The sequence below is a fragment of the Delftia sp. K82 genome (genome assembly GCF_002193035.1).
GTDB classification, from domain to species: domain Bacteria; phylum Pseudomonadota; class Gammaproteobacteria; order Burkholderiales; family Burkholderiaceae_C; genus Comamonas; species Comamonas acidovorans.
Map to the genome: position 1 here is coordinate 1 of NZ_MYFL01000006.1, position 55,330 is coordinate 55,330.

The following is a 55,330-nucleotide window of genomic DNA, read 5'->3' on the forward strand; positions in this document are numbered from 1 at the left end:
AGAGGCTTTGAATGAAAGCGAGGCCAAAGTCCCAGGCCGAGCGCAGCGACCGCCACGACGCAGGTTGCCCGCAGCGAAGCGGAGGGTCGCGGACATTCGGGTCGTCTTTCTTTTGCCTCCTTTTCTTTGACGAATCAAAGAAAAGGAGGTCGGCCGCCGGGCCGAGACCCGGCCTCAGAAAAATACCACCCGGCAGGGTCAAAAACAGACACACGTAAACCAAAGCATCAGAATGGCAACGTCCCCTGCACATACAACGTCCGAGGCATCCCCACATACTTGCCCCCGTTGTTATCCGTAGACCGCGTGTAGTACCTGCGATCGAACAGATTCTTGACCCCCACGGCCACCCGCAGATTGCTCAGCGACTTGCCAAAGTCATAGCCCGCACGCAGGCCAACGGTCGCAAACCCGGGGATATCACCCAGCCGCCCCGCAGCATCTTCCTGCGTCACATACTGCGTGCCCGACCCCGGAGAGCGCTGCTTCGATTGCGCGGCCAGGTCCGCATTCAGCGTCCACTGCCCCAGCGCATAGCGCGCCCACAGCTGGCCCGTGTGGCGCGAGTACAGCGGCAGGTCGCGCCCCGCGAAATCGCCGGCGCGCGAGACGGCCTCGGTATAGGTATAGGACACACCCGCCGTCAGCCCCTTGAGCGCGGCATTCCACTGGCCCAGGTCGTAGCGCAGCGAGGACTCGATGCCGCGGTGGCGCGTGGCGCCCAGGTCGGTCCAGATGCCGTCCACGCCCACGCGGGTCAGCAGCAGTTCCTTGTCGAAGTCGATGTTGAACAGCGTCAGCTCGGCGTTCAGCGCCGGGCTGTTGTAGTGCGTGCCCACCTCATAGGTCTTGGCCGATTCGGGATGCAGGCCGCGCTCGGTCTGGGCCAGCTGCGCGTACTGCTGCGGTCCGAAGGACTTGCCCGCGTTGGCGAACAGCGACCACTGCGCATTCATGCGGTAGAGCACGGACAGCGTGGGCAGGAACTCGCTTGCATCGGCCTTGGGGAACAGCTGGCTGGTGACGGTGCTGCCATCGGCGCCCAGGTTGCTGACGTTGTTGAAGGAGTTGATGCGTTCGTAGCGCACGCCGGGCGTGATGGTCCAGTTGCCGATGTCGATGCGGTCATCGATATAGAAGGCATGGGCTGTGGTGCCGCCCTGGCTGGTCTGGTAGGGCGTGATCGGCAGCGCCATGGCGTTGGCCATGGTGGCGGGGTTGTAGTAGGCGGTGCGCAGCGCGACCTCGGAACTGCTTTCCTTGAGGTAGCGGTAGCCCACGCTGACTTCCTGCACCACGGAGCCGGTCTCGAACAGGCGCGAGTAGCGCGGCTCGATGCCGAAGTAGTGGTAGCTGCGCGGCGCGGCCGTCAGGCGGCGCTGGTTGGCGTTGTCCTGCTCGATGTAGCTGCCGCGGAACGAGTCCACGTAGTAGCCCAGCACCTCGAAGTTGTTGCGCCCGTCCTTGTGGTTGTACTTGAACGAGGCATCGGTGCGGCGGCCGTCGAAGCTGTCGTAGGAGCGCGTGGACTGGAACGGGTCGGCCGCGTACTGCGCCGTGGTCAGGCCGCCGGGCATGCGGCCCGAGCCCTCGAAGTGGTGCAGCGAGACGGCGATGTCGTCCTGGGCCGAGATGCGGTAGGCGCCCTTGACCAGGATGTCGTCGATGTCGGTCTTGTCATTGCCTGCGCGCCAGCCGTCGCCATGCGTGCCCGAGTACAGCAGGGCCAGGCCCAGGCCGGATTCGTTGGTGCCGCCCACGAACAGGCTGGGCGTGGTCTTGGCATTGCCGCCGTGGCTGTAGATCTCGGTGCCCACCGAGGCCTCGGCCGCGAAGGTATTGGGAATGGCGCGCGTGACGAAGTTGATGATGCCGCCCACGTTCTGGGGGCCGTAGCGCACCGAGCCTGCGCCGCGGATCACGTCCACCGACTCCAGGTTGCCCAGCGACACGGGCGCCAGCGACAGCTGAGGCTGGCCGTAGGGCGCGTAGGAGACGGGCACGCCGTCCATCAGCACATAGGCGCGCGGGGACAGGCGCGCCGTCAGGCCGCGCACGCCGATGTTCAGCGACACATCGCTGCCGCCCGTGCCGTTGCTGTCCTGCACCTGCACGCCGGGCACCAGGCGCAGCACGTCGCGCAGGCTGGAGGAGCCGGTTTCCTCGATGCGCGCCCGTTCGACGATGGTGCGCGCGCCGGCATGGTCCAGCACCTTTTCCTCGGTGGGGTTGTCCAGCCAGTTGCCCGTGACGGTGATGGCGGACAGGCCGGCCTCGGGTGCGGTGGTGGTGGGGGATGGCGCCTGTGCCGACGCCTGCAGCGACAGCAGGGCGGCGGCGACAGCGGCCGCGCAGCGTGTGAGCGTGGCGCAGTGATTGCTGGAAACCATGGAAAACTTCCTTTGTGCCTCTGGGATTGGTGCAGCGCTGAAGGGTCGGCTGGCAGGCTGCAGGACGCGTGGCGGCGGGCGAGGCGGAAGCAGGAGACAAGGACCGGTCAGCATGCATGGCGGCGATGCCGGTTCGGGGTGCGAGTCTAAATGAGAATCATCCAGCTTGCACCAGGCTGACAGCAGCTGTGCCAGGCCGCGTTGCCCGGGCGCTACAGCGCAGCAGGTGCTGCCAGCGCAGCGGGCGCTTACCTTGCTGCTTTTGCTGTTGGAAGGGGCTGCATTGCGCGGGCCAGCTCGCCCAGCGTGGCCAGGGCCTGCCCGGTCTCGTCGCTCCAGTCATGGCCGTAGTTCAGCCGCAGGCAGTGGCCGAAGGCCTGCGAGGCCGAGAAGATCGGCCCCGGCGCCACGCTGATGCCGCGCGCCAGCGCCGCGCGGTGCAGGGCCAGCGCATTGCAGTACGGCGGCAGCTCTATCCACATGAAGTAGCCGCCCTCGGGCCGCGTGGCCCGCGTGCCTTGTGGAAAGTGGCGGGCAATGGCCGATGCCATGTGGTCCCGCTGCAGGGCCAGGCTCTGGCGCAGGCGGCGCAGGTGGCGGTCGGCGCCGCCGCTTTCCAGGTAGTCGGCCAGCGCCTGCTGGGTGGGCGCATTCGTGGCCAGCGTGGTGGTGAGCTTTTGCCGGGCCACGGCGCGCGTGAAGCGCCCGGGAGCGGCCCAGCCCGTGCGCCAGCCCGGCGCCAGCCATTTGGAGAACGAGCTGCAGTGCAGCACCCAGCCTTCGGTGTCGAAGGTCTTGGCGGGCGGCGGGCGGCGCTCGCCGAAGTACAGCTCGCCGTACACGTCGTCTTCGATCAGCGGCACGCGGTGGCGCGTGACCAGCTCCACCAGCGCGCGTTTGCGCGCTTCGGGCATGAGGCTGCCCAGTGGGTTCTGAAAACAGGTCATCAGCCAGATGGCCTGGGGCCTGTGGCGCTGCAGTGCTGCCTCCAGCGCGTTCAGGTCCATGCCCTCGCCCGGATGGGTGGGCACCTCGATGGCCGACAGGCCCATGCGCTCCAGCGCCTGCAGCGCGCCATAGAAGCAGGGCGACTCTATGACCACGGCGCCGCCGGGCCGCGTGACGGCGGCCAGGCACAGGTTCAGAGCCTCCAGCGCGCCGTTGGTGATGACCAGATCGGCCGGCGTCAGCGCCAGGCCGTCGGCCAGGTAGCGGCGTGCGATCTGGCGGCGCAGCGCCAGGCTGCCGGGCGTGAGGTCGTCGATGGCGCTGCGCGGGTCGGCCTCGCGCGCGGCATGCGCCAGGCACTGGCCCAGGCGGCGCAGCGGGAACAGGCCCGGCGAGGGAAAGGCCGAGCCCAGGGGCACGACATCGCGGTCCATGGCCGACTCCAGCACCTCGAACACGCGCTCGCTCACATCGACCACGGCAAAGCTGTCGCCCTCGGGCGAAGACGGCTCGGTGGGCTCGGGCGGCGCGCTGCGCGGGCGCTGGGCCACGAAGTAGCCCGATCGCTCGCGCGCGCGAACCAGGCCGCGCGCCTCCAGCAGGTAGTAGGCCTGGAACACCGTGGAGGCGCTGACGCCGCGCCGCTCGCTGGTCTGGCGCACCGAGGGCAGCTTGTCACCTGGGCACAGAACGCCTGCGGTGATGGATGCCTCGATATCGTCGGCCAGCTCCTGGTAGCGCGTCATGGCGGCGTGCGTGCTTGGGGGCGGGCGCCGCTTCAGCCTTGCTCGGCCAGCAGTTCCTGCAGCGCCTTGATCTGCTGGCGCAGGCGCTCGTTCTCGGCTTCGAGTTCGTTCACGCGCTGCTGCAGCTCCTCGGGCGAGGCGGTCACGGCCGCGCCTTCGCCGTCGGCCGCTTCGGCTTCGGGCTTGGCGGCCTTGGGCTTTTTCTTGGCATCGCGCACGCGCTTGGTGGCCTGCTTGAGTTCGTCGGCGCCTGCGGCGGCCACGGCCTGCTGCTCGTCCACGGGCAGGCTGGCGACCACGGCGGCGGTGCTCAGCGAGATGTCGCCCGAGCGCACGGCGGCCACCACTTCGGGCGCGGCCTTTTGCTGGATGGTCTCGATCAGCTTGACCTGGCTGCTGGACAGGCGGGCCACGCGGGCCAGGGCTTCGCGCGTGTCCAGGGCCTCGTCGGGCACCTTGGCCACGCTGGCCAGGGCGGCGGCGACCACGGGGTCGGTCTCGCCTTCCCAGGGGGCTTCACTCTCGGCCTGGGGCGCATCGGCCTTGGCGGCCATCACGGCAGCAGCGGCGGCCGAGCGGCGCGCGGCAATGATCTCGCGCTTGCGCAGCGCCAGCACGCCGCGCTGGAAGTCGGACACGCTGCGGCGGCCCAGGTGCTGGTCGATCATCCACAGGTGCACGTCGTCCATGTTCTTGAACTGCGTGGCCTGCACGGTGTTGAAGGGCAGGCCGTGCTTTTGGCAGATGGCGTAGCGGTTGTGGCCGTCGATGAGCAGGTCGTTCCAGAGCACGAGCGCGTCGCGGCAGCCTTCGGCCACGATGCTGCGCTCCAGCGCGTCGAGTTCATCGGGGGTCAGGGGGTCGATGTAGGCCTTGAGTTCTTCGTTGACGACGATGTCCATGGCAGTGCAGAAATGAGGAATGAAAGGAACGGCGGCCGCTCCGGGCCATTGCAGCAATGGCCCTGGACAGCCGCCAGGAAAAAATCAAGGGCAAGGAGGGCAGGGCGGCCTGCGCCCCGGCTTCACAGCAGGCGCGAGATCAGCGCACCCTCGGCCGGCGCATCCAGCGGAATGCGCACGCGGATCGGGTTGCCCTGGGCGACCTGCACGGGTTCGCCGTCGAGGTTGAACATCTTCTCCAGCAGCACCTGGCGGTTGCCCTGCGGGTGGATGATCTCCAGCGTATCGCCCACCGAGAAGCGGTTCTTGGTCTCCACCTCGGCCATGCCGTCGGCATAGCTGCGCACCTCGCCCACGAAGTGGCTGCGCTGCAGCACCGAGTGGCCGGTCTCGTAGTTCTGGTAGTCCTGCGAGGGACGGCGCTCCAGCAGGCCGCCCGTGTAGCCACGGTTGGCCAGGCCTTCGAGCTCGGTGATCAGGTGCGGGTTGAAGGGGCGGCCGGCCACGGCATCGTCGATGGCGCGGCGGTAGACTTGGGCCGTGCGGGCCACGTAGTACAGGCTCTTGGTGCGGCCCTCGATCTTGAGCGAGTCCACGCCGATCTTCACCAGGCGCTCCACATGCTCCACGGCGCGCAGGTCCTTGGAGTTCATGATGTAGGTGCCGTGCTCGTCTTCCATGATGGGCATCAGCTCGCCGGGGCGGCCCTTTTCCTCCAGCAGGTAGACCTGCTCGGCCTTGGGGTGGCGCGCGCCGTCGCCGCAGGTGCTGGTGAACTGGCTGTCGGCCTCCTCGCGGGCCTTCTCGAAGCTGAAGTCCTGCTCCATGGTCTGGGCCAGGGCCTCGCCGGTATTGGGATCCACGGCCGCGTCATGCGTCTTGTAGTCCCAGCGGCAGGCATTGGTGCAGGTGCCCTGGTTGGGATCGCGCCGGTTGAAGTAGCCCGACAGCAGGCAGCGGCCCGAGTAGGCGATGCACAGCGCGCCGTGCACGAAGACCTCGATCTCCATGTCCGGGCATTCCTGGCGGATCTTCTCGATCTCGTCCAGCGACAGCTCGCGCGACAGGATGATGCGCGAGACGCCGGCCTTCTGCCAGAACTTCACCGTGGCCCAGTTGGTGGTGTTGGCCTGCACCGAGAGATGCACCTCGGTCTCGGGCCACTTTTCCTTGACCATCATGATCAGGCCAGGGTCGGCCATGATCAGCGCGTCGGGCTTGCACTCGATCACGGGCTCGATGTCGCGGATATAGGTGCGCACCTTGTCGTTGTGGGCGATCAGGTTGCTGGTGACGAAGAATTTCTTGCCCCGCGCATGCGCTTCGGAGATGCCCTGGGCGATCTGTTCGAGGCGGAATTCGTTGTTGCGTGCGCGCAGGCTGTAGCGGGGTTGCCCGGCGTAGATGGCGTCGGCGCCAAAGTCGTAGGCCGCACGCATCTTGTCGAGCGAGCCGGCCGGCAGCAGCAGTTCGGGGGCTTTGAGGGTCATGATCCCCGTATTGTCCCGCATCGCGCTTTCCAACACGGTTCGCTATGGCTCCGCCAGGCCCAGTCCTTTCAGATGCACCAGCAACTGCCTTGCATGGGCGGGCAACTGGTCTTCCCGGGCCGTGCACAGCAGCAGCTGGCGCCGGGCCCAGGCATCGCTCAAGGGCACGGCGCGGGCGCCGCTGGCCGGGGCCAGGCGCTGCGCGGCGGCGGCGGGCATGACGGCCACGCCCACGCCCTGGCCCACCAGCTGGCAGATGCTGTCCAGGTGCTGCAGTTGGGCGCGCCAGCGCAACTGCCCTCCCGACGGCCCTTCCAGCAAGGCGGCCTGCTGGCGCACCAGCACCTGCAGGGCGGCATCGTGCGGCAGGCCTACCCAATCTTCGGTCAGCAGGTCCTGCAAGGCCAGCCGCTTGCGCCGCGCCAGGCGGTGGGCGCGCGGCAGCACGGCCACCAGCGGGTCGGGGCGCCAGGGCGTGGCCTGCAGGCCGCGCAGGTCCTGGGCATCGCTGGCCACGCCGATGTCGCACAGGCCTTGGCGCAGCCGGTCCAGCACTTCGGCGCTGCGGCATTCCTGCAGCTCCAGCGCCACGCGCGGATGGTTGCGCAGGAATCCGGCCACGGCCAGCGGCAGGTGCTCGCTCACGGCCGAGGTGTTGCCGCATACGCGCACATGCCCGGCCAGGCCCGCGCCGTACTCGGCCATGTCGCCGCGCAGGCGTTGCATCCGGGCCAGAACGTCACGCGCATGCTGGCCCAGCGTGTGGCCGGCCGCCGTGGGCCGCACGCCGCGCGCCTGGCGCGCGAGCAGGGCGCAGCCCAGTTGCGCCTCCATGCCGCGCACGCGCTCGCTGGCCGAGGCCAGCGTCATGTGCGCGCGCCCGGCCGCCGCCGTGAGCGTGCCGCAGTCGAGGATATGGACGAACAGCTGCAGGTCGGTGAGGTCGAATCGCATGGACTGTGGTGCTGAAGGATCAGGCCATGCCTGAGCCTTGGTTTGAAGATTCCCGATTGTGATCCCTGTGGTGGTGCGCGAGCATGGCGCCATGAGGTTCAGGAAAGGCCTGAGCCAAGTCAGTGAAAGTGCAGGGTGGCCGTGATGTGGGATGCGTGGTGGGTGCTGGCGGCGGCGGTGGCCGTGTTCGGGCTGGCCGGTGTCGTCAAGGGGGTGGTGGGCCTGGGCCTGCCCACGGTGTCCATGGCGCTGCTGGCGCTGTTCATGCCGGCCGGGCAGGCGGCGGCCTGGCTGCTGCTGCCGTCCCTGGTGACCAATGTGGTGCAGATGCGGCCCATGCCATCGCTGCGGCCTTTGCTGCGGCGCCTGGGCTGGATGCAGCTGGGCATTGTCGCGGGCACGGTGGGCGGCATGCTGTGGTGGGGCCCGGTGGGCGAGGCAGCCGTGGCGCGCACGGCGCTGGGCGTGGCCCTGGTTATTTATGCCCTGTGGGGCCTTTGGGGGCCGGGCCTGCAGTTGCCACAGAGGCATCAGGCCTGGCTGGGCCTGTTGTGTGGTCTGTTGACGGGCGGGATCACGGCGCTGACCGGCGTGTTCGTGGTGCCGGCCGTGGCCTTTTTGCAATCGCTGGCGCTGGGCCGGCAGGCGCTGATGCAGGCCATGGGCCTGTGCTTCACGGTGTCCACGCTGGCGCTGGGCGCGGGCATGGCGCTGGCGCAGGGGCCGGGCCATGCCGCTTCGTCCTGGACGGGCTGGGGGGCCACGGCCCTGGTTTCCGCACTGATGCTGCTGCCCGCCCTGGCCGGCATGGCCTGGGGCGAGCGGCTGCGCCAGTCGCTGTCGCCCCAGGTTTTCAAGCGCGTGCTGATGCTGGGCCTGCTGGCGCTGGGCATCTACATGTGCGCCAGGGGCTAGCTCCGGGCGTTCAGGCGCGGAACACCTTCACGGGGCTGCCGCGCTCCACCTCCCAGTGCTGCTGGCTGCGCATGCGCCGGGCCTGGCCCTCGCCTTGCGCGTTGAGGCGCGCCAGCTTCAGGGCCAGCAACTCGCGCGCCAGCCGCTTGTTGGCGTGCTGGCTGCGCTCGCTCATGACCTTCACCGAGATCCCGCTGGGCACATGCAGGGCATGGACGGCGGAGTCCGTGGTGTTGACATGCTGGCCGCCCTTGCCCGAGGCCTTGCAGGCCTGGAAGACGATTTCGCCGTCTGCCGGCAATTGCCGGGGCGGCTCGCACTTCTGCACGGCAACAAACCAGTTCCTGCGCGGGTGATGGGGCCGCAGGGGACTGTCGAAGACCCACTGGATGGTGCCCAGCCAGGCGCCCAGCGTGCCGTGAAGCAGGCCGGTGTCGCCCTCGCAGCGCAGCAGCACGGACTTGTAGCCGGCCGGCGTGGGCGTTTCCTCCAGCACGTCCACGGCGATGCCGCTGGCGGCGCAGTCGCGCAGCAGCTCGCGCAGGGTCAGGCGCACGGCATGCTCGCACTCGGCGGGGCCGTGGGATGCGGTCAGCTGGATCAGCAGCATTGCATGGCTCCCTTCTTGTAGGTCAGCAGGGGGCGCAGCCGCGCCACCAGTTGCACCAGGCCGGCTTCCTGCAGGCTGGCGACCACGGAGTCCACGTCCTTGTAGGCCTGGGGGGCCTCCTCGTAGACCAGTTCGCGGTCGGCGCAGACCACGGCGCTGCCGAATTGGGTGCGCAGCAGCTCGTCCAGCGTGAAGCGCGGGCGCAGGCGGCCCATGCAATCGGTGCGTGCCCACTTGCGGCCTGCGCCGTGTGCCAGCGAGTGCAGCGCCTCGTCACGCCCGGCCACGGGCCGCACAAGATAGCTGTAGTCGCCGCGCGAACCCGGAATCACCACCAGACCCTGGTCGGCCGGCGTGGCGCCCTTGCGGTGCAGGAAGCCGTCTTCGCCGCGCCAGTGGTGGGCGATCACGTGGTTGTGGGTGATGTCCAGCAGGGCCTGGCCGCGCGTGCGCAGGGCGCGCAGCAGGCGTGCCGCAATGCTGGCGCGGTTGAGCTGGGCGAAGGCGATGGCGGCCGCGTGCTGGCGCAGGTACTGCGTGGCGGCATCGCTGCTGGCTGCCAGGCCGTCGTGGCTGAAGGCCTCCACATGGGCGCGCAGGATGGCGCCGCCCAGCCCGCGCGAGCCGCTGTGCACCATGAGGTGCACGCGCTTCCTGTCGAGCGCGCCGTCCTCGTACAGCGTGTCCACCACCTGCAGTTCGGCAAAGTGGTTGCCGCCGCCAATGGTGCCCAGGCTGTCCTGCAGATACGCCAGGTCGGCCACGCCGCTGGCCTGGGCGATGTGCTCCAGCTGCTGCATGTCCACGGCGTCCAGCAGTTCCTGGGGCAGGGGGCCGTCGATGTTGCCCACCGCCTTTTCCAGCTTGGGGGCCGAGGTCTTGTGCGCCGCCAGCTCCGTGCTGTACAGCGACATGCCGCAGCCGATGTCGCCGCCGACCAGGGTCGGGTAGAAGCGGCCCACGGAAAAGAAGGCCGCCCCTACCGGGTAGCCCCGGCCCGGGTGCAGGTCGGGCAGGCCCACGGCTGCGCGCATGCCGGCCAGGTTGCGGGCCGTTGTGTGAAGTTGTTGGATGGCGGCGTCTTCAATCCAGACGCCGCGGTTGGCGAACACCTCAATGTAGGTGTCCGAAAGGGAATTGCCCATGAATGGCTTTCGATCGAGTGCTTGGGGCACATTCCGGCAGATGCGGAATGCGCAATGGGCAGTCGCCGCAAGCTCGATGGACAGGCATCAGGAAAAGCGCACGCGCAGCCGAAAGCCGGGCCTCTTGCGGGGCCGGGAATCAGGTCTGCAGCGTGGCCTGGAGGCGCTAGGGCTTCAAGCGTGCACGACTGCAAAGGGACGTGTCGAATGGGACATGGGTTCTCTCCTTTGCGATGGTGGACGGGTGCCGCGAATGCGGCAAAGACGGGGATGCTAGGGACAAGCGGCCGGTGCCGCAAGCGAAGTCGCAGGCGCGTGGCGGATTGCATACAACGCAAGATGGAAAAAGCCCCGCAGGCAGGTACCGGCGGGGCTTTTTGATGAAGGGCCTGTGCCCGTTCAGTCCTGCGGGCGGAATCCGATGACCAGGTCCGAAGGCACGCGGCCATCGATGTCGCGCGGCAGCGTCTCGGTCTTTTGCAGCGCGCGGATGACGGCATCGTCCCAGGCCTTGTTGCCGCTGGACTTGGCAATGGTGGCGCCGGTGATGGTGCCATCGGGCGCGGTGCGCACGCGCACCTCGGCCCGCGGGTTGCCGCTGATGGCGTCCGGGTAGACGATGTTGGGCTTGACGCGCGCGGCCACCTTGGCTCCATAGCCGGCCGAGGGGCCTCCAGCCGAGCTGCCCGAGCCGCCGCTCTTGCTGCCACCCGCACCTTCGCCGGCCGAGCCGCCGCTACCGGCCGCCAAGCCCTGCATGCGGCGGATGTTCTCCAGGCGACGCGCCTCGGCTTCCTTGGCCTCGCGGGCTTCCTTGGCAGCCTGTTCCTTCTTGCGCTTGTCCTCGGCGGCCTTCTTCTCGGCTTCGGCCTTGGCGGCCTTTTCCTTGTCGGCCTTCTCGGCTTTCTCGCGCTCGGCCTTGTCCTTGGCGGCTTTTTCCTTGTCCGCCTTTTCCTTTTCGGCCTTGTCCTTCTTTTGCTGCTCCAGGCGGTCCTTGCGGTCCTGCTCGGCCTTGTCCTTTTTCTGCTGCTCCAGCTTGTCGCGGCGGTCCTTCTCGGCCTTTTCGGCTTTTTCTCGCTCGGCCTTGTCCCGGGCCGCCTTGTCGGCCTTTTCCTTGTCCAGGCGCTCCTGGCGTTCCTTCTCGCGCTGCTCGTGGGCGGCCTGTTCGGCGCGCTCCTTCTTTTGCTGCTCGATCTTGCGCTTCTTCTCCAGCGCGATCTCGGCCTCGCGGTCGTCGTCCACGGCCTGCGGCTTGGGAGGTGGGGGCGGTGCAATCACGGGCGCGGGCGGCGGCGGTGGCGGCTGGGGAACAGGCTCGGGTGCAGGTGGCGGCGGTGGCGCAGGCACGGGCAGGGGCAGGGCGGGAGCGGGTGCGGCCGTGGACCAGAACTCGGCCTCGACCATGGGCTCGTCGGCCTGCTTCGGGGGGCGCACGGTCCACAGCATGGCGGCCACAAGCAGCCCGTGCGCTGCCGCGGCCAGGGCCCACGAGCGCGTGCGGCCGCGCGTGCGCGGCGGTGCGAACTGGTCGTGGTCTTGCAGGTTGGGCATGGAATCGAAGGCGGGCGGCGCTGCTTACTGGGAGGACTTGACGCCGAAGGCCACGCGCTTGACGCCGGCCGACTGCAGGGCCGACATGGCGGCCATCACGGTCTCGAAGGGCAGCTTCTTGTCCGCCGAAATCAGCACGGCGCTGTCGTCGCTTTGCTGGTCCTGCCAGCTCCTGGCGGCTGCGCCCAGCTCCTGGATCGTGACGGTCTTGTCTGTACTGCCGGCCTTGATGCGGATGCCGCCGTCCTTGTCGATCATCACGTCGGCGCGCTTCGGGGGCGTGCGCGCGGCCTTGCCGGCGCTGGGCACGTTGATGGAGCCCGGCGTGAGCATGGGCGCCGTCACCATGAAGATGATGAGCAGCACCAGCATCACGTCGATGAAGGGCACCATGTTGATCTCGTTGACGGTGCGGCGGCTGCGGCCGCCGCGCGAGGCTACTGCGGGCATGTGCTCACTCCTTGCTGGCTTTGAGCGACTTCAATGGCCGGACGGGGTGCTGGAGCCGGTCGCACCCACGTTGCGCTGCAGGATGTTGGAGAACTCTTCGATGAAGGTTTCCTGCTGGCTGGCCACGCGGTCGATCTGGTGGGCATAGCGGTTGTAGGCCGTGACGGCCGGGATGGCGGCGAACAGGCCCATGGCTGTGGCCACCAGCGCCTCGGCAATGCCGGGGGCCACGGTGGCCAGCGTGATCTGCTCCATGTTGGCAAAGCCGGTGAAGGCGTGCATCACGCCCCAGACGGTGCCGAACAGGCCGATGTAGGGAGAGACCGAGCCCACGGTGCCCAGGAAGGACAGGCCCGACTCGACCTCGTCCATCTCGCGCTGGAAGCTGGCGCGCATGGCGCGGCGGGTGCCGTCCATCAACTGGTTCACATCGGCGATGCGGCGCTCGCGCAGCTTCTGGTACTCGCGCATGCCGCTGGCGAAGATGCGTTCCATGGGACCGCCCTGCTTGGCATGGTGAGCGGCCGAGGCATAGAGATCGTTGAGGCTGGTGCCCGACCAGAAGTCCTGCTCGAAGCCGTCGTTGAGCGCGCGCACGCGCTTCAAGGTCTGCGACTTGCGGAAGATGGTGGCCCAGCTGGCCACCGAGGCGCCCACGAGGATCAGCATGACCAGCTGCACGACCCAGCTGGCCTGCAGCACGAGGCTGAGTATGGACATGTCATGGGAGTTCATGAGAGTTGCTCCAGGATGCGGTTCGGAATTCTTGCGGGGCGCATGGTCGAGCCATCCACCCATCCAATGCGGATCGTGCCTTCGCACAACAGGGGCGGCGGCGCATTGCCATCGCCGGCGGATGCCAGCAGCGCCTGCTGCCGTATTGTCAGCGAAGCGCGCCCGCTGCTTTGCAGCTCGGCGGTAACAAGGAGTTGGTCATCGAGCCGGGCTGCCCGCAGGTATTGCAGCTGGGCCTGGGTTACGACAAACATGCCGCCCGTTTGTTCCCGCAACTGCTGCTGGCCTATGCCCAGGGCGCGCAGCCACTCGGTGCGGGCACGCTCGAAGAACTTCAGATAGTTGGCGTAGAACACGATGCCGCCGGCATCGGTGTCCTCCCAGTAGACGCGGATGGGAAATTCGAAGGCCATGTGCGGCGGGCCTCAGGCCAGCAGGCGCTGCAGGCGGCGCACGGCCTCCTGCAGCTGTTCCATGGAGTTGGCCGTGGAAAAGCGCACGAAGTCGGCGGTCTCGAACGTGCCGAAGTCGCGGCCCGGCGTGATGGCCAAGTGGGCGCGCTCCATGACGGCGTAGGCAAAGTCCCAGCTGCCCTGGACGCCAAGCTTGGCGGCAGCGGCACGGCAGTCGGCCCAGGCGTAGAAGGCGCCGTCGGGCTGCACGGGCACGGGCAGGCCCAGGGCCTCGAGCGCAGGGATGAAGAAGTCGCGCCGGGCCTTGAATTCGGCGCGGCGGCGCTCGTACTCGGCAATGGACTCGGGCTCGAAGCAGGCCAGGGCGGCGCGCTGCGAGACGGTGCTGGCGCAGATGAAGAGGTTCTGCGCCACGCGCTCGACCACGGGCACCATGGCCTCGGGCACCACCATCCAGCCCAGGCGCCAGCCCGTCATGTTGAAGTACTTGCTGAAGCTGTTGATGCTGATCACGTCCTCGCCCAGCGCCAGCGCGGTCTGGCCGAAGGCGTCGTCATGCGACAGGCCCAGGTAGATCTCGTCGATGATGGTCAGCCCGCCCCGGGCGCGCACCACGTCGAGGATGCGGCGCAACTCGGCCGGCGCAATCGAGGTGCCGGTGGGATTGGAGGGCGAGGCCAGCAGCACGCCGCGCGTGTGCTCGTTCCAGGCGGCCTCGACCTTGTCGGCGCTCAGCTGGTAGCGTTCGGCCGCCGTGGTCGGCACCATGACGGCCCGGCCTTCGGCTGCGCTCACGAAGTGGCGGTTGCAGGGGTAGCTGGGGTCGGGCATGAGGATTTCGTCGCCCGCATCGATGGTGGCCAGGCAGGCCAGCTGCAGTGCGGCCGAGGCGCCGGCCGTGACCACGATGCGCCGCGCCGGCACATCCACGCCGAAACGCTGCGCATACCAGTGGCTGATGCGCTCGCGCAGCTGGGGCAGGCCCAGGGCCGGCGTGTATTGCGTGGCGCCGTCCTGCACGGCGCGCGCTGCGGCCTCCTGCACCAGCGGGGGCGCGGTGAAGTCGGGCTCGCCGATGTTCAGGAAGATCATCGGCGTGTCGCTGTCCGCGCAGCCGCGCGCCATCTCCTGCGCCGCCTTGGCGATCTCCATCACGTAAAAGGGCTCAATGCGGTCGGCGCGGGTCGAAAACTTCATGACGGGTGAAATCCTGGAAGAGGCGCCCGCGCCCGGCAGGCGCGGGCGGGCCATGGATGGCCGGATGCGGCGGGGCCTGTGCCCCGAAGACCCGAGGCGCGGCGTCAGCCGGCGGCCTGGTCGGCAGCGTCGTCTGCTGCTGCGTCCGTGGCGGCATCTGCTGCCGCGTCGGTGGCCGTGTCTGCCTTGGCGGCGGGCTGTGCGGGCGCGGAGCCCTTGCCCGCACGGTCATGCTCGACTTCGGCCGCACGCAGCGTGGGCGCCAGGCCATTGAGCACGGCGTTCACGTATTTGTGGCCGTCGGTGCCGCCGAATTCCTTGGCGAGCTCGATGCACTCGTTGAGCACCACGCGCCAGGGCACGTCGGGGCAGTGCTGGAATTCATACACGCCGATCCACATGCTGGCGTGCTCGATGGGCGAGATCTCGGCCATGGTGCGGTCCAGCTTGGGGGCGATCAGCGCGTCCAGGTCCACCTGGGAGTTGATGCAGCCGCGCAGCAGCGCGTCGTAGTGCACCGAGTCGGCCTTGTGAAAGCCGGACAGGTCGCGCGTGAAGCGGTCGATGGCCTCCACGTCGTTGCCGCCCACCAGGTGCTGGTACAGCGCCTGCAGCGCGAATTCTCGCGCGCGGCTGCGGTTGGACTTGGAGGCGGCCTTGCGCGCGCCGGTGCTGGTCAGGCCGCCGCGGCTTTGGCGGGGAGGGCGGCCCGAGGCCGGTGTGGATTGTTCGTCGCTCATGTTCGGGCTATGGTTTGGAGCAGGTTGGCCATCTCCACGGCGACCCGGGCCGCGTCGCGTCCCTTTTCGGTCTGGCGCGCGATGGCCTGCTCCGTGTTCTCGGTGGTGATGATCGCGTTGGCGATCGGCAGCTGGTAGTCCAGGGCCAGGCGCGTGACACCCGCGCCCGATTCGTTGGCCACCAGCTCGAAGTGGTATGTCTCCCCACGGATGATGCAGCCCAGCGCCACCAGGGCGTCGTACCGGTCGGACTCGGCCATCGCCTGCAGCGCCACGGGCACTTCCAGGGCGCCGGGCACGGTGACGTGGTCGATGTTTCCGGCCTGCACGCCCAGGGCCAGCAGCTCTTCGCGGCAGGCCTGGGTCAGGCTGTTGGTGATGCTTTCATTGAAGCGGGCCTGGACGATGCCGACGCGCAGCTGCGCGCCGTCGAGGTTCTGGGCCTGGCCCTTTTCTGCGTTCAACATTTCTTATTCCTTGGGGATGTAGCCGCTGATTTCGAGGCCGTAGCCGGCCATGCTGGGCAGGCGGCGCGGCTGGCCCATGAGCTGCATGCGCTGCACGCCGCATTCGCGCAGGATCTGCGCGCCCACGCCATAGGTGCGCAGATCCATGCGGCCGCGCTCGGGGGCCTGGGCGGCACGGGCGCTGCCGTCGAACTGGGCCATCAGCTGGTCGCCGGTCTCGCCACAGTTGAGCAGCACGGCCACGCCGTGGCCCTGGCGGGCGATGTATTCGAGGCTGGAGTCCAGGCTCCAGGAGTGCAGGGTGCGGCCGGTCTCCAGCGCGTCCAGCACGGACAGCGGCTCATGCACACGCACGGGCACGGGGGTGTCGGCTTCCCACTGGCCCTTGACCAGGGCCAGGTGCACGGATTGGCTGGGCAGGTCGCGGAAGGCATGGGCGATGAACTCGCCATGCGCCGTCTGCAGCGGGCGCGTGCCGACCTTGCTGAGCAGGGATTCGTTGCGGCTGCGGTACTGGATCAGGTCGGCAATGGTGCCGATCTTCAGGCCGTGCTCGGCAGCGAACAGCTGCAGGTCGGGCAGGCGGGCCATGGTGCCGTCGTCCTTCATGATCTCGCAGATCACGGCGGCGGGGCTGCAGCCGGCCAGGGCGGCGAAGTCGCAGCCAGCCTCGGTATGGCCGGCGCGCATGAGCACGCCGCCGTCGACGGCCTGCAGCGGGAAGATATGGCCGGGCTGGACCAGATCCGTGGGCTTGGAGTCCTTGGCCACGGCGGCCTGCACGGTGCGCGCACGGTCGGCGGCGGAGATGCCGGTGGTCACGCCCTCGGCCGCTTCGATGGAGACGGTGAAGGCCGTGCTGTACACGGTGCCGTTGCGCGCGGCCATGGGCGGCAGCTTCAGGTATTCGCAGCGCTCGCGCGTGAGCGTCAGGCAGATCAGGCCGCGGCCGAAGCGCGCCATGAAGTTGATCGCCTCGGGGGTGACATGGTCGGCGGCCAGCACCAGGTCGCCTTCGTTCTCGCGGTCTTCCTCATCGACGAGGATGACCATGCGGCCCGCGCGCATGTCGGCAATGATGTCTTCCACCGGCGAGATGGGCACGGGGGACGTGGAGTTGTTCATGGAGTGCCTTCTGGAGGGGCCGGGTCGTGCGGACGGGGCGCGGCACACGCGCCGGCTCCATCGGCCTGGCAGGCGTCAGAAGTGGGCTTCCAAAGAACGTGTGGCGCGGCGCAGCCGCTGTCGGCAATCGGCATGACCCGGAATGACCTTGCGAAAGCGCACATTCTATTCCAGCGGCCATCGGCCGCAGGCGGCGCGGGCTTTGGCCGGATTCAGGGGCCGGGGTCCTGCAGCACCACATCGCCTTCGGGATAGGCGATGCAGGGCAGCACGCAGCCCTCGGCCCGCTCCTCGCGCGTCACGCCCGGCCATTCGATCTCGTAGCGCACGCTGCCCGAGACCAACTGCCCGATGCAGGTGCGGCAGGTGCCGTTGCGGCAGGAACTGGGCCAGTCCACGCCGCCCTGCTCCAGCGAGTGCAGCAGCGGCTGGTCGGCCCAGGCATCGACCTGCAGGCCGCTGGGCGTGAGGCGGGCGGTGAAGAAGGGCGGGGAAAAAGGGGAGGAGGCGGGGGAGTCCTGGCTCATGGGCGTCTGCTTTGGATGGGATCTGCCGAGCCTGCATTTGTATGCGATACGGAGCAGGTCGGCACAGGTCCGGAATTGCGCCGTTTGCCTGTTTTTTAATCAATCGCAGGGCTTGTATTTCAAATCAATGACTTAACCGCGAAATCAGGCCGTTGCAGCCGCTTGTCCACATGCTTGTCCAGTCCGAATGGGGGTAAATGCGTACATGCGGGTTGCGCGGTGGATAAGCGGGACGCGGCCCGAAAATCCGGGGTCTTTTGCCTGTTTTTTAAGCGGATCACATGTTTCCCTTTGGAATCAATGACTTGTGTGGCTTATCCCGCCCGCTGTGAAAGTTGTTCACAAGATTGTTCAGGGTGAGACGGGATAAGTCGGGCAGACGACTTGTGGATTTGATTAAAAAATAGGCAAAAGAAAAAAATCCATTCAAAACAACCGCTTGGGCCACCAGTCCCGGGCCAGCACATGGTTGTCCACAGGCTTGTCACGCAATGGTGGGGACAAGGCTGGCGGGCCTGCCGCAGTCGCTTGGGCAACCGGAATGAAGGCGGCGTCCGTCTACATTGCTGGGTGACCGGCGCCTTGCCATCCGGCGGGCAGAGCCGGCATCCAATGCAACAAAGGGAGCATCTCCATGGCGATTGAGTTTGAAGGCCGCGTGGCCATCGTGACGGGGGCCGGCGGCGGCCTGGGGCGTCTGCATGCGCTGGCGCTGGCGGCGCGCGGCGCCAAGGTGCTGGTCAATGATCTGGGCGGCGCGGTCGATGGCAGCGGCGGCTCGGCCACGGCGGCCCAGGCCGTGGTGGACGAGATCCGCGCGGCAGGCGGCCAGGCGCTGGCCAACGGCGCATCGGTCACCGATTTCACGGCCGTGCAGGCCATGGTGCAGCAGGCCGTCGATGCCTGGGGCCGCGTGGACATCCTGGTCAACAACGCCGGCATCCTGCGCGACAAGAGCTTCGCCAAGATGGACATGGATGATTTCCGCCTGGTGGTGGAAGTGCACCTGATGGGCGCCGCGCATTGCTGCAAGGCCGTGTGGCCGCACATGCAGGCGCAGAACTACGGGCGCATCGTGATGACCACCTCGTCCACGGGCCTGTATGGAAACTTCGGCCAGGCCAACTACGGCGCGGCCAAGCTGGCCCAGGTCGGCCTCATGCAGACGCTGGCCATCGAAGGCGCCAAGCACGGCATCCATGTGAATGCGCTGGCCCCCACGGCGGCCACCCGCATGACGGAAGGCCTGATGCCCGAGGCCGTGCTGGCCGCCCTCAAGCCCGAGGCCGTGGTGCCCGCCATGCTGGTGCTGGCCCACGAAAGTGCGCCCACACGTACCACGCTGTGCGCAGGCGCGGGCGGCTTCGAGGCGGCCTTCATCACGCTGACCGAAGGCGTGTATCTGGGCCAGGGCGATCAGGTGCCGGAGCAACTGGCTGCGCAACTGGCCCAGGTGCTGGATCGCAGCGGCGAACAGGTGCCCGCCAGCGGCGCCGCGCAGGGCACGCTGGAAGTGGGCAAGGCCATGGCCGCTGCCCGTTGATGAAGCGAGGGCCGGCAAGTGATTTCACCGCTGGCCGGCCTGCCCTTGCCCGGCGTCAAGGCAGGGCCGGCCGGGAGGGCGAAACTCTGACATATTCCTTTCGCTCGCGGCGGTGCCATGCGGGGCAACAGGCCAAAACGCGTGGTTAAGCGGACAGGCGCCATCGCGTTTCCTGCCGTTTCTCTATCATTCGGCGTCCGGGTCGGGTCCGCCGGGAATCCTGGTGGTTTCCGTGTGGGCCGGTGCCCATCAACGAATCGGTAAACAAGAATGAAAACATCGCAGGCATCCATGGCGGTTCCCGATCCCCAGCGGCTCAAGGGCATACGCCGTGGCATAGAAAAGGAGGGCCTGCGCGTGCTGCCTTCCGGCAGCCTGGCGCTGACGCCGCATCCCCTGGCACTGGGCTCGGCGCTCACGCATCCGCACATCACCACCGACTACAGCGAATCGCAGATCGAGCTGATCACGGGCGCGCGCCTGGGCGTGCAGGAATGCCTGGACGAGCTGGTGCAGATCCACCAGTTCGTGCTGCGCAGCCTGCGCGATGCGGGCGGCGAGATGCTGTGGTCGTCCAGCATGCCCTGCCAGCTGCCCACGGACGAGACGATTCCGCTGGCGCGCTATGGCTCCTCGCATTCGGGCCGCTCCAAGAGCGTGTACCGCATGGGCCTGGGCCATCGCTATGGCCGGCGCATGCAGACCATCTCGGGCATCCACTACAACTGGTCGCTGCCCGGCGTGACCAGCGACCAGTATTTCTCGCTGATCCGCAATTTCCGGCGCCATGCCTTCGTGCTGCTGTATCTGTACGGCGCATCGCCCGCGCTGTGTCCCTGTTTCGTCGAGGGGCGCGAGCATGGCCTGAAGCCGCTGGGCAATACGGGCCAGGCGCTGTACCTGCCCCATGCCACCTCGCTGCGCATGGGCCGCCTGGGCTACCAGAGCGATGCGCAGGCCAGCATCAACGTCAGCTACAACGGCCTGGAAGGCTATGCGAATTCGCTGCATGAGGCGCTGACCCATCCCTACCCGGCCTACGAGATGCTGGGCGTGCGCAATCCGGGCGGCGACTACAACCAGCTGGGCACGGGTCTGCTGCAGATCGAGAACGAGTTCTACGGCACCATCCGCCCCAAGCGCACCGTCAGCCGTGGCGAGCGCCCGCTGCATGCCCTGCGCGAGCGCGGCGTGGAGTATGTGGAAGTGCGCCTGATGGACCTCGATCCCTTCGAGGATGTGGGCATTGCCGCCCCCACCATGCGCATGCTGGACGTGTTCCTGCTGCACTGCCTGAATGCCGACAGCCCGCCCGATACGCCGGCCGAGATCGCCGAACTCAAGCACAACCAGCACCTGACCGCCGAGCGTGGCCGCGAGCCCGGCCTGCAGCTGGTGCGCGCGGGCCGCGAGGTGCCGCTGCGCGACTGGGCCCATGAAGTGCTGGACCAGTGCCGCCCCTATGCCCAGGCGCTGGACAGCACGCACGGCACGCACGATTACAGTGCCGCGCTGGCCCAGGCACTGGAGCGCCTGGAGCATCCCGAGCGCACGCCGTCGGCCCATGTGCTGGGCGAGCTGACGGGCGAGTACGGCAACAGCTTCTCGCGCTTCACGCTGGCCCGTTCCGAGCAGGCCCGCGATTCGCTGCTGGCCCTGCCCTGGAGCCAGACGCAGCAGCAGCGCTTCGAGCAATGGTCGGCGCAGTCCGTGCAGGACCAGCGCGACATCGAGGCCGCAGACACGCTGTCCTTCGAGGAATGGCGCCTGCGCTACATGTCGCCCGAGAACCTGCGCTGACCGTGCCTCAGCCAGGTCCGCCGCTCAGGGCTTGGCCTGCATCCTCGCACCAGAACAGCACGGCGTCGTAGAAGCCTTCCCAGACGCAGCCGTTGCAGCCGCGGCCGCAGCAACTGGTGGGCTGGGGCGGCGCCGGGCGCAGTGCAATGCCAGCAGCCTGGGCGCGCTGCTGCCAAAGCCCGATCTGCGACAGCGCCTGCTCCAGCGGGCCCTGCACCATGCTCAGCGCCGCGCCTTGCTGCGGCGCACCACAAACAGCACGATGAAGGCCGTGCCCAGCAGCAGGGCGAACCAGCCGACCAGGTACGACTGGGCCATCATCTGCACGATGCCCCCGGGTGCCATGAACTGCGGCGCCAGCAGAATCACCAGGCCGATCACGGCGCAGGTCACTCCCTTGATCAACAGTTCGATGTCGGCCTTGCGCGAGGCGGAGCGGGAAGAGGGGGTATCGGGCAAGGACATAGGCAGTGAGGCGGGGCGTAAAAGCGGGGGACAATTGCGGCTTGCGCAAGAAAGAATGAAGCCTGCGGTTTGCGCTGGGGCGCAGCGCGCTGTTCCATCCTGTCTGCGCAAGCCATGAATTATCCTTGCGCCCCTGCCAGTTCCCCCGTTTCCCAGAAAGTAATCCCATGGCCATACAGTGGTTCCCCGGTCACATGAATCTCACGCGCAAGGTGATCACCGAGCGCGTCAAGGAAATCGATGTGGTCATCGAAGTGCTGGATGCGCGCCTGCCGGGGTCGAGCAGCAACCCGCTGCTGCAGGAGCTGACGGGCCACAAGCCGCGCCTGCAGGTGCTCAACAAGCAGGACCTGGCCGATGCCGCGCGCACGCCGCTGTGGCTGGACTGGTACAACGCCCAGAGCGACACGCGCGCCATTGCGCTCGACGCTTCCGAGCCCGCACCCACGCGCCGGCTGATCGAGGCCTGCAAGCTGCTGGCCCCCAACCGTGGCGGCATGGCCAAGCCCATGCGCGTGCTGATCTGCGGCATTCCCAACGTGGGCAAGTCCACGCTGATCAACTCCATGAGCGGCAAGCGGCAGGCCAAGACGGGGGACGAGGCCGGCATCACCAAGCTGGAGCAGCGCATCGTGCTGGCCGACGACTTCTACCTCTGGGACACGCCCGGCATGCTGTGGCCGCGCATCATCGTCGAGCAAAGCGGCTACAACCTGGCCGCCAGCGGCGCTGTGGGCCGCAACGCCTATGACGAGGAACTGGTGGCGCTGGAGCTGCTGGGCTATCTGCAGAAGAACTACGCGGACCTGCTGGAGGCGCGCTACAAGCTGGGCCTGGACAACGAACGCATTGCAGCCCTGCATGACGACGAACTGCTGGACGCCATCGGCCGGCGCCGCGGCGCCATGATGAGCGGCGGACGTGTCAATCTGCAAAAAGCTGCCGAGCTGGTGCTCACGGATTTCCGCGGAGCAATCCTGGGCCGCATCACGCTGGAGACGCCCGACGAATACGCGCAGTGGCTGGCCGTGGGCCAGGAACGTGATGCCGAGCGCCAGGCCCGCAAGGACGCCAGCAAGGCGCGCAAGCGCCCCCCGCGCGAGCGCAAAAGCGCGCCCTGAGGCACCGCCGGCTGGCGCCGGCATACCCCGTTTGGTGCAAGAGAGCGTCCGACCGGGGCGGTGGCACAACCACCACAGCCGCAGGCGGCGCCGACCGCTAGCATGTTGAGTGTTCTTTCTCTGTTGGGGCTTTTTCATGCGGCGTCATCGAGTCGAGGCGGAAATCCATTTGTCCCTGCGCCGGGTCGTTCTGGTCGGCAGCCTATGGATCACCAGCCTCACCGTGCTCCTGGCCATGGCGCTTCTGACGCAGGACCCCGTTCCCTGGCCCAGCGTGCGGCTGAACCTGGTTGCCGCCGGCGTGAGCTTCGGCGCCGTGCTGCTGGGCTGGCGCCGGCACTGGAGGCTGGCCTCCAATCTTCTGGTCTGGGGCACCTGGGTGGCAGCCGTGACCGTGGTGGCTGCCACGGGCGGCGTGCAAAGCAGCTCGGTGCTGGCCTTTCCGGCCTTGCTCGTCATGTGCGCCTGGGTGCTGGGCGTGCGCACCACGCTGGCCATGCTGGTGCTGTCCGTGCTGGCCATGGCCGCGTTCTGGGTGGCGGGCCGCGAGGGCGTTGACTGGATAGGCCAGCGCGAGACCTCGCCCGTGTTCTCCATGCTGTACTTCGTGGGCATGCTGGGGCTGACGGGCACGGTCACGCTGATGGCAAGGCGCAGCCTGATCCGCCGTGCCCAGGAACTGCAGGACACGCTGGGCTCGCTGGAGCAGCACCAGGACGATCTGCGCAAGTTCTACCGCGCCGTGGAGCAGAACCCCGAAAGCATCGTCATCACCGACGTGCACCAGAACATCGTCTACGTGAACGAGGCCTTTTTGCAGCGCACCGGCTTTGCGCGCAACGAGGTCCTGGGCCAGCCCACCCACCGCTACTCCACCATGGGCCTGGACGCGCCGGCCTGGGAAGAGGCCTTGCACCAGCTGGGCCGGGGCGCGCTGTGGCGCGGCCAGATGACCAACCGCACACGCCAGGGCGAGGACCTGCCCGAGGCCGTGCTGGTGGCGCCCATACGCGCCTCGGACGGCAGCATCGTCAACTATGTGGAACTCAAGCAGGACCTGTCCGAGCGCATGCGCGCAGAACGCCAGATCCATGCACTGGCGCATTTCGACGCGCTCACCGGCCTGCCCAACCGCCTGTCGCTGACCCAGCGCCTGCGCGCGCTGGCGCGCGAATTCCGCGAGGGCGGCAAGGGCGGTGAGCCGCGCCACGGCCTGCTGCTGCTGGACATGGACCGCTTCACCGCCTTCAACGATGTGCGCGGCACGGTGCGTGGCGATGCGCTGCTGGGCGCGCTGGCGCTGCGCCTGGCCGATGCCCTGCCCGACGGCGTGCTGCTGGCCCGCATGGGCGCCGACGAATTTGCCGTGCTGCTGGAGAAGGTCGGCCAGGAGGCGGCCGAGGTCGATCAGCACATGCGCGCCCTGGCCCAGGTGTTGCAGGACGCGCTGGAGCGGCCGCTGTGGCTGGAGGAAACCGGCGAGGAAGTGCAGGCCAGCTGCAGCATTGGCGCGGCCAGCTTTGCCGCCTCGCGCACCGACAGCGGTGGCCATGACGTGCTGCGGCGCGCGGGCGTGGCCCTGCACCAGGCCAAGCAGGCCGGGCTGGGTCAGGTCGTCATCTTCCAGCCCGACATGGCCGAGGCCGTGGGCAAGCGCTTTCGCATCGAAAAGGACTTGCGCCGCGCCATTCCTGCCGGCGAGCTGCAGCCCTATCTGCAGTCCCAGGTGGACCACATGGGGCGCTGTGTGGGCGCCGAGGTGCTGGTGCGCTGGAACCATCCGCGCCTGGGCATGGTCGAGCCCGGTGATTTCATTCCCGTGGCCGAGGAATCGGACCTGATCGTGCAACTGGGCGACTGGATGCTGGAGCAGGCCTGCCGCATGCTGGTGCGGCCCGAGTTCGTGCAGCAGGGCTGGCGGCTGTCGGTCAACGTCAGCTGGCGGCAGTTCCGCCAGCCCGACGTGGTGGACAAGCTCAAGCGCACCCTGGCCGCAACCGGGGCCGACCCGCGCCGCCTCACGCTGGAGGTCACCGAAAGCGTGGTCATGCGCGATGTGGACGAGGCGCGCGAGCGCATGGCCGAGCTGCAGCTGCTGGGCGTGGAGATGGGGCTGGACGACTTCGGCACCGGCTATTCATCGCTGGCCTATCTGCAGCGGCTGCCGTTCCGTGAACTCAAGATCGACAAGTCCTTTGTGCAGGACTGCCATACCTCGCCGGGCAATGCCGCCATGGTGGAGGCGATCCTGCTGCTGGCCAGACGCCTGCGCCTGCGCGTGGTGGCCGAAGGAGTGGAGACCGAAGAGCAGGCCGGCACGCTGCGGGCCTGGAATCAGGACGTGCTGTTCCAGGGCTACCACTACGGCCGGCCCCTGCCGGCGGTCGAGTGGGTGGATCTGCAACTGGGTGCGCCTGCCGGCGTGTGAAAGCCGGCGCAAGGGCCTGCGTGTGAGGGCCAGCGCAAGAGCCTGCGTGTGAGGGCAGGCCCAAGAGCCTGCGTGTGACGGCGTTCAGGTCCTGGACTGTTCCAGCCAGCGGCGCGCCAGCAGGTCCCAGAAGCGTGCGCCGCGCCCCAGGTTATCGTCGTTGAAGTCGTAGCCGGGGTTGTGCAGGCCCACGCCGGGCTCGCCCGTGGCGGGGCCGTTGCCTATCCAGCCATAGGCGCCGGGCACGGCCTCCAGCATGAAGCCGAAGTCCTCGGCCGTCATGGCCGGCAGGATGTCGGCGTGGGTGCGGTCCTCGCCCACCGCCTCGCGCATCACCTCGGCCATGAAGCGGGCCTCGTGCGCGTGGTTGGTGGTGTTGGGGTAGCCGGGCTTGAGAATGAATTCGGCGCGGCACAGATGGGCCGCTGCCACATGCTCGCTGATGCGCTGCATGCCTTCGATGAACATCTGCTGCGTCTCGGTCCTGAGGGCGCGCACCGTGCCGAAGATGCTGGCCTCGTCGGGAATGATGTTCTCCACTGTGCCGCTGGTGATCTTGCCCACGGTGAGCACGGCGCTGTCCAGCGGATCGGTGCTGCGCGACACCAGGCTCTGCAACTGGCCGACGATGGCGCAGGCCACGGGAATCGGGTCCAGCGTGGTGTGGGGCATGGCCGCGTGGCCGCCCTTGCCGTGCACGCGGATCTTGAAACGCAGCGTGGAGGCCATGATGGGCCCCACGCGCACCGCCATTTCGCCGGCGGGCAGGGCAGGCCAGTTGTGCAGCGCGAACACGGCATCGCAGGGGAAGCGGTCGAACAGACCGTCCTCCATCATGGCCTTGGCGCCTGCGCCGCCTTCCTCGGCGGGCTGGAAGATCAGGTGCACCGATCCATCGAAATCCGGCTGCTGCGCCAGCAGCGTGGCCGCGCCCAGCAGCATGGTCGTGTGGCCGTCATGGCCGCAGGCATGCATGCAGCCCGGGTTCTGGCTGGCGTGGCCGAAGGCGTTGAGCTCCGTCACCGGCAGCGCATCCATGTCGGCCCGTATGCCGATGCTGCGGCCCGGGTTGGCGGCGCTGCGCCCCCGGCCGTGGATGCTTGCCACCACGCCGGTCCTGCCCAGCCCGCGGTGCACCTGCAGTCCCAGCGCAATCAGGTAGGCCGCCACCTTGTCGCCGGTGCGGTGCTCCTCGTAGCGCAACTCGGGGTTGGCATGCAGGTCGTGGCGGAACTTCAGCAGGGAGCCGAGGTGGGGGGTGATGTCGGGTGTGGATCGCATACAGGGGCCGCGGCGGCCTGCACGCCCAGCGGGTCCGCAGGCGGTCGCAGCAATTCAATGACAAGGCGGACATGATAGGTCCTGTGGTTTGCCTGCGGCGCCTGCCGGGGTGATAGGCCTTGTGCTGCCCAGGCTTTGCGCTACGTTCCTTGCGAGCAGCCCGCGCAATGCCCGGCTGCCCAGGGTGCCCGGGCGCTGGAGCAAGTGCAGGGGAATGGCGCCAGGACCGACAATCGCCCCCATCATGAAAAACACCATTCTGCCCCTGCAATTGTTCGTGCGCCCCGAGCATGACGATCCCCAGCCCCTGATCCTCTACCATGGCCGCCGCTGCCCGGACGGCTACGGCGCGGCGCTGGCGGCCTGGCTGTACTACGGCGGGCAGGCCGAATTCCGGGGCCTGGACCATGGCGAGATCCAGAAGGCCGACGACCTGGGCGAGCTGGCTGGCCGCGCGGTCTACGTGCTGGACTTCGCCTTCGAGCCCGAGCTCATGGCCGAGATCGAGTCGCGCGTTTCCAAGCTCGTGGTGCTGGACCACCACAAGAGCGCTGCCGAAAAGCTGAGCGGCTACCAGTGCCGCTGCGGCGTCGTGCACTTCGACATGAACAAGTCCGGCGCGCGCCTGGCCTGGGAGTTCTTCCAGGCCGACAAGCCCGTGCCCGGCCTGATCCGCTTCATCGAGGACCGCGACATCTGGAAGTGGGAATTCGCCGAGAGCGCGGGCTTTCTCGCGGCGCTGGACATGGAGCCGCGCAGCTTCGAGCGCTGGGCCGAGATCGCGGCCTTCACGCCCGAGCAGGAAGCCGCCTTCATGGCGCGCGGCGGCGCCATGGACGAGAAATTCCAGAAGCTGTGCGCCGACATTTCCGAGGCGGCCCAGCCCCTGGTCTTCAACGGCATGCAAGGGCTGATGGTCAATTGCCCCGGCATGTTCCACAGCCAGGTCGGCGACCTGCTGGCGCGCCAGAGCGGCAGCTTTGCGCTGATGTGGCATGCCAGCACCAAGGGCGTGAAGATCGGCCTGCGCTCGCGCTCGGAGTTCAACTGCATTCCGCTGGCCGAGAGCTTTGGCGGCGGTGGCCATGCCCAGGCCTGCGGCTTCAAGATGGGCAACGAGCGCCTGGTGGAGCTGCTGTCTGGCGTGCTCAAGGCCGATGCCTCGGCCGACTACGCCTACGTGGCAGCGCCGCTGATGGAGCAGCCTGAAACGGGTGCGCCTGCAGAAGCTGTCTGATCCGGCCGTGCCGTCGCCGGCAGACCCGCACAGGCCTGCCAGCCGGGCAGGGCGCATAGCGCGCGCCAGTGCTGCACATCGGCCACATGGCCCAGTTGCTGCCAGTCGGCCTCGAAGCGCAGCGGCTCGCCCGTCATCGGGTGCGCCAGCTCCAGCGCATGGGCGTGCAGCCACAGCCGCTGCAGGCCCAGCCGCTCCGCCCACCAGCGGTTCAGCGGCCCCTTGCCATGCGTGGCGTCGCCAATGATGGGATGGGCCACATGCTTGAGATGGCGGCGTATCTGGTGGCGCCGGCCCGTGGCGGGCAGGGCCTCGACCAGTGAAATCCGCGTGGCCGCGTGGCGCGGGTCAAAGGCCTCGGGCCATTCCAGGCGCGCCAGGCAGCGCAGCGAAGTCTGTGCGGGCTGGGCTGGCGCGTCCTCGGGCGCATCGTCGGGCCTGAGCGCGTGGTCCACCTCCACCGCATCCGGCAACCAGCCCCGCACCAGCGCCAGGTATTGCTTGCGCACTTCCTGCCCGGCAAAGGCCTGGCCCAGCCGCTGGGCGGCCTGGGCATGCAAGGCCATGACCAGCACGCCGCAGGTGCCCTTGTCCAGGCGGTGCGCGGGGTACACATGGCAGCCCAATTGGTCGCGCAGGGTCTGCAGCACAAAGCGCGTCTCGTGCGCGTCCAGTCCCGTGCGGTGCACCAGCCAGCCTGCGGGCTTGTAGACCGCCACCAGATGCTCGTCGCGCCAGAGGATGTGCAGCGGCGCGTCGTCGGGCTCTGGCGGCTGGGCCGGGGAGGGGATGGATGAAGGCTGGAACATGAGGGCGTGAGTGTAGGCGCTGTCCGCCCACCGCCATGCGGGCCCCCGCGCACTACCCCCGTGCAGGGCAACGCAGTGCTGCCTGCCATTGCACGACTGGCGGCGTGATGGCGATGCAAGATCGCGCCTGGTTCTGCGCCGCCGCGTGAACCGGAGTTTCTGAACCCCTCTCAAACGCAACGCACCACACCGCATGGACCATCGCAGCACCGCTCCCATCCGCATCGCCATCGTCGGCCACGGCAACCTCGGTCGTGGCGTGGAGGCGGCCATTGCCCGCAACCCCGACATGGTGCTGGCCGGCATCTACACCCGCCGTGATCCGGCCGGGCTGTGTCCGCTGCAGCCCGGCACGCCCGTGCACGGCATGGACAGCCTGCTGGCCCATCGCGCCGGCATCGACGTGCTGGTGCTGTGCGGCGGCTCCAAGGACGACCTGCCGCAGCAGTCGCCCGCGCTGGCCGCGCATTTCAGCCTGGTGGACAGCTTCGACACCCATGCGCGCATTCCCGAGCATTTCGACCGGGTGGATGCCGCCGCCCGCGCAGCCGGCACCACGGCGCTGATCTCGGCGGGATGGGACCCGGGCATGTTCTCCCTGCAACGCCTCATGGGCGAGGCCCTGCTGCCCGATGGCGCCACCTACACCTTCTGGGGCAAGGGCCTGAGCCAGGGGCACTCGGACGCCATCCGCCGCATTCCCGGTGTGGCCGGCGGTGTGCAGTACACCATTCCCGTGGACGAGGCCGTGCAGCGCGTGCGCAGCGGCGTGCGGCCCGAGCTGTCTGCGCGCGAGCGCCACCGGCGCGAGTGCTTTGTGGTGCTGGAGCAGGGGGCCGATGCCGATGGCGTGCGCCAGGCCATCGTCGGCATGCCGCATTACTTTGACGAATACGACACCACGGTGCATTTCATCAGCGCCGAGGAGCTTGCCCGTGACCATGCGGCCATGCCGCATGGCGGATTCGTCATCCGCAGCGGCCGCAGCTCGCAGGGGCTGCACCATTCCATCGAATACCGCCTGCAGCTGGACAGCAATCCGGAATTCACGGCCAGCGTGCTTGTGGCCTATGCGCGCGCCGTGCACAGGCTGCAGCAGTCGGGGCAGACGGGCTGCAAGACCGTGTTTGACGTGGCGCCCGGCCTGCTGTCGCCCAAAACTGCGCAGCAGCTGCGGGCCGAGCTGCTTTAGCCCTGGCCCACGCGGGCCGCGTCTTCCAGCCGGTCCACATCGCGCAGCGGCTTGAACAGGGTCATCCAGCTGCCGACCACGCCCAGCGTGCACAGGCTGCCCACCACGGCAGCCGGCACGGCGCCCAGCCAGGCGGCGCTGGTGCCGGCGCGGAACTCGCCCAGCTCGTTGGACGAACCGATGAACAGCATGTTCACCGCGTTCACGCGCCCGCGCATGGAGTCGGGCGTGGAAAACTGCACCAGGGCCGAGCGGATGTACACGCTCACCATGTCGGCCGCGCCAGCCAGCATCAGGGCGGCCATGGACAGCCAGAACCAGTGCGACAGTGCAAACACCAGGTTGGCCACGCCGAAGATGGCCACGGCGGCGAACATCACGCGGCCCACATGGCGCTGGATGGGACGGGCCGACAGCCACAGGCCCATGGCCACCTCGCCCACGGTCATGGACGAGCGCAGCAGGCCCAGGCCTTCGGGGCCGACCTTGAGCACCTCGTGCGCATACACGGGCAGCAGGGCCACCACGCCGCCCAGCAGCACGGCGAACAGGTCCAGCGAAATCGTGCCCAGGATGATGGGGCGCGTGCGGATGAAATGAATGCCTTCGCCAAAGCGCTGCCACAGCGAGCCGCCTGCCGGCGCCATGGCCCCGGCAAAGCGCACGGGCACCGTGCCCAGCAGCAGCACGGCCAGCACCAGGGATGCGCCGCAGACCGCATAGGTCAGCACGGCGCCGCCCCAGGCGTAGAGCACTCCGCCCAGCACAGGCGCCGCGATGGCGGCCGTGCGCATCAGCATGCTGTTGGTTGCCAGCGCCTGGGCCAGTTGCTCGCGCGGCACGATCTGCGGCAGCAGGCTTTGCAGGGCCGGCCCCGTGAAGGCGCGGCTGCAGCCGAACAGCACCAGCACGGCATAGATCCAGTGCACATCGTGCGCGGCCGCGCCCTCGTGCCAGGACAGCCACAGCAGCAGCAGGGAGCACAGGGCAGCCACGGTCCAGCTGCCCGACAGCAGGCGCTTGCGGCTCATGCGGTCGCTGAGGTCGCCGGCCGGAATCAGCAGCGCCAGCATGGGCAGGAACTGGGCCAGTCCCACGTAGGCCAGGGACATGGGGTCGCGCGTCAGGTCATACACCTGCCAGGCCACGACCACCGCCTGCATCTGCTGGGCGAACATGGACAGCATGCGCGCCATGACGAAGGGGACGAAGGCGCTGCTGCGCAGGCCGGCAGCGGGGCTGTCGGCCGATGAGGGGGGAAGCGGGGAGGAGGGCAAGATCGGATATCCGTGGAGGAGCACGCGCAGTATCTGCGAAATGCCGGCGCCTTGCTGGCCGTTGTGCCCGCTCCACGCTGCCGACGAAGGCATGCGGTCTGCTCCCACAAACACCCGCGGCGCGGCGCGAGAATATGCCATCACGGGTCAGGCCAGAACCCCGCATCAGAGGAGCAACACACCATGTCCATGTTGTCCATGCAATACGCCGGCACCTTGATCGGGCGCGAAGCGGTCATCGACTTCCCCGACAGCAAGGCTGATGTGCGGTACACGCCGCAAGGCCAGATGGTCTGGCATGTGGTCGATTCCCTGGGCCATGTATCCGATGGCTGCGAACGGCTCAGCTACCTGCAGGTCAGCGACAGCCTGCACTTCCTCAACTGGATCGAGAAAACGGGCTTCACCGTCAGCCAGGTCATCGATACGGCCCAGGGCACGGTGCAGGCCTTCTGGTCGTTTGCCGACCCGGCCAGCGAGGGCGGCCACCGCTCGTCCATGTTCGTCGAAGGCCGTTTCCGCTTCCGTTGAGGCGCCCGCCTGCACGGCGCAGCCCGGCCGCGTGAAACATTGCGGCAGCTGCGCGATCTGCCTGTTTTTTCAGCGCCTGCGGCAAACCCATGGCTGGCGCGGCAATGCAGGGTTGTCCCGAAGCTTGTTCACAGGCAGGCCCACAGTCGCTGGGCATAACCGTCACGCTGCGGTCATTTTCGTCATGCAGCGGAAAAGTTCCTGAAATGTGGGTGTGCACTATCGTTGAATCCCAGCATCGGCGGGTTCATGGAATGCCGGTTCATTGCCTGAGGCGAGGCCGGCCGCGCGCAGATCCAGGTTTGCCGCCGTGAAACATCCCTGCCGCGCAATCCCGTCCGCAAGGCCCCCGGCTATGCTGGCTGCATGACCTGGCTGTTTCTTGCATTGCATCTGCTGCTCATTGCAGGCTTTGGCCTGCGCATCCTGCTGCGCGACGATGTGCGGCCCGACGTGCGCATGGGCTGGCTCACCGTCATCGTGCTGCTCCCCTATGCGAGTTGCGCGCTGTATTACCTGTTTGGCGAGGTGACGCTGCGCCGCCGAGGCCGGGCCCGGTACCGCAAGGTGCAGGACTTTGCGCCCGGCGCCCCGGTCACGGGCAGCGGCGTGCCGGTGGCGGGCATCGCGCCGCAATGGCAGGCGGCCTTTGGCTATGCGGCGTCCATCAACCGCTTTCCCGTACAGCCGGGCCATGCCGCGCAGCTCATGGCCGATGGTGCCCAGGCCCGCGCGCGCATGCTGGCCGACATGGAGGCCGCCCGTCACGAGATCAACGTGCTCTACTACATCTGGCTGGCCGATGACACGGGAACGGCCGTGGCCCAGGCGCTGGTGCGCGCGGCCCGGCGTGGCGTGGTCTGCCGCGCCATGGTGGACGGGCTGGGCTCGCGCGCGCTGCTGCGCTCCGACCTCTGGCAGCAGATGGCGCAGGCCGGCGTGCAACTGGCCGTGGCCCTGCCGGCCAGCCACCCGTTCAGGGTGATGTTCACCAGCCGGCTGGACCTGCGCAACCACCGCAAGATCACCGTGATCGATGGTGCCATCACATACTGCGGCAGCCAGAACTGCGCGGACGAGGCCTTCGCCGTGAAGGCCCGCTACGCGCCCTGGGTCGATATCATGCTGCGCCTGCAAGGCCCGGTGGTGGCGCAGATGCAGCAGGTCTTTGCCAGCGACTGGGCGCAGGCGCGCAGCGCAGACCATGGACTGTCCATGCCCCTGGCCGCCGAACCCGAAGCGGGGCCGGCCGACATGCCCGCTGAAGGCTTTGCCGCCGTCGTCATTGCCGAAGGCCCGGCCGAGCGGCCGCGCTCCACCTCGCAGCTGGTGTCCACCCTGCTGGCCAGTGCGCGGCGCGAAGTGGTGATCTCCACGCCCTATTTCATACCCGATGCCACCGTGCTGGAGGCCCTGTGCGCCGCCGCCTGGCGCGGCGTGCAGGTCACGCTCATCCTGCCGGCGCGCAACGATTCCTGGATCGTGGGCGCGGCCAGCCGCAGCACCTACCGCTACCTGCTGCGGGCCGGCGTCATCCTCCATGAATTCCGCCCCGGCCTGCTGCATGCCAAGACCCTGTGCGTGGACGGGCAGGTGGCCCTTGTAGGCTCCACCAACCTGGACCTGCGCAGCTTCGACCTGAACTTCGAGAACAACGTGCTGCTGCAGGACGAGGCCGTGACCCGCGCCATCCGCCAGCGCCAGGCCGACTACATCCGCCAGTCCGACCGCATCACCGCCGCCCAGGTCCACGCCTGGCACTGGGGCCGCCGCATCTGGAACAACCTGCTGGCGATGCTGAGCCCGGTGCTGTGAGCGTGCAAAGAAAAAGGCCTGCGCAATGCAGGCCTTGATGGGGCTTGTCCAGACGCTGCAGCGCGCTCAGCGGCCCACGCGCTCGCTCTCGACCACCATGTCCAGCACATAGGCGTAGGCCGATGCGTCGGCGGGCACGTTCTGGCGCTTGTAGCGCTGGATGCGCAGCACGTTGCGGATGCCGGGTTCGTGCTTGTAGCCCTCGATCTCGCTGTAGAAGTTCTCCCACTCGCCGGTGGAGGTCTTCACGCCGTTGTCGCCGTAGCGGATCTCGCGCACGCGCAGGCACTGGAAGTCCTTGATCAGCGGGTGATTGCAGGCCGTGCGCTGGGGTGCCACTTCCAGGAAGATGCGCTCGCCGGCGCTGCCGTACTGGGTCTGGGCCGTGGGCGAGCCGTCGAACTGCCAGCGCGTGCCATCGATGAAGGTGAGCGTCAGGCGCGCAGGCTGCTTGCCTTCGCCCAGTTGCACGGACCATTGCTTGGCCGTGGGCAGGATGCGGGCCACCTTTTGCTCCAGCGCCATCAGTTGGTCGTCATCGCAGGCCATCAGCGTGCTGGCGGCGCGTTGGGTGGCGATGCGGTTGCCTTCGGTGCGGTAGCCCGTGGTCACCACGTTGCACAGGTTCTTGACGGCCAAGCGCTGGTCGGCAAATTCCAGTTGCAGGGGCCGCTTGCGCGAGGCGGCGGTCAGGAACCAGCTCTGGTCTTCGGTGCCCTGGGGTGTGAAGGCCTGGCGAAGATTCCAGTGGTAGGCGGTCAGCGATTGGGCATCACCGGGTGGGCCGGCAGGGGCCGACGCCTGGGTCTTGGCGCCTTCTTCGGCATTGCCACCCTTGTCGATATGGCTGCAGGCGCCGAGCCCCATGGTGACGATCACGGGCAGGCACCAGGTCCAGCTTGGCTTCATGTTGAATTCCTTGGTTGATGGGTACGGAGACAGGCTCAGGCGCGGCGGGCTGGTGGCAGCCCTGGCGCGGCATGTGCCGCGCCGGCCCTGGCCGAACCGGGGCACCATAACGCAGATGCGCGGCGGCGCCTGTCAGAACGGGGCGCTATTCACATTCCTTTGCATCTATTTGATGCAGGCGGAAAAAACGGATTGCTGCAAAGTTGCGGGCCGATGCGTTGCGCTCAGGTGAGAATAGGCGGCCAGCCGCCATGCCATCCGCAGGCTGCGGCGCCGGAGCAAGGAGCAGGTTCGTGTATCGACGTTGGAGTGCAGCAAACAGGGTGCGTGGCATGCGCTACGCGGGAGCTTTGGCCATCATTGCAATGCTTGCGGGCTGCGGCTCGACCATTCCCCAGCATGTGCCCGTGCAGGAGAGCTTCGGCTCCACCGAGACCTTCTCGCGCATGTTCGATGCCTCGCCGGCCCAGACCTGCGAGGCAGCGCGCCGCGCGCTGCTGAGCCAGGGCTACATCGCCATGGCGCGCACGCCCGAACTCATAGAGGGCAGCAAGAGCTTCCAGCCCGACCCCGAACTGAACCTGCAGATGAACATCCGCGTGGTCTGCGTGCCCGAGACGGCCGATGGCCAGGTCAGCATCGGCTTTGTCACGGCGCTGCAGGACCGCTATACCTTGAAGAAGAGCGCCAACTCGGCCAGCCTGGGCGTGGGTGCGCTGGGGTCGGTGTCGCTGCCGTTCTCCTCGGGCAGCGACTCCATGGTCAAGGTGGGCAGCGAGACGATTGCCAAGAGCGGTTTCTACGACAGCTTCTTCGAGCTGGTGTCGCGCTACCTGGCGCAGGACCGTGAATCCATCGCCGTGCCCACGCCGGTGGCGCCGCAGAACACCATTCCCTCGGCCAACCACTGACGCCGGCGGGCGCCGGCCCCGGTTCACGCCACCAGGAACAGGGCCGGGTCCACCATGGTGCGGTTGAGCATCACGCCCCAGTGCAGGTGCGGGCCGGTGACACGGCCTGTGGCGCCGACCTTGCAGAAGGCATCTCCCGTGTCCAGCTGATCGCCCAGCTTGCACTGCACGCTGCTCAGATGGCAGTACATGCTCAGCAGGCCGCCGCCGTGGTCCAGCCACACGGTGCCGCCGTTGAAGAAATAGTCGCCCACATCCACCACCTTGCCCGGCAGCGGCGCGACGACGTTGGTGCCCGTGGCTGCCGCGATGTCCATGCCGCTGTGCGGGTTGCGCGGCTGGCCGTTGAACACGCGGCGCAGGCCAAAGCTGCTGCTGCGGCGGCCCGGCACGGGCTGGCGCATGCGCAGGTCGCCAGGGCGTGCGGGCGGCTCGGTGAACAGCGCCATGATGGTCTGCTGGTGGGCGCGTTCACGCTGGTAGCGGGCATCGTCCTCGGGAGACAGGTCCACGGTCTTGGGCGAGACCTTCAGGCGCTGCTCGGTGTATTTCTTGTCGCGCACTTCGTAGGGCAGGGTGCGCGGTGCGCCTTCGCCCTTCACCGTCACGCCATGCGTGCCGGGCGCCACCGACAGCGCAATGCCGACCACGGCTGTCCATTCGATCATGTCGCCCACCACCAGCACGGGCACGTCGCCGGCCAGCACCTGGGGCCGCTGGGCCGCTGGCCCCAGCGACAGGCGGGCCACGCCACCGGGCACGCGGCTGTCATGCGGCCAGGGGGATTCCCCAGAGGCCGCAGCGGCCCAGTCCGGGACCATCAGGCCCGCACCTGAGGCACACAGGGATTGCACAAACAGTCGGCGGGAGCGGGAATTCGTCGTCGGTATCTGCATGAGGGAAGCGGGGGGCTGTGGTCGAGCGCCCCATTGTCCGCCATGCCGGCGCGCCAGCTTGCCAACGCCTCAACGCCATGGCATTCAAATGCGCTTGCGCGCCGCTCAACGGTCCCGGCGCTCGTCGCGCCCGCCGCGCCGCTCCTGTGGGCGGGCCGCGTTGGCCATGCGCTGCTGTTGCTGGCGTTGCTCCTGCTGTGCGCGGGCCTGCTGCTGCTGGGCACGCGCCTGTGCCTGGGCCTGCTGTGCTTGCTGGGCCTGCATGCGTTGCTGCTGGGCAGCCTCGAACTGCTGCTGTCTTTGCTGCTGCGCCTGCCGCTCCTGCATCTGGGCCTGTCTTTGCGCCTGCTGCTGGGCCTGCATCCTTGCCTGCATCTGCTCCTGTGCGCGTGCCTGCTGTTGTTGTTGTTGCTGCATTTGCTGCTGGCGCGCCTGGTCCTGGGAGCGCTGCTGCAAGGCCTGGCGATCGCGCTCGGCTTGTTGGCGGGCCTGGGCTTGCGCCTGAACCTGGGCCTGGTCACGCGCCTGATCCCGCATCTGCGCCTGGGCCTGCATCTGGGCCTGGCGCTGCTGTTGCTGGCGTGCCTGTTCCTCGCCGCGAAGGCGGGCGGCCTGCGTCTCCATTTGCTGCTGTTGCTGCTGGCGCTGGCGCGCTGCATCGGCCATGGAGCGGTCGCGGTCCTGCCTGTCCAGGCCGTTCTGCCGGTCCTGTGGCCTCATGCCCTGCTGCGTGGCTGCGGAAGACCAGGAAGGCACGCGGGAGTCGCGGCCCCTGTCACCCTGCATGGCTGCCGCAGGCAGTGCTGGCGCGGGTCGCTGCGCGGTGCCCGATGGGGATGAAGGGGCTGATTGCGCAGACTGAGGGGACTGAGGCCACTTGCCGAACTGGCCCGGCTGCGAGGCCGGCACCGGGTTCATCCGGGGCTGCAGCGAGGCCTGGGGCCGGTCATCGGGCCTGAGGCCCGGGCGTCCGCGATCGGCGCCATCATGCCGGGCAAAGCCCTGGGCGCCGCCGGGCGGCACCATGCCTTGGGCGGATGGGGGCGGGCCGCCCTGCGGCGGCCTCAGGCCCAGGCGTTGGGGCATGCCGGAGTGCGCTGCTGCGGCGGCGCCGGCCATGCCTGCTGCTCCGGCCAGGGCCGCAGCGGCCATGCCGCCTGAACGTGGGTCACCAGAACGAGGGTCACCGGAGCGCGGGTCGCCCGGGCGAGGATCACCACCTTGCTGCGGGAAGTCAGGGCGGCGCGGCTCGAAGTGCGGGTTGTTCGCGATGTGGGTGACGTTGCCAACGTTGTTGATGTGCGTGTTGTGGATGTTCTGCACCACCGTGGTCGAGCGCGAGACGTAGGTGTTGTTGTTGTAGATCACGGCCGGGCGGCGCGAGGGCGGTGGCGGCGGTTCGTTGCGGTGCCAGCGGTAGCCGGGCTCGCCCCAGCGCATGCCCCAGGAGTTCCAGCCCCAGGGGCGGCGGTCCACGGACTCGGCCAGGATCACGCCTGCGCCGAAGCCGATCAGCCCCGCCACCACGGGCGCGGCCGAACTGCCCACATACACGGGTTGCGGCGCCACGATGGGCCGGTAGCCGCCGTACATCGGCACGGGCTCGCCATAGACCACGCCGGGGTCGTACTGCGGCACATAGACGGTGTCAGGCTGGGCAGGTGCGATCTCGATGAATTGCGGCGGCGTGTCGATCACCGGCACGGGCAGCATGGATGACAGCGGCTCGCCCACGGCCTGCGGTGCGGGCTGGGGCACGGGGGGCGGAGCATCGGCCGTGGCCACGGCCACCTTGAGCCGGCTGGAGTCCTTGAGCGTGCCGGCCTTGTAGGCGCGCTGGCGCATCACCTGGATGGCGTTCATCACATCGGCCGGATCGTTGTAGTAGGCCTTGCCCAGGGCCGTGGTCCAGGGAACATTGGATGACAGCTGCGCCAGCACATTGGGAAACTGCGCCAGCGACTTGACCGAAGGGTCCCAGTCCTGGCTGTTGACGGCGTTTTGCAGTTCCTCGGGCTTGAGGCCGGGGTTCTGCCCCATCCACACCTCGGCGGCGCCGACCTGGTCGGGATAGGTGGAGGCGGCCAGCACCTGGGCCACGAGCTTGTCGGGGTACAGCGCAATGGGCGCGACCATCTGGTACAGCGTCTCGGCCGAAGGCCGCACATAGGCCACGGGCGTGGCGACGGGCTGGGCGCTTTCGGTGGCAGGCTGCAGCGGCGCGCTGGCGGCCTGCGGGGGCTTGTCCTGGGATTCGTTGCAGGCGCTCAGCGCCAGGGCGGCGGCCACGCCCAGCACGCTCAGGCGCAGGGCGCCAGCGTGGGAAGTCGAGCGGGCCGTGGTGCGTGCTGTGGGCACGGCGGATTGCAGCATTGCGTTCTCCTGGGCAGGAACGCCTTTCGCGCCGAAGCGGCAAGGCACATGTCATTTGAACGCCAAAGTGCACGCTGCGTTGACACCGGCGTGTCAGCCGATGCCCCCAGTCCGCGCAACTTCTGTGACGCGGTGTTTACCCAGGCTGAATCAGGCCGCGCTCAAGCTGCGCTCAGGCAGCGATCAGGCGGGCCTGGTAGCTCTCGGCACCCTTGGACCAGGCCAGCAGGCGGTCGATGTTGGGGTGCTTGCCAGGGAAGGCGATGGCGTCCTGCGTGTGCTCGGCATACCACTCCAGGCCCAGCTCGGCGGCCGCCGGCGTGATGCTGCCGCCGTACAGCGCGGCCAGCGCGTGGTACACGGCCAGCGAGCCGGTCTGGCCGGGCTTGTTCTCGATGGTGGCCACGACCTGGCCCTGGGCATCGGCCAGCTGCAGCGCGGCGAGGTGGGTGACGGTGGGCAGTTGCTGAAGGCGTGCGGAGAAGTTCATGCTGAAAGGCAAATCAAAGGGGAAAGGGAGAAAGGGAAGGGCCAACCGGCGCCGGGCGTTCTGGTGTTTCAGTGGCTGAGTGGTTCCGTGGTCAGGCCTTGAAGGCAATCCAGGCACACCAGAACAGGCTGGAGAAAAAGCGCTTGGGCTGCACGAAACCGGCCTGGGCCAGCATCTGCTCCACCGCCTCTTCCGAGGCCGGTGGAACCGCGCCCTGCCGGATTTTGCCGAGTTTCGCATGGACAGCGGCCTCGTCCACGCCCGCCATGCGCCATCGCATGGCCCAGGCTTCAAGGAACAGCGGCTCGCTGTCATAGCGATGGCGGTTGCAGGCCAGGATGAAGGGCGCCCCCGGCGCCAGCCGCGCCGACAGGGCCTGCAGCAGCTGCAGCTTGTCCGCGTCGTCAGGGACGTGGTGCAGCACGCCGATCAGCGTGGCCGCGTCGAACACCATGCCGGCCGGCAGGTCCTGCACGGCGAAGGGGGCGGCTTGCACCTGGGCCGACAGCCGCGCTGCGGCGATGCGGTCCATGGTCTGGTCCAGCATGGGGGCCGAAGGGTCGGCGGCCGTGAATTTCCACTGCGGCCTGAGCCGCGCCGTGGCCAGGATTTCCTGGCCCGTGCCACCGGCGCCGCCAATCAGCACGGACTTCGGGCCGGCATCCAGGCTGGCAGCCAGCAGGCAGGCGGCCAGTTCGTGGCAGGCGTCGTAGCCGGCCAGTGCAATGCGGCTTTGCGTTTCGTACTCGGCCGCGCGGGAGGTGTCGAACTTGGCGGCGGAAGCCGCCTGTGGCAAGGCTTGGTTCATGGCCTGGCATTGTGCTGAGGCCACGGTCCCTGCAAAAGCGCCCATGTGCGATGGCCCACCCCTGCAAAGCAGGATGGTGGGCCATCTTCGGGGGAGGAGCGGTGCAGGTGCCCGTCAGTGGGCCATGCGCCTACTTGCCCCAGGAGTCCTTGAGACCCGTTGCGCGGTTGAACACGGGCTTGCCCGGTGCGTGGTCCTTGCGGTCGGCCACGAAGTAGCCGAAGCGCTCGAACTGGAACTTGTCGTCAGGCTGCGCGTTGGCCAGTGAAGGCTCCACATAGGCGGTCACCACCTTGAGGCTGTCCGGGTTGAGCAGCGTCAGGAAGTCCTTGCCACCCGCATCGGGCTGCGGGTCGGTGAACAGGCGGTCGTACAGGCGCACCTCGGCCTGCACGCCGTCGGCCACGCCCACCCAGGTGATGGCGGCCTTGACCTTGACGCTGTCCGCACCCGGCGTGCCGCTCTTGGTGTCGGGCACCACGGTGGCCAGCACCTTGGTGACGTTGCCCTCGGCATCCTTCTCGCAGCCCGTGCACTCGATCACGTAACCGCCCTTCAGGCGCACCTTGTTGCCGGGGAAAAGGCGCTTGTAGCCCTTGGGCGGCACTTCGGCGAAGTCCTCGCGCTCGATCCACACCTCGCGGCCCAGCGTAAAGCGGCGCACCGGCACCTGCTGGCCTTCGGCGGCGTGGGGCAGGGCGGGCAGCTCGCAGGCTTCCAGGTGCTCGGCGCTGCCGAAGACCTCGGCCCAGTTGGTCAGCTCCAGCTTCAGCGGGTCCAGGGCCACCATGCCGCGATGGGCCTGGTTCTCCAGGTCCTCGCGCAGGCAGCCTTCCAGCGTGGAGTAATCGATCCAGGCGTAGTCCTTGGTCACGCCGATGCGCTCGCAGAAGGCCTGGATGCTCTGGGGCGTGTAGCCACGGCGGCGCAGGCCGACGATGGTGGGCATGCGCGGATCGTCCCAGCCGCTGACGATGCCGTTGTCCACCAGGTGCTTGAGCTTGCGCTTGCTGGTGATCACATAGGTCAGGTGCAGGCGCGAGAACTCGTACTGGCGGGGCTGCGGCGCGGCGATCAGGCCGCCTTCGCGCAGATGGACCAGCAGCCAGTCGTAGAACGGGCGCTGGTCCTCGAACTCCAGCGTGCAGATGCTGTGGGTGATGTGCTCCAGCGCGTCCTCGATGGGATGGGCGAAGGTGTACATCGGGTAGATGCACCACTGGTTGCCGGTGTTGTGGTGCTCGGCATGGCGCACGCGGTAGATGGCGGGATCGCGCAGATTGATGTTGGGCGATGCCATGTCGATCTTTGCGCGCAGCACGGCAGCGCCATCGGGCAGCTTGCCGTCGCGCATTTCGCGAAAGCGCGCCAGGTTCTCGGCCACGGTGCGGCTGCGGAACGGGCTGTCCACGCCGGGGCGCGAGAAATCGCCGCGGTTGGCCTTCATGTCGTCGGCGCTTTGCTCGTCCACATAGGCCAGGCCCTGCTCGATCAGGTACTCGGCTGCGCGGTACATGAAGTCGAAGTAGTTGCTGGCGAAGTACAGGTTCTCGTGGCCGTCGGCTTCCTTCCAGCCGAAGCCCAGCCAATGGACGGCATCGATGATGCTGTCCACGTACTCCTGGTCTTCCTTCTCGGGATTGGTGTCGTCGAAACGCAGGTGGCAGGCACCTTCGTAGTCGCGCGCCAAGCCGAAGTTCAGGCAAATGGCCTTGGCGTGACCCACGTGCAGGTAGCCGTTGGGCTCGGGCGGGAAGCGTGTGCGGATCTTCGCCACGTCCACCTGGCCCTGGTTGTGGTGGTCGCCATCACCGGGGCTTCCACCCCAGCGGCGCTGGGCGTGGGTACCGTTGGCCAGGTCGGCCTCGATGATTTGGCGCAAAAAGTTACTCGGTTTGACCGGATCTTTGGAGATGGGGGAGGCGTCAGCAGAGCTCATCGCAGCATTGTAGGCGCCCGCCTGCAGACCCGCTCCGGACGGCTTTCGGACAGCCGCGCCAGCCAAGGGTTGAGGCATTTGGAAACAAACTTGTATAAAAGCCTGCCATCCGTAGACCCCTCTCGCGCGTTGAGAATGCAGGGCGTATGCCGTCCCCCTGTGCCAAAGTGCGGGAAGGCGGCACCAGCGGCAATGCCTGCCACGCCTGTCCAACTTCGAGGAGAGACACCATGACAACGACAGCTTCCCCGTGGGTTGCAAAAGCAGCAGCAGCCGGCCTGGCCCTGGCCGCCCTCATGGCTTCGGGCGCCGCCCAGGCCCGGGGCGATGTGCAATGGTCCATCAGCCTGAATTCGCCGGGCATGTATGGCCCGCCCGTCTATGTCGCGCCTGCCCCCGTCTATGTGGCACCGCCCCAGCCCATCTACTACGCGCCCCCGCCGCCGGTCTACTACGCGCCGCGCGCCGTCTACCGTGCTCCGCCCGTCGTGGTCGTTCCTGGCTATGGATACGGCTATGGTGGCGGCTACCGGGGTGGATACCGTGGCGAGTACCGCCATGGCCATGGCCATGGCCACGGGCATGGCCACTGGCGCCGTTGATCTGAGCTGAACCGCGCTGAACCGACTCTTGCCGCCCCTTGGGGCGGCTTTTTCCGTGGTGCCTGCGCCAAGACCGGGCCGGGGATGGCCCGCATAATCCAGCCCGTTGGAAACCTGGAGTGTCCCCGCCGTGAAAACCGTCTATGTCCTCAATGGCCCGAACCTGAACCTGCTAGGCCTGCGTGAACCCGCCATCTATGGCTCCCAGACCCTGGCCGATGTGCGTGCGCTGTGCGAAGCCGCCTGCGCGCGCTACGGGCTGGCGCTGGAATTTCGCCAGAGCAACCACGAAGGCGAACTGGTGGACTGGGTCCACGAAGCCGGCCGTGTGCACGCCGAAGGCCGCCTGGCCGGCCTGATCTTCAACGCCGCCGCCTACACCCACACCAGCGTGGCCCTGCTGGATGCCGTCAAGGGCACGGGCGTGCCGCTGGTGGAGCTGCACATCAGCAACGTGCATGCGCGCGAGAGCTTCCGCCACCACTCCTACCTGTCGGCCGCCGCGCGCGCCGTGATGTGCGGCTTTGGCGTGGCCGGCTACGGCCTGGCCATTGACGCCGTGGCCCAGTGGTGAATACGCCCGCCGCCATTGAGCGCCTGCGCGCCCAGGCGCGGCGCCTGACCACGCCGCTGTCTGCCGCGCAGCCCGAGGACGGCCACATGGTCTGGCATGTCTGGGGCGAGGCACGCGCGGGCGAGCTGCCCATCGTCATGCTGCACGGCGGCAGCGGCAGCTGGACGCATTGGCTGCGCTGCATGGACGCTCTGCTGGCCCAGGGTCGCCAGCTGTGGATACCCGACCTGCCAGGCTTCGGCGATTCCGACGGCGTGCCAGGCGGCCAGGATGCCGACACCCTGGTTGAGCCGCTGCGCCAGGGCCTGCGGCAACTGCTGGCCGATGGCGGTGCGCCCGCCGCCCCGCTGTGTGATCTGGTCGGCTTCTCTTTTGGCGGCATGACGGCCGGCATGCTGGCCGCCGCCGACGGCACGCTGGCCCGGCGCCTGGTGCTGGCCGGGGCGCCCGGCATGGGCGTGGGCAAGGGCCTGGCCGTGCGGCTCAAGGGCTGGCGCCACCTGGCCACGCCCGAGGCGCAGGCCGTGGCCCACCGCTACAACCTGCAGGCGCTGATGCTGCATGACGCCAGCCTCATCGACGAGGACACGCTGGCCCTGCATGTGCTCAACGTGGAGCGTGACCGCCTTCCGCGCCGCCGCCTATCGCACACCGACGTGCTGGCGCGTGCCCTGCAGGCCGTGGACGGCCCCGTATGGGCCATCTATGGCGAGCACGACGCGCTCTACCCGGGCCCGATGATGCAGGAGCTGGCCCAGGCCTTTGCACGCCATGCGCGCGACTTCCGCGGCCTGGCGCTGGTGCCCGGCGCGGGCCACTGGGTCATGCATGAGCGTCCCGATGCCTTTGTGGCGGCATTGACCGCTGCGCTGGATGCCTGAGCGCATGCGGCCCATCGAGCTGCACGAGGTGCAGTGGACCGCCATGCGCGCCCAGGGCGCGGGCGGCCAGAACGTGAACAAGGTCTCCAGCGCCGTGCATCTGCGCTTTGACGTGCGCGCCTCGCGCCTGCCCGAGGCCGTGCAGCAGCGCCTGCTGGCCCTGCGCGACGGCCGCATCACCAACGAGGGCGTGGTCGTCATCAAGGCCCAGCAGTACCGCACGCAGGAGCAGAACCTGCGCGCCGCGCTGCAGCGGCTCAACGTGCTGGTGGCCGCCGCCTATCCCGAGCCCATCCTGCGCCGCGCCACCCGGCCCACGCTGGGGTCGCAGCGGCGCCGCCTGGAAAGCAAGAGCCGGCACGGTGCCACCAAGGCCCTGCGCGGGCGCCCGCGCGACGATTGATCCGGATTGACCCGGCCAGCGCAACAATGTGTGCTGCCGCTGGCGGCTTGGCGCGGCGCCCGGGCGTCCCTACATTAGGGGAATGCAAGACTCCCACGCTCCCCACTCTCCCCGGGTTTCCTCCGCTGCCGGTGCCCGGCTGCCCGTGCTCTATGTCTCCCACGGCTCGCCCATGTTCGCGCTGGAGCCGGGTGAAACCGGCCCCGTGCTCGCGCAATGGGGCAGGGCGCTGCGCCAGGCCCACGGCCCGCTGCGCGGCGTGGTCGTCATGTCGCCGCACTGGATGTCGCACGGCGTGGAAGTCATGACCGGCGCCACGCCCTCCACCTGGCATGACTTCGGCGGCTTTCCGCCCGCACTCTACGAACTGCAGTACCCGGCCCCCGGCGCGCCGCAGCTGGCGCAGGAAGTCATGGACCGCCTGCAGGCCGCAGGCATTGCCGCCAGCGCCAACGCGCAGCGGCCCTTCGACCACGGCGCCTGGGTGCCGCTGATGCATTTGCTGCCGGATGCCGACCTGCCCGTGGTGCAGCTGTCCCTGCCTGCCTCGGCCGGGCCGGCCGAAACCCATGCGCTGGGCGCAGCCCTGGCGGGCTTGCGCGATGAGGGCGTGCTCATCGTCGGCTCCGGCAGCATGACGCACAACCTGGGCGAATTCCGGGGCGGCACGGGCGAGGCCACGGTGCGGGTGGACGACGCCGTGCAGGCCCTGCGCAGCCAGGATGGCCTGCACGGCGACCATGCCGTCGGCGGCTCCAGCGCCTCCTCGCCCTACGTGCAGGATTTCAGCCGCTGGATCGAATCGCGCCTGCAGGCGCAGGACCTGCCCGCGCTGCTGGACTACCGCGCCCGCGCGCCTTCGGCCCGGCGCGCCCATCCCAGCGAAGAGCACTTCATGCCGCTGTACTTCGCGCTGGGCGCGGCTGGCGCCATGGCGCGGCCACGGTATCTGAGCCGCGAAGTCATGTATTCCATCCTGGCCATGGATGCGATGGCCTTCGAGGACGTGCAGGCGGCATAACCTCCTGCTGCCGCGGACTTGGCGAGGCGCCACAATGGCGCGTTGCCCGGGACCACCCCGGTCCTGGAAATCGCTAAAAAACCAAGGAGTCCGTGATGATCGACCTGCCTCTGGTGGCGCTGGAGCGCCCCGCACAACCCGCACCGGGGCAGCAGCCCTGGCTGCTGGTGCTCATGCATGGCGTTGGCAGCAATGAGCAGGATCTGTTCGGCCTCGCATCGTTCGTGCCGCCGCAGTTCCACGTGCTCAGCCTGCGCGCTCCGTTTTCCATGGGTCCCGCAGCCCATGCCTGGTTCCAGTTCACGGTGGATGCCAACGGCACGCGCCACATCCACGCATCGCAGGAAGAGCACAGCCGCGCCCTGGTGGCCCAGACCGTGCAGCAGGCCGGAGCGCGGCTGGACATCCCTGCCCAGCGAACCGTGGCGGGCGGCTTCAGCCAGGGCGGCATCATGGCGCTCAGCCTGCTGCTGACCCAGCCCGCGCTGCTGCGCGCCGCCATGTGCTGGCACAGCCGCCTGCTGCCCGAGGCCTTGCCGCACCAGGCACCTGACGCGGCCTTTGACGGCAAGTCGCTCTGGGTCAGCCACGGCACCTACGACAACGTCATTCCGCTGACCAGCGCCCACGCCATTCGCAGCCACGTGCAGCGCCTGCCGCTGCAGCTGAGCTACCACGAGTACCCCAGCATGCATGAGATCCGCCCCGACGAGCTGCAGGCCGCCATGGCCTGGCTCCAGGATCTGGGCACGCAGGGCTGAGACGGCCGCGTAAGCTGGGTAACGCGTTGTTGCCAGGCGCGCACGATGGCCTGCGCAGAGAGCGCGGCGGCTTATAAACACAAGGCAGGGCTGGTGTCAGGAAAGCACGGGAACCCTGGTTGGGCTTTCCTGTCGCACATGCTTGCGGCAACCGTGCTGCCCGACCTGCCAGATCCTGCCCAAGCCAAAGGACCCATCCATGCCAGAACGCGACCCCCAAGACTTCCGCCCCCGCGCCAGATCCTCCGGCCCATCGGCTTTCGGCATCGCCGCAGCGGTGCTGGCGGCTGCCGCCCTGGGGGGCGCGGCCTGGTGGTACTGGTGGCGTCCCGCCGCCGTGCCCGAGGCGCCGCCGGAAGTGGCGCAGGCGCCCGCCCAGTCCACCCAGCCCTCCGAACCCGTCCCCGCGCCCGAGCTGACCGAGCCCCAGAACCCTGTCGATGCGCTGGAGCAACCCGCCTCCGGCCTGCCCGCGCTGCAGGACTCCGACGCCCATGTCACCCAGGCCCTCAACGGCCTGCTGGGCCGTGACAAGGCAGGCAGCTTTCTGCAGATGGACGGCTTTGTGCGCCGCGCCGTGGCCACCGTGGACAACCTGACCCGCTCCCAGGCCCCTGCACGGCTTTGGCCCGTGCACCTGGCGCCTCAGCGTTTCACGGTGGAGGGCGCGGCAGAGGCTGGTGATGCGCAGGCCATCGCCCCCGCCAACGCCGCGCGCTACAAGGCCTTTGTGACCTTTGCCGAGTCCATTCCCATGGACGGGGCCGTCAAGCTCTATGCCCGGCTGTACCCCCTGTTCCAGACCGCCTATGAAGACCTGGGCTATCCCAGCCGCTATTTCAACGATCGCCTCATTGCCGTCATAGACCACCTGCGCGCCGCGCCCGAGCCCGCGGGCCCCGTGCAGGTGCGGCTGACCAAGGTGGAGGGCGAGGTGCCCTCCATCCAGCCCTGGGTGCGCTACGAATACGCCGACCCTGAGCTGCAGGCCCTGTCCAGCGGCCAGAAGATGCTGGTGCGCGTGGGCCTGGACAACGAGCGCCGCCTCAAGGCCGTGCTGGGCGAGCTGCGCCGCCGCATCGCCACCGGCGAGATGGCCAAGCCTGCGGGCTGAGGCCAGCCTCCATCCGCCTCAGCCTGCGGCCGGCAGTGGCAGGGCGGTCTTGTAGCGCACCTGCTTGAGGGTGAAGCTGGAGCGGATCTTCTCTATGCCCGGAATCGGCGTGAGCTGCTCAACGATGAAGCGCTCCAGCGCGCCGATGTCGGCCAGCGCCACGCGGATCAGGTAGTCGGCGTCGCCGCTCATCAGGTAGCACTCCATGACCTCGTCGTGCTCGGCAATGCGGCGCTCGAAGTCGGCCAGCGATTCCTTGGCCTGCGACTTGAGGCTGATGTTGATGAACACATTCAGCCCCAGCCCCAGCGCCGACGCATTGGCCAGCGCCACATAGCGCGCGATCACGCCGGCCTTCTCCAGTGCCTTGACGCGCGCCAGGCATGGCGAGGGCGACAGATGCACGCGCCGCGCCAGCTCCACGTTGGACAGCGAGCCGTCCGTTTGCAACTCGGCCAGAATGCGCAAGTCAATGGTGTCCAGTTTCATCTGCCGGATTTTATGTAAATACCGGCATGAAATGCTGGAATATGGCGTTTTCCTTATCCATGAACGGCTGCTCATGCCGGCCTGCCAGTCCTAAAGTGGCGGGCATGAACGCACCCACGCCACTGGCCGCGCTGGCCGATATCGATACCGATCCCCAGGAAACCGCCGAATGGCGCGAGGCCTTTCTGGCCCTGGTCGCCACAGAAGGTCCGCAGCGAGCGCGCTTCGTGCTGGAAGAGCTGGCGCGCATGGCGCGCGAGCAGCGCCTGGGCTGGCAGCCCGACCTGAACACGCCCTATGTGAACACCGTGGCAGCGCAGCAGCAGCCGGTGTTTCCGGGCGATCTGGCCATCGAGGAGCGGCTGGCGTCCATCATGCGCTGGAACGCGCTGGCCATGGTGGTGCGCGCCAACCAGGCCTATGGCGAGCTGGGCGGCCATATTGCCAGCTATGCCAGCGCGGCCGACCTGTTCGAGACCGGGTTCAACCATTTCTTCCATGCCCGGGAGGGACTTGCGCCGGGCCAGCACCGGGGCGACCTGGTGTTCTTCCAGCCGCACAGCGCGCCCGGCGTGTATGCGCGGGCCTTCCTGGAAGGGCGGCTGACCGAGCAGGACCTGCAGCACTACCGCCAGGAGATCAGCGCGCCGGCTGCAGGCGCGCAAGGCCTGTCCAGCTATCCCCATCCCTGGCTGATGCCCGATTTCTGGCAGTTCCCCACGGGCTCCATGGGCATTGGCCCCATCAGCAGCATCTACCACGCGCGCTTCATGCGCTATCTCACGCACCGCCGCCTGCTGGACTGCCAGGAACGCAAGGTCTGGGGCGTGTTCGGCGACGGCGAGATGGACGAGCCCGAAAGCATGAGCGCCCTGACGTTGGCCGCGCGCGAGGGGCTGGACAACCTGGTCTGGGTGGTCAACTGCAATCTGCAGCGTCTGGACGGCCCGGTGCGCGGCAATGGCCGCATCGTCGATGAGCTGGAGCGGCTGTTTGCCGGCGCGGGCTGGAACGTGGTCAAGCTGCTGTGGGGCAGCGACTGGGACGGGTTGTTTGCGCGCGACCTCACCGGCACCCTGGCACGCACGCTGGGCGGCACGGTGGACGGGCAGATGCAGACCTTCGCCGCCAAGGACGGACGCTACAACCGCGAGCATTTCTTTGGGCAGAACCCCGAGCTTGCCGCCCTGGCCCAGGGCCTGACGGACGAGCAGATCGACCGCTTGAAGCGTGGCGGCCATGACCTGGTGAAGATCCATGCCGCCTATGCAGCGGCTGCCGCCCATCGCGGCCAGCCCACGGTGATCCTTGCCCATACCAAGAAGGGCTACGGCATGGGATCGGCCGGGCAGGGCAAGATGACCACGCACAGCCAGAAGAAGCTCGATGAGTCCGACCTGATCGAGTTCCGCAACCGCTTCAACCTGCCACTCAGTGACGAGCAGGCCAAGGGCCTGGCCTTCCATAAACCTGCCGATGACAGCGCCGAGATGCAGTACCTGCGCGATCGCCGCACGGCCCTGGGCGGCGCACTGCCGCGCCGTGAAACCGTGTGCGACCGCGTGCCCGTGCCCGCCCTGGACCAGTACGCGCAGTTCGCGCTGGCGCCTGCCGGCAAGGAGATGAGCACCACCATGGCCTTCGTGCGCATGCTGGGCGGCCTGCTCAAGGACGCGCAGCTGGGCCCACGCATCGTGCCCATCGTGGCGGACGAGGCGCGCACCTTCGGCATGGCCAACCTGTTCAAGCAGGTGGGCATCTACAGCAGCCTGGGGCAGCGCTACGCGCCCGAGGACATCGGCTCGGTGCTGTCCTACCGCGAGGCGCTGGACGGCCAGATCCTGGAGGAGGGCATCAGCGAGGCCGGCGCCATCGCCAGCTGGACGGCTGCGGCCACCAGCTACAGCGTGCACGGCCTGGCCATGCTGCCGTTCTACATCTACTACTCCATGTTCGGCTTCCAGCGCGTGGGCGACGCCATCTGGGCGGCGGCCGACCAGCGGGCGCGTGGCTTTTTGCTGGGCGCCACCTCGGGCCGCACCACGCTGGGCGGCGAGGGCCTGCAGCACCAGGACGGCTCCAGCCATCTGGTGGCGGCCACCATTCCCAACTGCAAGGCCTGGGACCCCGCGCATGCGGGCGAGCTGGCCGTGATCCTGGACGCCGGCATGCGCGAGATGCTGGTCGAGCAGCGCGACGTTTTCTACTACATCACCCTGATGAACGAGAACTACGCCCAGCCCGACCTGCCACCGGGCGCGGCCGAAGGCGTGCTGCGCGGCGGCTATGTGTTCAGCCGCTTTGGCGATGCGGGCCGTGCCACGCAGCATGTCACCTTGCTGGGATCGGGCGCCATCCTCACCGAAGTGCTCAAGGCCGCCGAGCAATTGGCCAGCGAGGGCATGGCCGCCACCGTGGTCAGCGTGACCAGCTGGAGCGAACTGGCGCGCGATGGCGTGGCCTGCGAGCAGTGCATGCTGGCAGGTGAGGCACCTGGCCAGCCCTGGATCGCCCAACTGCTGGACGGCACGCAGGGCCCGGTGATTGCTGCCACCGACTATGTGCGCGCCGTGCCCGAGACCGTGCGCGCCTTCCTGCCCGCAGGCCGCCGTTTCCTCACGCTGGGCACGGACGGCTTCGGCCGCAGCGACACGCGTGCGGCGCTGCGCGGCTACTTTGGGGTGGACGCGCACAGTGTGGCGCAGGCGGCGCGCCGCTGCAGCCAGGCGGCCTGAGCCCGGCGGGCGAGCCGCGACCCCATACACTGACGGATACACCGACGGTGAAATCAGCGGCCCCTTGCGGGCCGCTTTTTTTGTGCGCGCCCGAGGCGGCTTCGCGCGCTTTCTCCTTGCATTGATTAAGCCCGCGTTAAATGCGCTATTGGCTTATCGTTTTCGTCGGATTGCATGGAAAAAATAGGGAGATACCACTAGAATTCGTATATATAAGAAGATATTGCGCAAAGAGATGATCATTTGCTGCAATGGCTGCAGGCGTTGGGTTGAATATCTCGTCAATATCGTTTTTGCCTCTTTCAATAATAATTCATTTCAGTGGATCGAAGACGATGAAACTCTCGCTCAAGCAAGGCCTGCTGTGCGTGGCCGCGCTGTCGGCCGCCGCGTGGCAACTGGCCATTTCGGCGCCGGCGCCCGGAGTGGACCATGCGCAAATGCCACAAATCATTGATGACCTGCCTGCCGATTACGCGGCGGACCTGACGGCGGAGCAAAGAACCCTGGTCGATCGCGGCCGATATATCGCACGCCTGGGCGATTGCGTTGCCTGCCACACCGGCAATAAATCCCAGCCCATGGGTGGTGGGCTGGCGCTGGAGACGCCATTCGGCAAGATCTATTCCACCAATATCTCGCCCGACGCCGATACGGGCATGGGCAAATACAGCTTCGAGCAGTTCGACCGCGCCATGCGCAAGGGCGTGGCAGCCGATGGCCGCAACATGTACCCGGCCATGCCCTATCCCTCCTACGCCAAGATGACGGCTGAGGACATGCAGGCCCTGTACGCCTATCTGTTGCAGGGCGTGGCGCCCGTGAAGGCGGCCAACAAGGAGTCCGACCTGGGCTTTCCCTTCAACCAGCGCTGGGGCCTGGCGCTGTGGAACTGGGTGTTTCTGGATGACACGCCCTTCCAGCCCCAACCGCAGCAAACTGCCCAGTGGAACCGGGGTGCCTACCTGGTACAGGGCCTGGGCCACTGCGGCGCCTGCCATACGCCGCGCGGCGTGGGCTTCCAGGAAAAGACCATGACCGGCGAGGGCAGCAAGGGCGAGTATTTCCTGGCCGGCGAGACCGTGGAGAACTGGCGCGCGCTGAGCCTGCGCAATCTGTGGACACCCGAGGAAACCGCCCAGTTGCTCAAGACCGGGCGCAACAGCCACGGCACGGTCTCCGGCAACATGGTCGATGTGGTGCAGCACAGCACGCAGTACATGAGCGATGCGGACCTGCTGGCCATTGGCACTTATCTGAAGTCGCTGCCGGCAGGCAAGAACGATCTGCCCATGCAGGTGGCCCAGGGGCCGGGGCCGGTCATTGCTCCGCATACGGCGCCGCAGGCCTCCGGGCATGCGCCGTCCCCCGCCTCGGCGGTGTCTTCCGACGTGCCTGCCGATCTCTACGCCAGCCGCGGCGGCCTGGGCTATCTGCAGTTTTGCGCCGACTGCCACCGTGCCGATGGCGGTGGCGTGAAGGACGTGTTCCCGCCACTGGCCGGCAATTTCTCGCTGCAGTCGCAGGACCCGTCCACGCTGATCCATCTGATGCTGGTGGGCTGGAAGGCGCCCGTCACGCAAAGCCATGCACGGCCGCTGACCATGCCGGCCTTCGCACAGCTCAAGGATGCGGAGATTGCCGACATCCTCAACTTCGCCCGCAAGAGTTGGGGCCGTGCCGATGCGCGCGAGATCCATGCCAGGGAGGTGCAATCCATGCGCAAGCAGCTCGATGCCAAGGGCGAAAGCGCACGCCCCTTCGAGACGCCGCGCCTGGCCGCCATGCTGGACGAATCCAACGCGAAGCAACTGGTCTACGGCGCCCGCCTGAACATAGAGACGCGTGACCTGCTGCCCAGGAATGTGGGCAATGCGCTGAACTGCGCCAGCTGCCACCTGAACGCAGGCACCGTGGCCGATGGTTCGCCCTACATCGGTGTCTCGGCCTTCTTCCCCGGCTATGCGCCGCGCGCGGGCCGCGTCATCACGCTGGAGGACCGCATCAATGGCTGCTTCCTGCGCTCCATGAACGGCAAGCCGCTGCCACTGGAGTCCGACGAGATCAAGGCCATGGTCGCCTACTTCGACTGGATGCGCCGCGAAACCAAACCCGAAGACAAGGTCGAAGGCCGGGGTGTGGGCAAGATCAGCCAGTCCATCGTGCCCAACGTGGACAACGGCAAGAAGGTCTATGCGGCCCAGTGCGCGGTTTGCCATGGCAGCGAGGGCGAGGGCGTGAAGAACGCCAAGGGCCAGTGGGTCTATCCGCCGCTGTGGGGTGACGAGTCCTTCAACATCGGCGCGGGCATGGCGCGCACCTACACGGCAGCGGCCTTCGTCAAGCGCAACATGCCCATCGCCTTCCATGGCAACTTCCCGCTGGGCCAGGGCGGCCTCAGCGACCAGGAGGCCGTGGATGTGGCCGAGTACTTCAGCCACCAGCCGCGCCCGGACTTTGCCAACAAGCACAAGGACTGGCCCAAGGACAAGAAGCCGGCCGATGCGCGGTATTGATGCGCCATCGAGGGAGAAGAAGGAGTTCCCGCCACGCGGCGGGAGCCTGAAGGCGGGGCAGGGAGCGATTCCTGCCCCGCCTTTTTTCGAGGGCAGTGCCCAGTCTTGCGCGCGCTGCGGATCCGTCTTTGCGGCGGCCAGTTCATTGCCCAGCCCCTGCACGTGTTGCTGCCGTTGCTTGGCCATCTGCTGCAGCCGGCCGGCTTGGTTCCAGGCCTTCCCGGCAGCGCGTTCGGCGCGCTCAGCCCGCGCGCTGCAGCAGCACCGGCACCGAGGAGGCCAGCAGCGCCACGCCGGACAGGCACAGCAGGCCCAGCACGATCTGCCGGAAACGCATCTCGCTGATGCCGATATACAGCCTGGAGCCCAGCAGCGATGGAATGAGCATGGCTGGCGCCACGATGGCGAACAGCGGCAGCATGCTGCGCGTGACCATGCCGGTGCCCAGGTAGGTGGCCATGGTCACGGCCAGCATGGACAGGTTGAAGTTCTGGATGACGGAGCGCTGCTCATCCTTGGGGTAGCCGCGCAGCGTGCACCACAGCGTGGGCAGCGTGCCCGTGAAGCCGCCCAGTCCGCCCATCACGCCGCCCGCCAGGCCCACGGCGCCGTCTGCCACCTGGCCGCCGCGCGCCAGCCTGGGCAGCCGGGCCGACAGCAGCATCACCGGGCACCACAGCACCAGCATGCCGCCCAGCAGGGCCTTGAACCAGGCCATGTCCAGGTGCGGCAGCAGCAAGACACCCAGCGGAATGCCGGCAAGCCCGCCCAGGATGAAGGGCAGCAGCTTTGCCAGCGCAAACCCGCGCCGCACGGTGATGGCCGACAGCACCTGGCCCAGCAGCGAGCCGAAGACGGTGAGCACGGCCGCATCGCGCGGCTCCAGCACCCAGGCCCAGAACGACATGGCCACCATGCCGAAGGCAAAGCCCGACAGGCCCTGCACGAATCCGGCCGCCGCCGCGCCCAGCGCGATGATGAAAAACATGCCATCCATGGTCTGCCTGGTCCTTTCGTTTTGGGTGTGCAAGACGCAGGAATTCTGGAACGCATGCATAAGCAGAAATTCGTTTGTTTTTATTGTTCAATATGGTTTTGCTTATGACGAGCCACGCCTGAATCCATGCCGCAAAACCGCACTGCATCGACCGCTGCCCAACTGGCCCACCGCATGGCCACGCGCCTGAAGATGAAGCATTTGCTGCTGCTGCGCTCCATCAGCGAGCTGGGCACGCTGACCCGCGTGGCCGAGCGCATGGCCACCAGCCAGCCCGCCGTGACCCAGGCCCTGGCCGAGCTGGAGTCATTGTTCGGCGCGCGGCTGTTCCTGCGTTCTGCGCGCGGCATGGAGCCTACGGAGCTGGGCGCGCTGGTGCTGGCGCGCGCCCGGGGCATGCTGGCCGATCTGGACCATTGGGCCCACGACATCGAGGCCGTGGGGCAGCAGCGGGCGGCGCACCTGCAGGTGGGTGTCATCCCCTTTCTGCCGGCGCGCATGCTGGCCGATGCCATCGGCAGGACGCGGCCGCAAGGCCGGCGCATCACGGTCACGCTGCATGAGGACACCAGCGACCGCCTGCTGCAAAAGTTGCGCGCACATGAGCTGGACTGCTTGATTGGCCGCGCCTCGGCCGTGCTGGACATGAGCGGCATACGGCACAGCGTGCTTTATGAGCAGGAGCCTCGCCTGATCGCCCACCGCAGCCTGGCCACGCGGCTGGGGCGCCGGCCTCTGCAGTGGGCCGAACTCACGGGGCTTGACTGGGTGCTGGGCCAGCGCCGCACGCCCATGCGCGAGCAGATCACCGACTTTTTTCTGCGCGCGGGCGTGGAGCCGCCGCCGCCGTTTGTGGAAACACTCTCGGCCAAGGTGATCGGCGAGCTGGTGGCGGCCAATGAGCGGGCCGTGTCCATCGTGCCGGCCGACATTGCCGAGGAACTGGTGCGCATCGCGGGCGTGGGCATTGTGCGCCACCGTTTCGGCTGGACCCTGCCACCCATCACCCTGTTCGAGCGCAAGGCGGGCGGCCAGTACGAGGAGCAGCGCCTGTTCGCCCTGGCGCTGAAGGAGGTTTGCTCCGATCAGGGTTGACTGGTGGCCGGCTTGAAGAGCGCAGCCAGCAGCGGCGCCAGCGTGGGAAATTCCAGGGCAAAGCGGGCGCGGTCCACGAAGAAGGCCTCGCAGGCCACGGCGAAGAATTCGGCGGGCGCCGTGGCGCCATAGCCGTCCAGCCAGGGCCATTCGCCACCAAAGCGTTCGGCGATGGTGATCTGCTCACGGAAGGCGTCGTAGGCCGGTGCCCAGGCGGCCTGCCATATCTCGCGGGCCTGGCGCGCGGAGCTGCTGCCCATGAAGCCCGGCGGCAGGGGCGGGCAGCCGTCGGCACCGCCGTTGCGCATGTCGATCTTGTGGGCGAATTCGTGGATCACCACGTTGGCTACCTGGCCGCCGTGACCGTGGTGGCTGGCATGCGGCCCGCGGCCTGCGCCAATGGCCTGCCAACTGAGCATGACGGGGCCGCCATGCATGGCCTCGCCCATGATCACTTCGTCGTAGTCGTGGATGACGCCGGCCTCGTCCATGCTTTGGCGTCGTGCCACGGCATCGCCCGGGTGCACCACGATGCCGACAAAGTCGTCATACCAGGACAGCGCGCCCTGCGGCTCGCCCCAGTGCAGCAGGGGCAGGCAGGCCTGGGCGGCAATCTCCAGCGCCATGGCGTCGCTCACTTGCAGGCCGTGGGCGCCGTGGAAGCGCTTGCGCTGCAGGAAGACGGCGGCCAGGGCGCGCAGCTTGGATTGCTCCTCCAGCGTCAGCGACGCGAGAAAAGGGTATGCGGCCAGCGTGGACAGCCACAGCGGCGCGGGAATCTCGGGCACCGGCGACACCGTGGAGCGTGCGCGGCGGCCCAGTCTGCGGACCCAGCGGCCCAGTTGTTGCCAAAGGCTCATGGCGGGCTGGCCTGTTCAAGAACGTCGGACAGCGGCAGGCGCCGCAGGCCCATGCCGCGCTCCCAGCGCAGCACCTCGGCGCGGGGCGCGGGCGCCGCCAGATCCCAGTCGCTGAGCACGATGCGCCGCAGGCCATCGCCCAGGTCATGGTC

Annotated in this window: 51 protein-coding genes (1 of these 51 cut by a window edge); 20 read left to right on the forward strand and 31 right to left on the reverse strand. The window is 68.1% G+C overall.

Features of this window, described 5'->3' with window-relative positions:
* Positions 1-227: 227 nt before the first annotated feature.
* The 5 genes from KDK82_RS28795 to KDK82_RS28815 all read right to left on the reverse strand — a co-directional run bounded on the left by KDK82_RS28795 (position 228) and on the right by KDK82_RS28815 (position 7,430).
* Positions 228-2,390, reverse strand: coding sequence for a TonB-dependent siderophore receptor (locus KDK82_RS28795; protein WP_088166892.1), 2,163 nt, complete (start codon positions 2,388-2,390; stop codon positions 228-230).
* A 248-nt stretch (positions 2,391-2,638) separates the two neighbouring features.
* Positions 2,639-4,084, reverse strand: coding sequence for a PLP-dependent aminotransferase family protein (locus KDK82_RS28800; RefSeq protein ID WP_088166893.1), 1,446 nt, complete (start codon positions 4,082-4,084; stop codon positions 2,639-2,641).
* Positions 4,085-4,116: 32 nt separating this feature from the next.
* Positions 4,117-4,986 carry a plasmid replication/partition related protein gene (locus KDK82_RS28805; protein ID WP_088166894.1) on the reverse strand — a complete coding sequence of 290 codons (870 nt, stop codon included), beginning with the start codon at positions 4,984-4,986 and terminating at the stop codon, positions 4,117-4,119.
* A gap of 122 nt (positions 4,987-5,108) precedes the next feature.
* On the reverse strand, positions 5,109-6,497 hold the full coding sequence (yegQ, locus tag KDK82_RS28810) for a tRNA 5-hydroxyuridine modification protein YegQ (RefSeq protein ID WP_012204375.1): 1,389 nt from the start codon (positions 6,495-6,497) through the stop codon (positions 5,109-5,111).
* Positions 6,498-6,518: 21 nt separating this feature from the next.
* A complete protein-coding gene (locus KDK82_RS28815; RefSeq protein WP_088166895.1) occupies positions 6,519-7,430 on the reverse strand; it encodes a LysR family transcriptional regulator in 912 nt (303 codons plus the stop codon).
* A 144-nt stretch (positions 7,431-7,574) separates the two neighbouring features.
* Between KDK82_RS28815 and KDK82_RS28820 the strand changes: the two genes are divergently transcribed.
* On the forward strand, positions 7,575-8,345 hold the full coding sequence (locus KDK82_RS28820) for a sulfite exporter TauE/SafE family protein (protein WP_012204377.1): 771 nt from the start codon (positions 7,575-7,577) through the stop codon (positions 8,343-8,345).
* 10 nt (positions 8,346-8,355) lie between these two features.
* Here KDK82_RS28820 and prfH read toward each other — a convergent pair whose 3' ends face one another.
* The 11 genes from prfH to KDK82_RS28875 form a co-directional block, all read right to left on the reverse strand.
* Positions 8,356-8,955, reverse strand: a complete 600-nt coding sequence (gene prfH / locus KDK82_RS28825) for a peptide chain release factor H (RefSeq protein WP_088166896.1) — start codon at positions 8,953-8,955, stop codon at positions 8,356-8,358.
* Positions 8,946-10,100 (reverse strand): RNA ligase RtcB family protein, encoded by a 1,155-nt coding sequence (locus KDK82_RS28830; RefSeq protein ID WP_088166897.1) that lies wholly within the window; start codon positions 10,098-10,100, stop codon positions 8,946-8,948. The genes prfH and KDK82_RS28830 overlap by 10 nt, the downstream gene beginning before the upstream one ends.
* 399 nt (positions 10,101-10,499) lie before the next feature.
* Complete coding sequence (gene tolA / locus KDK82_RS28835; protein ID WP_088166898.1) at positions 10,500-11,651, reverse strand: cell envelope integrity protein TolA; 1,152 nt, start codon at positions 11,649-11,651, stop codon at positions 10,500-10,502.
* 24 nt (positions 11,652-11,675) lie between these two features.
* On the reverse strand, positions 11,676-12,101 hold the full coding sequence (locus tag KDK82_RS28840; protein WP_088166899.1) for a biopolymer transporter ExbD: 426 nt from the start codon (positions 12,099-12,101) through the stop codon (positions 11,676-11,678).
* 30 nt (positions 12,102-12,131) lie between these two features.
* Positions 12,132-12,836: a protein TolQ gene (gene tolQ, locus KDK82_RS28845; RefSeq protein ID WP_088166900.1), complete on the reverse strand. Its 705-nt coding sequence runs from the start codon at positions 12,834-12,836 to the stop codon at positions 12,132-12,134.
* Positions 12,833-13,249: a tol-pal system-associated acyl-CoA thioesterase gene (ybgC, locus tag KDK82_RS28850; protein WP_016450455.1), complete on the reverse strand. Its 417-nt coding sequence runs from the start codon at positions 13,247-13,249 to the stop codon at positions 12,833-12,835. Before ybgC ends, tolQ begins: the two co-directional genes overlap by 4 nt.
* A 12-nt stretch (positions 13,250-13,261) precedes the next feature.
* Entirely contained in the window at positions 13,262-14,446 is a 1,185-nt protein-coding gene (locus KDK82_RS28855) for a pyridoxal phosphate-dependent aminotransferase (RefSeq protein ID WP_043796416.1), read from the reverse strand.
* 104 nt (positions 14,447-14,550) lie between these two features.
* The gene (gene nusB, locus KDK82_RS28860) at positions 14,551-15,186 is read right to left on the reverse strand and encodes a transcription antitermination factor NusB (RefSeq protein WP_013803409.1); all 636 of its coding nucleotides are present in this window, start codon (positions 15,184-15,186) and stop codon (positions 14,551-14,553) included.
* Positions 15,183-15,653, reverse strand: a complete 471-nt coding sequence (gene ribH, locus KDK82_RS28865; protein ID WP_012204386.1) for a 6,7-dimethyl-8-ribityllumazine synthase — start codon at positions 15,651-15,653, stop codon at positions 15,183-15,185. Before ribH ends, nusB begins: the two co-directional genes overlap by 4 nt.
* Positions 15,654-15,656: 3 nt before the next feature.
* Entirely contained in the window at positions 15,657-16,778 is a 1,122-nt protein-coding gene (gene ribBA, locus KDK82_RS28870; protein ID WP_013803408.1) for a bifunctional 3,4-dihydroxy-2-butanone-4-phosphate synthase/GTP cyclohydrolase II, read from the reverse strand.
* Between the two features lie 212 nt (positions 16,779-16,990).
* Positions 16,991-17,305, reverse strand: coding sequence for a 2Fe-2S iron-sulfur cluster-binding protein (locus KDK82_RS28875; RefSeq protein ID WP_016450460.1), 315 nt, complete (start codon positions 17,303-17,305; stop codon positions 16,991-16,993).
* Positions 17,306-17,939: 634 nt separating this feature from the next.
* Between KDK82_RS28875 and KDK82_RS28880 the strand changes: the two genes are divergently transcribed.
* The gene (locus KDK82_RS28880; protein WP_088166901.1) at positions 17,940-18,848 is read left to right on the forward strand and encodes an SDR family NAD(P)-dependent oxidoreductase; all 909 of its coding nucleotides are present in this window, start codon (positions 17,940-17,942) and stop codon (positions 18,846-18,848) included.
* 270 nt (positions 18,849-19,118) lie between these two features.
* On the forward strand, positions 19,119-20,648 hold the full coding sequence (gene gshA, locus KDK82_RS28885) for a glutamate--cysteine ligase (RefSeq protein WP_088166902.1): 1,530 nt from the start codon (positions 19,119-19,121) through the stop codon (positions 20,646-20,648).
* 7 nt (positions 20,649-20,655) lie between these two features.
* On the opposite strand, the gene KDK82_RS28890 is transcribed toward gshA, so the two are convergent.
* A complete protein-coding gene (locus KDK82_RS28890) occupies positions 20,656-20,868 on the reverse strand; it encodes an oxidoreductase-like domain-containing protein (RefSeq protein ID WP_012204391.1) in 213 nt (70 codons plus the stop codon).
* A 2-nt stretch (positions 20,869-20,870) separates the two neighbouring features.
* On the reverse strand, positions 20,871-21,113 hold the full coding sequence (locus KDK82_RS28895; protein ID WP_043823769.1) for a hypothetical protein: 243 nt from the start codon (positions 21,111-21,113) through the stop codon (positions 20,871-20,873).
* A 167-nt stretch (positions 21,114-21,280) separates the two neighbouring features.
* Here KDK82_RS28895 and ylqF point away from each other — a divergent pair, with 167 nt between their 5' ends.
* Together ylqF and KDK82_RS28905 are read left to right on the forward strand one after the other, a co-directional pair.
* Positions 21,281-22,234: a ribosome biogenesis GTPase YlqF gene (ylqF, locus tag KDK82_RS28900; RefSeq protein ID WP_012204393.1), complete on the forward strand. Its 954-nt coding sequence runs from the start codon at positions 21,281-21,283 to the stop codon at positions 22,232-22,234.
* Positions 22,235-22,370: 136 nt separating this feature from the next.
* Entirely contained in the window at positions 22,371-24,662 is a 2,292-nt protein-coding gene (locus KDK82_RS28905; protein ID WP_088166903.1) for a bifunctional diguanylate cyclase/phosphodiesterase, read from the forward strand.
* Positions 24,663-24,746: 84 nt separating this feature from the next.
* Here the strand turns inward: KDK82_RS28905 and KDK82_RS28910 are convergent, their stop codons facing one another.
* Entirely contained in the window at positions 24,747-25,943 is a 1,197-nt protein-coding gene (locus KDK82_RS28910) for a M20 aminoacylase family protein (protein ID WP_088166904.1), read from the reverse strand.
* A gap of 244 nt (positions 25,944-26,187) precedes the next feature.
* Between KDK82_RS28910 and KDK82_RS28915 the strand changes: the two genes are divergently transcribed.
* Positions 26,188-27,180 carry a DHH family phosphoesterase gene (locus KDK82_RS28915; RefSeq protein ID WP_043823772.1) on the forward strand — a complete coding sequence of 331 codons (993 nt, stop codon included), beginning with the start codon at positions 26,188-26,190 and terminating at the stop codon, positions 27,178-27,180.
* Here the strand turns inward: KDK82_RS28915 and KDK82_RS28920 are convergent.
* Positions 27,120-27,989, reverse strand: coding sequence for a pseudouridine synthase (locus tag KDK82_RS28920; RefSeq protein ID WP_088166905.1), 870 nt, complete (start codon positions 27,987-27,989; stop codon positions 27,120-27,122). The genes KDK82_RS28915 and KDK82_RS28920 overlap by 61 nt on opposite strands.
* Before the next feature lie 193 nt (positions 27,990-28,182).
* Here KDK82_RS28920 and KDK82_RS28925 point away from each other — a divergent pair, with 193 nt between their 5' ends.
* Positions 28,183-29,181: a diaminopimelate dehydrogenase gene (locus KDK82_RS28925; protein ID WP_088166906.1), complete on the forward strand. Its 999-nt coding sequence runs from the start codon at positions 28,183-28,185 to the stop codon at positions 29,179-29,181.
* Here the strand turns inward: KDK82_RS28925 and KDK82_RS28930 are convergent.
* Positions 29,178-30,551: an MFS transporter gene (locus tag KDK82_RS28930; RefSeq protein ID WP_088166907.1), complete on the reverse strand. Its 1,374-nt coding sequence runs from the start codon at positions 30,549-30,551 to the stop codon at positions 29,178-29,180. The genes KDK82_RS28925 and KDK82_RS28930 overlap by 4 nt on opposite strands.
* 90 nt (positions 30,552-30,641) lie before the next feature.
* Between KDK82_RS28930 and KDK82_RS28935 the strand changes: the two genes are divergently transcribed.
* Positions 30,642-30,989, forward strand: a complete 348-nt coding sequence (locus KDK82_RS28935) for a hypothetical protein (protein WP_012204400.1) — start codon at positions 30,642-30,644, stop codon at positions 30,987-30,989.
* A gap of 366 nt (positions 30,990-31,355) precedes the next feature.
* Positions 31,356-32,804, forward strand: a complete 1,449-nt coding sequence (gene cls / locus KDK82_RS28940) for a cardiolipin synthase (RefSeq protein ID WP_088166908.1) — start codon at positions 31,356-31,358, stop codon at positions 32,802-32,804.
* Between the two features lie 66 nt (positions 32,805-32,870).
* Here the strand turns inward: cls and KDK82_RS28945 are convergent, their stop codons facing one another.
* On the reverse strand, positions 32,871-33,713 hold the full coding sequence (locus KDK82_RS28945) for an META and DUF4377 domain-containing protein (RefSeq protein WP_013803395.1): 843 nt from the start codon (positions 33,711-33,713) through the stop codon (positions 32,871-32,873).
* A gap of 332 nt (positions 33,714-34,045) precedes the next feature.
* On the opposite strand from KDK82_RS28945, the gene KDK82_RS28950 reads away from it, so the two are divergent.
* The gene (locus KDK82_RS28950) at positions 34,046-34,624 is read left to right on the forward strand and encodes a DUF2242 domain-containing protein (protein ID WP_071954816.1); all 579 of its coding nucleotides are present in this window, start codon (positions 34,046-34,048) and stop codon (positions 34,622-34,624) included.
* A 23-nt stretch (positions 34,625-34,647) separates the two neighbouring features.
* Here the strand turns inward: KDK82_RS28950 and KDK82_RS28955 are convergent, their stop codons facing one another.
* From KDK82_RS28955 to KDK82_RS28975, 5 genes are all read right to left on the reverse strand, one after another.
* Positions 34,648-35,445, reverse strand: a complete 798-nt coding sequence (locus tag KDK82_RS28955; protein ID WP_239974471.1) for a peptidoglycan DD-metalloendopeptidase family protein — start codon at positions 35,443-35,445, stop codon at positions 34,648-34,650.
* 180 nt (positions 35,446-35,625) lie between these two features.
* Positions 35,626-37,893, reverse strand: coding sequence for a DUF3300 domain-containing protein (locus KDK82_RS28960; protein WP_088166910.1), 2,268 nt, complete (start codon positions 37,891-37,893; stop codon positions 35,626-35,628).
* Positions 37,894-38,065: 172 nt separating this feature from the next.
* Entirely contained in the window at positions 38,066-38,383 is a 318-nt protein-coding gene (locus KDK82_RS28965) for a DUF2322 family protein (protein ID WP_013803391.1), read from the reverse strand.
* A 91-nt stretch (positions 38,384-38,474) separates the two neighbouring features.
* Positions 38,475-39,191, reverse strand: a complete 717-nt coding sequence (locus KDK82_RS28970) for a class I SAM-dependent methyltransferase (protein WP_088166922.1) — start codon at positions 39,189-39,191, stop codon at positions 38,475-38,477.
* Between the two features lie 130 nt (positions 39,192-39,321).
* Positions 39,322-41,130 carry a glutamine--tRNA ligase/YqeY domain fusion protein gene (locus KDK82_RS28975; protein WP_088166911.1) on the reverse strand — a complete coding sequence of 603 codons (1,809 nt, stop codon included), beginning with the start codon at positions 41,128-41,130 and terminating at the stop codon, positions 39,322-39,324.
* Positions 41,131-41,360: 230 nt separating this feature from the next.
* Here KDK82_RS28975 and KDK82_RS28980 point away from each other — a divergent pair, with 230 nt between their 5' ends.
* The 7 genes from KDK82_RS28980 (at position 41,361) to KDK82_RS29010 (ending at position 46,486) form a co-directional block, all read left to right on the forward strand.
* On the forward strand, positions 41,361-41,732 hold the full coding sequence (locus KDK82_RS28980) for a hypothetical protein (protein ID WP_088166912.1): 372 nt from the start codon (positions 41,361-41,363) through the stop codon (positions 41,730-41,732).
* 130 nt (positions 41,733-41,862) lie between these two features.
* Positions 41,863-42,306, forward strand: a complete 444-nt coding sequence (aroQ, locus tag KDK82_RS28985; RefSeq protein ID WP_065347358.1) for a type II 3-dehydroquinate dehydratase — start codon at positions 41,863-41,865, stop codon at positions 42,304-42,306.
* A complete protein-coding gene (locus KDK82_RS28990; protein ID WP_088166923.1) occupies positions 42,303-43,187 on the forward strand; it encodes an alpha/beta fold hydrolase in 885 nt (294 codons plus the stop codon). Before aroQ ends, KDK82_RS28990 begins: the two co-directional genes overlap by 4 nt.
* Positions 43,180-43,590 carry an alternative ribosome rescue aminoacyl-tRNA hydrolase ArfB gene (arfB, locus tag KDK82_RS28995; protein WP_013803386.1) on the forward strand — a complete coding sequence of 137 codons (411 nt, stop codon included), beginning with the start codon at positions 43,180-43,182 and terminating at the stop codon, positions 43,588-43,590. Before KDK82_RS28990 ends, arfB begins: the two co-directional genes overlap by 8 nt.
* Before the next feature lie 82 nt (positions 43,591-43,672).
* Complete coding sequence (locus KDK82_RS29000; protein WP_088166913.1) at positions 43,673-44,611, forward strand: dioxygenase; 939 nt, start codon at positions 43,673-43,675, stop codon at positions 44,609-44,611.
* Between the two features lie 95 nt (positions 44,612-44,706).
* Positions 44,707-45,372: an alpha/beta hydrolase gene (locus KDK82_RS29005; protein ID WP_088166914.1), complete on the forward strand. Its 666-nt coding sequence runs from the start codon at positions 44,707-44,709 to the stop codon at positions 45,370-45,372.
* A gap of 199 nt (positions 45,373-45,571) precedes the next feature.
* Positions 45,572-46,486 (forward strand): DUF3014 domain-containing protein, encoded by a 915-nt coding sequence (locus tag KDK82_RS29010; protein WP_088166915.1) that lies wholly within the window; start codon positions 45,572-45,574, stop codon positions 46,484-46,486.
* A gap of 18 nt (positions 46,487-46,504) precedes the next feature.
* Here the strand turns inward: KDK82_RS29010 and KDK82_RS29015 are convergent, their stop codons facing one another.
* Complete coding sequence (locus tag KDK82_RS29015; RefSeq protein WP_012204416.1) at positions 46,505-46,975, reverse strand: Lrp/AsnC family transcriptional regulator; 471 nt, start codon at positions 46,973-46,975, stop codon at positions 46,505-46,507.
* 104 nt (positions 46,976-47,079) lie between these two features.
* On the opposite strand from KDK82_RS29015, the gene mdeB reads away from it, so the two are divergent.
* Positions 47,080-49,710 carry an alpha-ketoglutarate dehydrogenase gene (gene mdeB / locus KDK82_RS29020; protein WP_088166916.1) on the forward strand — a complete coding sequence of 877 codons (2,631 nt, stop codon included), beginning with the start codon at positions 47,080-47,082 and terminating at the stop codon, positions 49,708-49,710.
* 335 nt (positions 49,711-50,045) lie between these two features.
* Positions 50,046-52,226 carry a c-type cytochrome gene (locus tag KDK82_RS29025; protein ID WP_088166917.1) on the forward strand — a complete coding sequence of 727 codons (2,181 nt, stop codon included), beginning with the start codon at positions 50,046-50,048 and terminating at the stop codon, positions 52,224-52,226.
* Positions 52,227-52,467: 241 nt separating this feature from the next.
* Here KDK82_RS29025 and KDK82_RS29030 read toward each other — a convergent pair whose 3' ends face one another.
* Positions 52,468-53,223, reverse strand: a complete 756-nt coding sequence (locus KDK82_RS29030; protein ID WP_256974570.1) for a sulfite exporter TauE/SafE family protein — start codon at positions 53,221-53,223, stop codon at positions 52,468-52,470.
* Positions 53,224-53,349: 126 nt separating this feature from the next.
* On the opposite strand from KDK82_RS29030, the gene KDK82_RS29035 reads away from it, so the two are divergent.
* The gene (locus KDK82_RS29035; RefSeq protein WP_088166919.1) at positions 53,350-54,318 is read left to right on the forward strand and encodes a LysR family transcriptional regulator; all 969 of its coding nucleotides are present in this window, start codon (positions 53,350-53,352) and stop codon (positions 54,316-54,318) included.
* Here the strand turns inward: KDK82_RS29035 and KDK82_RS29040 are convergent.
* Positions 54,309-55,178, reverse strand: coding sequence for a zinc-dependent peptidase (locus KDK82_RS29040; protein WP_088166920.1), 870 nt, complete (start codon positions 55,176-55,178; stop codon positions 54,309-54,311). The two genes, KDK82_RS29035 and KDK82_RS29040, sit on opposite strands and share 10 nt — an antisense overlap.
* Positions 55,175-55,330 carry the 3' portion of a UDP-2,3-diacylglucosamine diphosphatase gene (locus KDK82_RS29045; RefSeq protein ID WP_088166921.1) on the reverse strand. 693 nt of this gene lie beyond the right edge of the window, so 156 of the gene's 849 nt are visible here — the last part of the coding sequence; the start codon falls outside the window, past its right edge; its stop codon occupies positions 55,175-55,177. Before KDK82_RS29045 ends, KDK82_RS29040 begins: the two co-directional genes overlap by 4 nt.

Bases quoted from the DNA above. Each gene is read 5' to 3' on its own strand.
- KDK82_RS28795 (WP_088166892.1), bottom strand. From the start codon at position 2,390: ATGGTTTCCAGCAATCACTGCGCCACGCTCACACGCTGCGCGGCCGCT.
- KDK82_RS28800 (WP_088166893.1), bottom strand. From the start codon at position 4,084: ATGACGCGCTACCAGGAGCTGGCCGACGATATCGAGGCATCCATCACC.
- KDK82_RS28805 (WP_088166894.1), bottom strand. From the start codon at position 4,986: ATGGACATCGTCGTCAACGAAGAACTCAAGGCCTACATCGACCCCCTG.
- yegQ (WP_012204375.1), bottom strand. From the start codon at position 6,497: ATGCGGGACAATACGGGGATCATGACCCTCAAAGCCCCCGAACTGCTG.
- KDK82_RS28815 (WP_088166895.1), bottom strand. From the start codon at position 7,430: ATGCGATTCGACCTCACCGACCTGCAGCTGTTCGTCCATATCCTCGAC.
- KDK82_RS28820 (WP_012204377.1), top strand. From the start codon at position 7,575: ATGTGGGATGCGTGGTGGGTGCTGGCGGCGGCGGTGGCCGTGTTCGGG.
- prfH (WP_088166896.1), bottom strand. From the start codon at position 8,955: ATGCTGCTGATCCAGCTGACCGCATCCCACGGCCCCGCCGAGTGCGAG.
- KDK82_RS28830 (WP_088166897.1), bottom strand. From the start codon at position 10,100: ATGGGCAATTCCCTTTCGGACACCTACATTGAGGTGTTCGCCAACCGC.
- tolA (WP_088166898.1), bottom strand. From the start codon at position 11,651: ATGCCCAACCTGCAAGACCACGACCAGTTCGCACCGCCGCGCACGCGC.
- KDK82_RS28840 (WP_088166899.1), bottom strand. From the start codon at position 12,101: ATGCCCGCAGTAGCCTCGCGCGGCGGCCGCAGCCGCCGCACCGTCAAC.
- tolQ (WP_088166900.1), bottom strand. From the start codon at position 12,836: ATGAACTCCCATGACATGTCCATACTCAGCCTCGTGCTGCAGGCCAGC.
- ybgC (WP_016450455.1), bottom strand. From the start codon at position 13,249: ATGGCCTTCGAATTTCCCATCCGCGTCTACTGGGAGGACACCGATGCC.
- KDK82_RS28855 (WP_043796416.1), bottom strand. From the start codon at position 14,446: ATGAAGTTTTCGACCCGCGCCGACCGCATTGAGCCCTTTTACGTGATG.
- nusB (WP_013803409.1), bottom strand. From the start codon at position 15,186: ATGAGCGACGAACAATCCACACCGGCCTCGGGCCGCCCTCCCCGCCAA.
- ribH (WP_012204386.1), bottom strand. From the start codon at position 15,653: ATGTTGAACGCAGAAAAGGGCCAGGCCCAGAACCTCGACGGCGCGCAG.
- ribBA (WP_013803408.1), bottom strand. From the start codon at position 16,778: ATGAACAACTCCACGTCCCCCGTGCCCATCTCGCCGGTGGAAGACATC.
- KDK82_RS28875 (WP_016450460.1), bottom strand. From the start codon at position 17,305: ATGAGCCAGGACTCCCCCGCCTCCTCCCCTTTTTCCCCGCCCTTCTTC.
- KDK82_RS28880 (WP_088166901.1), top strand. From the start codon at position 17,940: ATGGCGATTGAGTTTGAAGGCCGCGTGGCCATCGTGACGGGGGCCGGC.
- gshA (WP_088166902.1), top strand. From the start codon at position 19,119: ATGAAAACATCGCAGGCATCCATGGCGGTTCCCGATCCCCAGCGGCTC.
- KDK82_RS28890 (WP_012204391.1), bottom strand. From the start codon at position 20,868: ATGGTGCAGGGCCCGCTGGAGCAGGCGCTGTCGCAGATCGGGCTTTGG.
- KDK82_RS28895 (WP_043823769.1), bottom strand. From the start codon at position 21,113: ATGTCCTTGCCCGATACCCCCTCTTCCCGCTCCGCCTCGCGCAAGGCC.
- ylqF (WP_012204393.1), top strand. From the start codon at position 21,281: ATGGCCATACAGTGGTTCCCCGGTCACATGAATCTCACGCGCAAGGTG.
- KDK82_RS28905 (WP_088166903.1), top strand. From the start codon at position 22,371: ATGCGGCGTCATCGAGTCGAGGCGGAAATCCATTTGTCCCTGCGCCGG.
- KDK82_RS28910 (WP_088166904.1), bottom strand. From the start codon at position 25,943: ATGCGATCCACACCCGACATCACCCCCCACCTCGGCTCCCTGCTGAAG.
- KDK82_RS28915 (WP_043823772.1), top strand. From the start codon at position 26,188: ATGAAAAACACCATTCTGCCCCTGCAATTGTTCGTGCGCCCCGAGCAT.
- KDK82_RS28920 (WP_088166905.1), bottom strand. From the start codon at position 27,989: ATGTTCCAGCCTTCATCCATCCCCTCCCCGGCCCAGCCGCCAGAGCCC.
- KDK82_RS28925 (WP_088166906.1), top strand. From the start codon at position 28,183: ATGGACCATCGCAGCACCGCTCCCATCCGCATCGCCATCGTCGGCCAC.
- KDK82_RS28930 (WP_088166907.1), bottom strand. From the start codon at position 30,551: ATGCCTTCGTCGGCAGCGTGGAGCGGGCACAACGGCCAGCAAGGCGCC.
- KDK82_RS28935 (WP_012204400.1), top strand. From the start codon at position 30,642: ATGTCCATGTTGTCCATGCAATACGCCGGCACCTTGATCGGGCGCGAA.
- cls (WP_088166908.1), top strand. From the start codon at position 31,356: ATGACCTGGCTGTTTCTTGCATTGCATCTGCTGCTCATTGCAGGCTTT.
- KDK82_RS28945 (WP_013803395.1), bottom strand. From the start codon at position 33,713: ATGAAGCCAAGCTGGACCTGGTGCCTGCCCGTGATCGTCACCATGGGG.
- KDK82_RS28950 (WP_071954816.1), top strand. From the start codon at position 34,046: ATGCGCTACGCGGGAGCTTTGGCCATCATTGCAATGCTTGCGGGCTGC.
- KDK82_RS28955 (WP_239974471.1), bottom strand. From the start codon at position 35,445: ATGGTCCCGGACTGGGCCGCTGCGGCCTCTGGGGAATCCCCCTGGCCG.
- KDK82_RS28960 (WP_088166910.1), bottom strand. From the start codon at position 37,893: ATGCTGCAATCCGCCGTGCCCACAGCACGCACCACGGCCCGCTCGACT.
- KDK82_RS28965 (WP_013803391.1), bottom strand. From the start codon at position 38,383: ATGAACTTCTCCGCACGCCTTCAGCAACTGCCCACCGTCACCCACCTC.
- KDK82_RS28970 (WP_088166922.1), bottom strand. From the start codon at position 39,191: ATGAACCAAGCCTTGCCACAGGCGGCTTCCGCCGCCAAGTTCGACACC.
- KDK82_RS28975 (WP_088166911.1), bottom strand. From the start codon at position 41,130: ATGAGCTCTGCTGACGCCTCCCCCATCTCCAAAGATCCGGTCAAACCG.
- KDK82_RS28980 (WP_088166912.1), top strand. From the start codon at position 41,361: ATGACAACGACAGCTTCCCCGTGGGTTGCAAAAGCAGCAGCAGCCGGC.
- arfB (WP_013803386.1), top strand. From the start codon at position 43,180: ATGCCTGAGCGCATGCGGCCCATCGAGCTGCACGAGGTGCAGTGGACC.
- KDK82_RS29000 (WP_088166913.1), top strand. From the start codon at position 43,673: ATGCAAGACTCCCACGCTCCCCACTCTCCCCGGGTTTCCTCCGCTGCC.
- KDK82_RS29005 (WP_088166914.1), top strand. From the start codon at position 44,707: ATGATCGACCTGCCTCTGGTGGCGCTGGAGCGCCCCGCACAACCCGCA.
- KDK82_RS29010 (WP_088166915.1), top strand. From the start codon at position 45,572: ATGCCAGAACGCGACCCCCAAGACTTCCGCCCCCGCGCCAGATCCTCC.
- KDK82_RS29015 (WP_012204416.1), bottom strand. From the start codon at position 46,975: ATGAAACTGGACACCATTGACTTGCGCATTCTGGCCGAGTTGCAAACG.
- mdeB (WP_088166916.1), top strand. From the start codon at position 47,080: ATGAACGCACCCACGCCACTGGCCGCGCTGGCCGATATCGATACCGAT.
- KDK82_RS29025 (WP_088166917.1), top strand. From the start codon at position 50,046: ATGAAACTCTCGCTCAAGCAAGGCCTGCTGTGCGTGGCCGCGCTGTCG.
- KDK82_RS29030 (WP_256974570.1), bottom strand. From the start codon at position 53,223: ATGGATGGCATGTTTTTCATCATCGCGCTGGGCGCGGCGGCGGCCGGA.
- KDK82_RS29035 (WP_088166919.1), top strand. From the start codon at position 53,350: ATGCCGCAAAACCGCACTGCATCGACCGCTGCCCAACTGGCCCACCGC.
- KDK82_RS29040 (WP_088166920.1), bottom strand. From the start codon at position 55,178: ATGAGCCTTTGGCAACAACTGGGCCGCTGGGTCCGCAGACTGGGCCGC.